Annotated in this window: 55 protein-coding genes and 1 pseudogene; 25 read left to right on the forward strand and 31 right to left on the reverse strand. The window is 68.7% G+C overall.

Going from position 1 to position 52,899, the window contains the following annotated elements; translation table 11 throughout:
* Positions 1–178 precede the first annotated feature (178 nt).
* Together purQ and purS are read right to left on the reverse strand one after the other, a co-directional pair.
* Positions 179–880, reverse strand: a complete 702-nt coding sequence (gene purQ / locus CIK77_RS12220) for a phosphoribosylformylglycinamidine synthase subunit PurQ (protein WP_087054089.1) — start codon at positions 878–880, stop codon at positions 179–181.
* Positions 877–1,125: a phosphoribosylformylglycinamidine synthase subunit PurS gene (gene purS / locus CIK77_RS12225; protein WP_087054090.1), complete on the reverse strand. Its 249-nt coding sequence runs from the start codon at positions 1,123–1,125 to the stop codon at positions 877–879. Before purS ends, purQ begins: the two co-directional genes overlap by 4 nt.
* A gap of 103 nt (positions 1,126–1,228) precedes the next feature.
* On the opposite strand from purS, the gene CIK77_RS12230 reads away from it, so the two are divergent.
* Entirely contained in the window at positions 1,229–1,588 is a 360-nt protein-coding gene (locus CIK77_RS12230; protein ID WP_087054091.1) for a PLD nuclease N-terminal domain-containing protein, read from the forward strand.
* Between the two features lie 171 nt (positions 1,589–1,759).
* On the opposite strand, the gene CIK77_RS12235 is transcribed toward CIK77_RS12230, so the two are convergent.
* Positions 1,760–2,611, reverse strand: a complete 852-nt coding sequence (locus CIK77_RS12235; protein ID WP_087054092.1) for a DUF308 domain-containing protein — start codon at positions 2,609–2,611, stop codon at positions 1,760–1,762.
* 244 nt (positions 2,612–2,855) lie between these two features.
* On the opposite strand from CIK77_RS12235, the gene CIK77_RS12240 reads away from it, so the two are divergent.
* From CIK77_RS12240 to CIK77_RS12270, 7 genes are all read left to right on the forward strand, one after another.
* Positions 2,856–4,094 (forward strand): sensor histidine kinase, encoded by a 1,239-nt coding sequence (locus CIK77_RS12240; protein ID WP_087054093.1) that lies wholly within the window; start codon positions 2,856–2,858, stop codon positions 4,092–4,094.
* Positions 4,095–4,149: 55 nt separating this feature from the next.
* Positions 4,150–4,857, forward strand: a complete 708-nt coding sequence (locus CIK77_RS12245) for a response regulator transcription factor (RefSeq protein ID WP_087054094.1) — start codon at positions 4,150–4,152, stop codon at positions 4,855–4,857.
* Between the two features lie 273 nt (positions 4,858–5,130).
* Positions 5,131–6,399: an ABC transporter substrate-binding protein gene (locus CIK77_RS12250; RefSeq protein ID WP_087054095.1), complete on the forward strand. Its 1,269-nt coding sequence runs from the start codon at positions 5,131–5,133 to the stop codon at positions 6,397–6,399.
* Between the two features lie 11 nt (positions 6,400–6,410).
* Positions 6,411–7,466, forward strand: coding sequence for a carbohydrate ABC transporter permease (locus tag CIK77_RS12255; protein ID WP_087054096.1), 1,056 nt, complete (start codon positions 6,411–6,413; stop codon positions 7,464–7,466).
* Positions 7,463–8,368, forward strand: coding sequence for a carbohydrate ABC transporter permease (locus tag CIK77_RS12260; RefSeq protein ID WP_087054097.1), 906 nt, complete (start codon positions 7,463–7,465; stop codon positions 8,366–8,368). The genes CIK77_RS12255 and CIK77_RS12260 overlap by 4 nt, the downstream gene beginning before the upstream one ends.
* Positions 8,369–8,372: 4 nt before the next feature.
* Positions 8,373–9,863, forward strand: coding sequence for a GH1 family beta-glucosidase (locus CIK77_RS12265; RefSeq protein ID WP_087054098.1), 1,491 nt, complete (start codon positions 8,373–8,375; stop codon positions 9,861–9,863).
* The gene (locus tag CIK77_RS12270) at positions 9,853–10,869 is read left to right on the forward strand and encodes a LacI family DNA-binding transcriptional regulator (protein ID WP_087054260.1); all 1,017 of its coding nucleotides are present in this window, start codon (positions 9,853–9,855) and stop codon (positions 10,867–10,869) included. The genes CIK77_RS12265 and CIK77_RS12270 overlap by 11 nt, the downstream gene beginning before the upstream one ends.
* A gap of 213 nt (positions 10,870–11,082) precedes the next feature.
* Here CIK77_RS12270 and CIK77_RS12275 read toward each other — a convergent pair whose 3' ends face one another.
* Together CIK77_RS12275 and CIK77_RS12280 are read right to left on the reverse strand one after the other, a co-directional pair.
* Positions 11,083–11,409, reverse strand: coding sequence for a type II toxin-antitoxin system PemK/MazF family toxin (locus CIK77_RS12275; RefSeq protein ID WP_087054099.1), 327 nt, complete (start codon positions 11,407–11,409; stop codon positions 11,083–11,085).
* A gap of 1 nt (position 11,410) precedes the next feature.
* Positions 11,411–11,644: a YlcI/YnfO family protein gene (locus tag CIK77_RS12280; protein WP_087054100.1), complete on the reverse strand. Its 234-nt coding sequence runs from the start codon at positions 11,642–11,644 to the stop codon at positions 11,411–11,413.
* Positions 11,645–11,774: 130 nt separating this feature from the next.
* On the opposite strand from CIK77_RS12280, the gene CIK77_RS12285 reads away from it, so the two are divergent.
* A complete protein-coding gene (locus CIK77_RS12285; RefSeq protein WP_087054101.1) occupies positions 11,775–12,455 on the forward strand; it encodes a hypothetical protein in 681 nt (226 codons plus the stop codon).
* Between the two features lie 139 nt (positions 12,456–12,594).
* Here CIK77_RS12285 and CIK77_RS18245 read toward each other — a convergent pair whose 3' ends face one another.
* The 8 genes from CIK77_RS18245 to CIK77_RS12325 all read right to left on the reverse strand — a co-directional run bounded on the left by CIK77_RS18245 (position 12,595) and on the right by CIK77_RS12325 (position 20,392).
* Positions 12,595–13,311, reverse strand: a complete 717-nt coding sequence (locus CIK77_RS18245; protein ID WP_087054102.1) for a GntR family transcriptional regulator — start codon at positions 13,309–13,311, stop codon at positions 12,595–12,597.
* A gap of 18 nt (positions 13,312–13,329) precedes the next feature.
* Positions 13,330–14,241: a PfkB family carbohydrate kinase gene (locus CIK77_RS12295; protein WP_087054103.1), complete on the reverse strand. Its 912-nt coding sequence runs from the start codon at positions 14,239–14,241 to the stop codon at positions 13,330–13,332.
* Positions 14,242–14,254: 13 nt separating this feature from the next.
* Positions 14,255–15,121 (reverse strand): carbohydrate ABC transporter permease, encoded by an 867-nt coding sequence (locus CIK77_RS12300; protein WP_087054104.1) that lies wholly within the window; start codon positions 15,119–15,121, stop codon positions 14,255–14,257.
* Positions 15,122–15,126: 5 nt separating this feature from the next.
* Positions 15,127–16,008, reverse strand: coding sequence for a carbohydrate ABC transporter permease (locus CIK77_RS12305; RefSeq protein ID WP_087054105.1), 882 nt, complete (start codon positions 16,006–16,008; stop codon positions 15,127–15,129).
* Between the two features lie 73 nt (positions 16,009–16,081).
* Positions 16,082–17,365 carry an ABC transporter substrate-binding protein gene (locus CIK77_RS12310; protein ID WP_087054106.1) on the reverse strand — a complete coding sequence of 428 codons (1,284 nt, stop codon included), beginning with the start codon at positions 17,363–17,365 and terminating at the stop codon, positions 16,082–16,084.
* Positions 17,366–17,381: 16 nt separating this feature from the next.
* The gene (locus CIK77_RS12315) at positions 17,382–18,383 is read right to left on the reverse strand and encodes an SIS domain-containing protein (protein WP_087054107.1); all 1,002 of its coding nucleotides are present in this window, start codon (positions 18,381–18,383) and stop codon (positions 17,382–17,384) included.
* Positions 18,384–18,679: 296 nt separating this feature from the next.
* Positions 18,680–19,447, reverse strand: coding sequence for an SDR family oxidoreductase (locus tag CIK77_RS12320; protein ID WP_249268487.1), 768 nt, complete (start codon positions 19,445–19,447; stop codon positions 18,680–18,682).
* Between the two features lie 81 nt (positions 19,448–19,528).
* Positions 19,529–20,392, reverse strand: a complete 864-nt coding sequence (locus tag CIK77_RS12325) for a PPK2 family polyphosphate kinase (RefSeq protein ID WP_087054108.1) — start codon at positions 20,390–20,392, stop codon at positions 19,529–19,531.
* Between the two features lie 243 nt (positions 20,393–20,635).
* Between CIK77_RS12325 and CIK77_RS12330 the strand changes: the two genes are divergently transcribed.
* Positions 20,636–21,397: a LamB/YcsF family protein gene (locus CIK77_RS12330; protein ID WP_087054262.1), complete on the forward strand. Its 762-nt coding sequence runs from the start codon at positions 20,636–20,638 to the stop codon at positions 21,395–21,397.
* Between the two features lie 201 nt (positions 21,398–21,598).
* On the forward strand, positions 21,599–23,209 hold the full coding sequence (locus tag CIK77_RS12335; protein WP_212647444.1) for an urea amidolyase family protein: 1,611 nt from the start codon (positions 21,599–21,601) through the stop codon (positions 23,207–23,209).
* Positions 23,210–23,255: 46 nt separating this feature from the next.
* On the opposite strand, the gene CIK77_RS12340 is transcribed toward CIK77_RS12335, so the two are convergent.
* The 5 genes from CIK77_RS12340 to purD all read right to left on the reverse strand — a co-directional run bounded on the left by CIK77_RS12340 (position 23,256) and on the right by purD (position 27,493).
* On the reverse strand, positions 23,256–24,137 hold the full coding sequence (locus tag CIK77_RS12340) for a phosphoribosylaminoimidazolesuccinocarboxamide synthase (protein ID WP_087054109.1): 882 nt from the start codon (positions 24,135–24,137) through the stop codon (positions 23,256–23,258).
* Positions 24,138–24,332: 195 nt separating this feature from the next.
* Positions 24,333–24,893 carry a hypothetical protein gene (locus CIK77_RS12345; protein WP_087054110.1) on the reverse strand — a complete coding sequence of 187 codons (561 nt, stop codon included), beginning with the start codon at positions 24,891–24,893 and terminating at the stop codon, positions 24,333–24,335.
* Positions 24,894–24,981: 88 nt separating this feature from the next.
* A complete protein-coding gene (locus CIK77_RS12350; protein ID WP_087054111.1) occupies positions 24,982–25,350 on the reverse strand; it encodes a hypothetical protein in 369 nt (122 codons plus the stop codon).
* Positions 25,351–25,491: 141 nt separating this feature from the next.
* A complete protein-coding gene (locus tag CIK77_RS12355) occupies positions 25,492–26,121 on the reverse strand; it encodes a phosphatase PAP2 family protein (RefSeq protein WP_087054112.1) in 630 nt (209 codons plus the stop codon).
* Between the two features lie 106 nt (positions 26,122–26,227).
* The gene (gene purD, locus CIK77_RS12360; protein ID WP_087054113.1) at positions 26,228–27,493 is read right to left on the reverse strand and encodes a phosphoribosylamine--glycine ligase; all 1,266 of its coding nucleotides are present in this window, start codon (positions 27,491–27,493) and stop codon (positions 26,228–26,230) included.
* Between the two features lie 164 nt (positions 27,494–27,657).
* Between purD and CIK77_RS12365 the strand changes: the two genes are divergently transcribed.
* The 3 genes from CIK77_RS12365 to CIK77_RS12375 all read left to right on the forward strand — a co-directional run bounded on the left by CIK77_RS12365 (position 27,658) and on the right by CIK77_RS12375 (position 30,791).
* Positions 27,658–29,925 carry a molybdopterin-dependent oxidoreductase gene (locus CIK77_RS12365; RefSeq protein WP_087054114.1) on the forward strand — a complete coding sequence of 756 codons (2,268 nt, stop codon included), beginning with the start codon at positions 27,658–27,660 and terminating at the stop codon, positions 29,923–29,925.
* A 125-nt stretch (positions 29,926–30,050) separates the two neighbouring features.
* Entirely contained in the window at positions 30,051–30,404 is a 354-nt protein-coding gene (locus CIK77_RS12370) for a sterol carrier family protein (protein WP_114347263.1), read from the forward strand.
* Between the two features lie 54 nt (positions 30,405–30,458).
* Positions 30,459–30,791 carry a hypothetical protein gene (locus CIK77_RS12375; RefSeq protein ID WP_087054115.1) on the forward strand — a complete coding sequence of 111 codons (333 nt, stop codon included), beginning with the start codon at positions 30,459–30,461 and terminating at the stop codon, positions 30,789–30,791.
* 91 nt (positions 30,792–30,882) lie between these two features.
* On the opposite strand, the gene CIK77_RS12380 is transcribed toward CIK77_RS12375, so the two are convergent.
* Complete coding sequence (locus CIK77_RS12380; protein ID WP_087054116.1) at positions 30,883–31,461, reverse strand: hypothetical protein; 579 nt, start codon at positions 31,459–31,461, stop codon at positions 30,883–30,885.
* Positions 31,462–31,568: 107 nt separating this feature from the next.
* Here CIK77_RS12380 and purM point away from each other — a divergent pair, with 107 nt between their 5' ends.
* From purM to CIK77_RS12395, 3 genes are all read left to right on the forward strand, one after another.
* The gene (purM, locus tag CIK77_RS12385) at positions 31,569–32,708 is read left to right on the forward strand and encodes a phosphoribosylformylglycinamidine cyclo-ligase (RefSeq protein WP_087054117.1); all 1,140 of its coding nucleotides are present in this window, start codon (positions 31,569–31,571) and stop codon (positions 32,706–32,708) included.
* A gap of 7 nt (positions 32,709–32,715) precedes the next feature.
* Positions 32,716–34,197, forward strand: coding sequence for an amidophosphoribosyltransferase (gene purF, locus CIK77_RS12390; protein ID WP_087054118.1), 1,482 nt, complete (start codon positions 32,716–32,718; stop codon positions 34,195–34,197).
* Positions 34,198–34,542: 345 nt separating this feature from the next.
* Positions 34,543–34,905 carry a TIGR02611 family protein gene (locus CIK77_RS12395; protein ID WP_170934059.1) on the forward strand — a complete coding sequence of 121 codons (363 nt, stop codon included), beginning with the start codon at positions 34,543–34,545 and terminating at the stop codon, positions 34,903–34,905.
* Here CIK77_RS12395 and CIK77_RS12400 read toward each other — a convergent pair.
* The 5 genes from CIK77_RS12400 to CIK77_RS12420 form a co-directional block, all read right to left on the reverse strand.
* A complete protein-coding gene (locus tag CIK77_RS12400) occupies positions 34,893–35,456 on the reverse strand; it encodes a hypothetical protein (protein ID WP_087054120.1) in 564 nt (187 codons plus the stop codon). The two genes, CIK77_RS12395 and CIK77_RS12400, sit on opposite strands and share 13 nt — an antisense overlap.
* Before the next feature lie 93 nt (positions 35,457–35,549).
* On the reverse strand, positions 35,550–36,284 hold the full coding sequence (locus CIK77_RS12405) for an ABC transporter permease (protein WP_087054121.1): 735 nt from the start codon (positions 36,282–36,284) through the stop codon (positions 35,550–35,552).
* Positions 36,281–37,039: an ABC transporter ATP-binding protein gene (locus CIK77_RS12410; RefSeq protein ID WP_087054122.1), complete on the reverse strand. Its 759-nt coding sequence runs from the start codon at positions 37,037–37,039 to the stop codon at positions 36,281–36,283. Before CIK77_RS12410 ends, CIK77_RS12405 begins: the two co-directional genes overlap by 4 nt.
* 48 nt (positions 37,040–37,087) lie before the next feature.
* On the reverse strand, positions 37,088–37,690 hold the full coding sequence (locus tag CIK77_RS12415) for a TetR/AcrR family transcriptional regulator (protein ID WP_087054123.1): 603 nt from the start codon (positions 37,688–37,690) through the stop codon (positions 37,088–37,090).
* 69 nt (positions 37,691–37,759) lie between these two features.
* Positions 37,760–37,954: a DUF3073 domain-containing protein gene (locus tag CIK77_RS12420; protein ID WP_087054124.1), complete on the reverse strand. Its 195-nt coding sequence runs from the start codon at positions 37,952–37,954 to the stop codon at positions 37,760–37,762.
* 146 nt (positions 37,955–38,100) lie between these two features.
* Between CIK77_RS12420 and CIK77_RS12425 the strand changes: the two genes are divergently transcribed.
* Entirely contained in the window at positions 38,101–38,649 is a 549-nt protein-coding gene (locus CIK77_RS12425; RefSeq protein WP_087054265.1) for a universal stress protein, read from the forward strand.
* 3 nt (positions 38,650–38,652) lie between these two features.
* Here CIK77_RS12425 and CIK77_RS12430 read toward each other — a convergent pair whose 3' ends face one another.
* Positions 38,653–39,270, reverse strand: coding sequence for a PadR family transcriptional regulator (locus CIK77_RS12430; RefSeq protein ID WP_087054125.1), 618 nt, complete (start codon positions 39,268–39,270; stop codon positions 38,653–38,655).
* Complete coding sequence (locus tag CIK77_RS12435) at positions 39,270–40,181, reverse strand: DUF4097 family beta strand repeat-containing protein (RefSeq protein WP_087054266.1); 912 nt, start codon at positions 40,179–40,181, stop codon at positions 39,270–39,272. Before CIK77_RS12435 ends, CIK77_RS12430 begins: the two co-directional genes overlap by 1 nt.
* A gap of 210 nt (positions 40,182–40,391) precedes the next feature.
* On the opposite strand from CIK77_RS12435, the gene CIK77_RS12440 reads away from it, so the two are divergent.
* Positions 40,392–41,147 (forward strand): MerR family transcriptional regulator, encoded by a 756-nt coding sequence (locus CIK77_RS12440; protein ID WP_087054126.1) that lies wholly within the window; start codon positions 40,392–40,394, stop codon positions 41,145–41,147.
* Between the two features lie 118 nt (positions 41,148–41,265).
* Here CIK77_RS12440 and CIK77_RS12445 read toward each other — a convergent pair whose 3' ends face one another.
* Positions 41,266–41,835, reverse strand: a complete 570-nt coding sequence (locus CIK77_RS12445) for a TetR/AcrR family transcriptional regulator (RefSeq protein ID WP_087054127.1) — start codon at positions 41,833–41,835, stop codon at positions 41,266–41,268.
* 80 nt (positions 41,836–41,915) lie between these two features.
* On the opposite strand from CIK77_RS12445, the gene CIK77_RS12450 reads away from it, so the two are divergent.
* From CIK77_RS12450 to CIK77_RS12465, 4 genes are all read left to right on the forward strand, one after another.
* A complete protein-coding gene (locus CIK77_RS12450; RefSeq protein ID WP_087054128.1) occupies positions 41,916–42,299 on the forward strand; it encodes a hypothetical protein in 384 nt (127 codons plus the stop codon).
* An 82-nt stretch (positions 42,300–42,381) separates the two neighbouring features.
* Positions 42,382–42,822, forward strand: a complete 441-nt coding sequence (locus CIK77_RS12455) for a FluC/FEX family fluoride channel (protein WP_249268489.1) — start codon at positions 42,382–42,384, stop codon at positions 42,820–42,822.
* Positions 42,819–43,190: a fluoride efflux transporter FluC gene (locus tag CIK77_RS12460; protein WP_087054129.1), complete on the forward strand. Its 372-nt coding sequence runs from the start codon at positions 42,819–42,821 to the stop codon at positions 43,188–43,190. The genes CIK77_RS12455 and CIK77_RS12460 overlap by 4 nt, the downstream gene beginning before the upstream one ends.
* Before the next feature lie 151 nt (positions 43,191–43,341).
* A complete protein-coding gene (locus tag CIK77_RS12465) occupies positions 43,342–46,848 on the forward strand; it encodes an efflux RND transporter permease subunit (protein WP_087054130.1) in 3,507 nt (1,168 codons plus the stop codon).
* Between the two features lie 146 nt (positions 46,849–46,994).
* Here the strand turns inward: CIK77_RS12465 and CIK77_RS12470 are convergent, their stop codons facing one another.
* Together CIK77_RS12470 and CIK77_RS12475 are read right to left on the reverse strand one after the other, a co-directional pair.
* Positions 46,995–47,486, reverse strand: coding sequence for a hypothetical protein (locus CIK77_RS12470; RefSeq protein WP_087054131.1), 492 nt, complete (start codon positions 47,484–47,486; stop codon positions 46,995–46,997).
* Between the two features lie 55 nt (positions 47,487–47,541).
* Entirely contained in the window at positions 47,542–47,931 is a 390-nt protein-coding gene (locus CIK77_RS12475) for a DUF4870 domain-containing protein (protein WP_087054132.1), read from the reverse strand.
* A gap of 205 nt (positions 47,932–48,136) precedes the next feature.
* Here CIK77_RS12475 and CIK77_RS12480 point away from each other — a divergent pair, with 205 nt between their 5' ends.
* Entirely contained in the window at positions 48,137–50,722 is a 2,586-nt protein-coding gene (locus tag CIK77_RS12480; RefSeq protein WP_170934060.1) for a helix-turn-helix transcriptional regulator, read from the forward strand.
* 129 nt (positions 50,723–50,851) lie between these two features.
* Here CIK77_RS12480 and CIK77_RS12485 read toward each other — a convergent pair whose 3' ends face one another.
* Together CIK77_RS12485 and CIK77_RS12490 are read right to left on the reverse strand one after the other, a co-directional pair.
* Positions 50,852–51,766: an aldose 1-epimerase family protein gene (locus CIK77_RS12485; protein WP_087054268.1), complete on the reverse strand. Its 915-nt coding sequence runs from the start codon at positions 51,764–51,766 to the stop codon at positions 50,852–50,854.
* A 55-nt stretch (positions 51,767–51,821) separates the two neighbouring features.
* A complete protein-coding gene (locus CIK77_RS12490) occupies positions 51,822–52,019 on the reverse strand; it encodes a hypothetical protein (RefSeq protein WP_140403493.1) in 198 nt (65 codons plus the stop codon).
* A gap of 243 nt (positions 52,020–52,262) precedes the next feature.
* On the opposite strand from CIK77_RS12490, the pseudogene CIK77_RS12495 reads away from it, so the two are divergent.
* Positions 52,263–52,899, forward strand: a pseudogene (locus tag CIK77_RS12495) (hypothetical protein); the annotation flags it as partial.

A 52,899-nucleotide genomic window follows, 5' to 3' on the forward strand; every position in this document is an offset into this window, starting at 1 on the left:
CGCGCAGACCGTATGCCGCGGAAGGCGCAATCGAATCCGGATGCGCCGCGTGGGGCGCGCCCTATGCCGCGGCCGCGCGCCGCCGGGGTGATCGTTCGTTTGTGCGTTCGTCGGCGTTGCGCCGGTCGTATGCCGCGGAAGGCGCAAATGAATCCGGATGCGCCGCGTGGCGCGCGCCCTACGCCGCGGCGAGCGTTGCGCGGATGGCGCTGGTGAAGAACGCCAGGCCGTCCACGCCGGAGCGCATCGCGGCGGGGGTGCCTGGCCCGAAGCCGGGCTCGATGGCGTGTTCGGGGTGCGGCATCAGGCCGACGACGTTCCCCGCCTCGTTGGCGACGCCGGCGATGTCGTTCAGTGAGCCGTTCGGGTTGACGCCGAGATAGCGGAACGCCACGCGACCGTCTCCCTCGAGTCGCTTCAGCGTCTCGGTGTCTGCCGTGTAGCCGCCGTCGGCGTTCTTCAGAGGGATGACGATCTCGTCGCCGGCGGAGAACTCGCGCGTCCACGCGGTCGACGCGTTCTCGACGCGCAGCCGCTGGTCGCGCCTGATGAACTGCTGGTGCGCGTTGCGGATCAGGCCGCCTGGCAGCAGGCGCGCCTCGACGAGCATCTGGAAGCCGTTGCAGATGCCGAGCACCGGCACGCCCTTCGCGGCGGCGTCCTTCACCTCGGCCATGATCGGCGCGTGTGCGGCGATCGCGCCGGCGCGCAGATAGTCGCCGTACGAGAATCCGCCCGGCAGGATCACGGCGTCGACGCCGTCGAGGTCGTGCGAGCCGTGCCACAGCGCGACCGGCTCGGCTCCCGCGGCGCGGATGGCGCGGCGCGCGTCGCCGTCGTCGAGCGAACCGGGGAACGTGATGACGCCGATCCGGGTCATTCGACGACCTCGATGCCGACGACGTCCTCGATGACCTGGTTCGAGAGCACGTCCTCTGCGACCTGCTTCGCCTCGGCCAGCACCTCTTCGGTGACCTCGCCTTCGACGGTCAGCTCGATGCGCTTGCCGATGCGGACGTTCTGGAACGACCCGTGCCCGAGGCGGGCGAGGGAACCGGTGACCGCTTTTCCCTGGGGGTCCAGGAGCTCGGCCTTGGGCATGACGTCGACGACGATGATGGGCATTGAGGAGCTCCGGATGTCGCGGGCAGGGTGTGCGGGTTCATTCTATCCGCGCGACGGCGGCCGTTGCGACGCGCTGCGGCGGAACGCCGATACGATATGCGGCATGTACGTCGTCCTGACTGCCGTCACCTTCGTCTTCTTCGTGATCACACTCGTCGACGTCATCCGGCGCCCCGAGCCCCAGGTGAAGTTCCTGCCGAAGATCGCCTGGGTGTTCGTCGTCATCCTGATCCCGCTGCTCGGCAGCGTGCTGTGGTGGGCGGTCGGTCGCGACTATTCGGTGGCGGAGCCGGCATCCAGCGGGTTCCCCGCCCGCGTCGTGGACCGCACCAGGCCCGCCCCGAGCCCCTCGGACCGTCGCTCGACCGAGCAGCAGCTCGCCGACCTCGAACGCGAGGAGAAGGAGGAGCGCCTGCGCGCCGAGATCGACCGCAAGCGCCGCGAGAAGGGGCTGGAGGCGTAGTTCAGCCATCGGTCGTCGTGCCTGGCCGGACGCATGCTTGGAACGAGCACGACCGTCGGGAACGCGTACATTCTCCGCCCGGATGGTCGGAACTCGGCCAGTGGCAGGGGTCTCGGAACGTGACGGCCCGACTCCTGCGAAGGAGCCGGGCCGTCACGCAGAGGTCGGGCGCTACGGCAAACTGACGAACACGTCGTCAGCGAGGATGCCCGGCGTGACCCGGAGCAGGCCGCCGTCGAGATCGTTGGGCACGAGCAGTGCAATCCTGCCGGTTGTCGTTCCGCCGTCGTAGAGCTCCGCGGCGCTGTCGAAGCCGTCATCGAGCATCGCCATCGCATCGAAGGTGTTGATGACCGTGCCATCCGGGGCCGCATAGGCGAAGCTCACCTCGACGGCGAGACCGGAGTCGTCCCCGTGATAGGTGACGGTCGGCGTGAAGGTGATCCACACCTGGTCGTCGCCCGCAGTTTCGGTCGTGTAACCGTCGGATTCCACGTTCGCCGTCGCATCCGGGTTGAAGTCGGCGAGCGTGACGGTCCAGTCGTCGTTCTCAGTCGTGGCGTCGAACGACACTGGGTTCTCACGGGTGCCCTTCTCCGCGGCCTCACCGTCATCCTCGGTCGCGGCAGGCTCTTCGTCGGAGGCGCCTTCGTCCTCGGAGGTGACTTCCTCGGTGATCACGGTGTCGCCGCCGGAGGCGTCGTCGAAGGCGTCATCGAAGGCTGTGGCGACCACGGCGAAGAACACGATGCCGCCGACGATCGAGCCGACGACCGACAGGATGAGCCCGACGAGCCCGGCCCACTTGCTCTTGCCGCGCAGGCAGAGCGCGACGATTCCGAGGATGAGAGCGACGGGCAGCAGCAGCCAGCCGACGATGAGCGCGCCGGGGATGCACGCGAAGACGAAGCCGACGATGCCGACGATGAGGGCGATCAGCCCGACGATGTTCTTCTGCTTGGGAGCCTGAGGGGCGGGAGTCGGCGCCATCGGGGACGGGGGAGGGGTGACGTTCTGAGACATGCTGTGCTTTCTGTGGGGGTGATCGCGCAACGAGTTGCTGCGCGATCGCGGACGTGCTCCGAGCCTCGACCCGGCCGTTGCGAATGCGTCGCCTGATCGGTCGAATATCGGTACTTCGGAAAGTATGCGGAGCCTCCGACATTCTGGACATCCTCGTATTCGCGTGCATGTCTCCTCAGAAGTGACGACCCATTACGACAAAAGAGATGATCCGGATGTCGGAGGCCTCGAATAGCCTCGTGGCGTGCCGTCATCCCGAGCCAGCCCGTCGCGCATCGTCGCGATCGCCGCGTCGATTGTCGGGACGATCGTGCTGTTCGCGTTCGGGTGGTTCGTCGGGCTCCTGGAGATCTACAACGTGCCAGGTGCACTCACGGGCGACCAACAGCTCACGGATCGCGGGATACTCGGAAGCCTCATCATCACGGCGTCGTGGATCACGGTGTTCTGGCGGCACCGTGTGCCGTTCCTCGTGCTCGCGGCGGGAGCAGTTCTTGCCGCTGTCGGCTCGGAATACCTGCTCCTGCTGATCGGCGGCTTCGCCGTGTCCACGCGCCGGCCCGGTCGGTTTGCGCGGTGGGTGCGCTGGGGTGTGCCGGTGGCCGTGGTCGGTTTCGCGCTGCGCGAGGCGTTCGGCCCGTGGGGCGGCGCCGTGGTGTGGGCGCTGGCGGACAACCGTGAGTCGCCGGTGCTCGAGGTCGTCGCGCCGCTCGTGATCGCGACCCTCTCACTCGGTGCGTACTGCGGTGCTCTTGCCCTCTCGCGTGCGTACCGCCGCACCGACTCCGCCACTCATCTGGCCGAGCATGAGCGTGCCAGAGCCGACATGCTCGGCAGTGAACTCGAGCGCAAACAAGTGCGCGAGCAGGTCGCGCGCGAGCTGCATGACTCCCTCGGCCAGAGGCTCACGATGATCTCCTTCCGCAGCGATGAGATCGAGACGGCCGCCGCCGCGGGGGATCCGCGCGTCGTAGACTTCGCCCGCTCGCTGCGGGCAGAAACGGTGCGTGCGGCCGACGATCTCAGCGCTCTCGTCAACGATCTGCGCACCCCGCTGGGACATGCACCTTCCGCTCCTGCGCCCACGATGCGCGGCATCGCCGACATCGTGCGCTCCCACCGCGCGGCCGGCGTGCGGCTCGAGACGATCATCCTGCTCGAGGGGCTCGACGGTGCGAGCGATCTGCTGCATCAGAACGTGTACCGCCTTGTGCAGGAGGGCCTGAGCAATGCGGTCAGGCATGCGCCGGGATGCGTCATCCGGATCTTCCTCGATGGCACGCCGGCCGACGGCGTGCGGCTGCGCATCGAGAACGATCTCACCGCAGCACCCGGCGTGCTGTCCACGCACGGAGCTGGCCTCGGGGCCACGGGAATGCGCGAGCGCGTGGAGCAGATCGGAGGTGAGATCTGGATCGGCGAGCACGAGGGCAGCTTCATCGTCGATGCGACGTTGCCGTGGCTGACGCCGGATGCGAGCTGAACGGCAGGCAGCACCGCGGGTGCTCAACGTCGGAGGCGGTTCGTAGACTGACGGGGTGACCGACGAGACCGTGCGCCCGATACGGGTGGTGATCGCCGACGACGAGGTGATGGTCCGCGGGTTCATCGCAGGCAAGTTGGCGCATGCCGACGGCATCGAGGTCGTCGCAGAGGCGGGCAACGGTCGGGAGGCGGTGGAGGCTGCCCGCGCATATGCGCCCGACGTGCTGCTCATGGACGTGAGGATGCCGGAACTCGACGGCATTCGTGCCACGCGCGAGGTCGCCAGAGTCGCGCCCGACGTGCGAATCGTCGCGATGACGGGTCTCGCCGTCGACGAATACGTCGGCAGCATGGTCGAAGCGGGCGCGCTGGGGTTCCTGCCCAAGGTGAGAGTCGCAGACGAGATCGAGCAGACGATCCGGATCGCCGCGGCAGGGGAGAGCTTCGTCGGCCCGCGCGCCGAGGTCACCCGGATGATCGCGGAAGCCGCCAGCGTCGCGGCTGACGACGAGCAGGCGGAAGCCCGCCGACTGTACGAGCGGCTCAGCCCGCGCGAGAGCGAGGTCGCGCAGCAGATGGCACGCGGACTCAAATTGCCCGAGATCGCCGACCTGCTCGGCATCGGCGTCACGACGGTGCGCAGTCATCAGGGAGAGGTGCTCGCGAAGCTCGGCGCGAACAACCGCACGATCGCTGCGCAGATCATCGCCAAGGCCGGGTTCGGTCCCGACCTGTTCCCCGGCCGGCAGAGCCGGGCGTGACCGCTCGCGGCAAGCGCGGCTCGGTCGCAGACGGCGGTGAGCCGCACAGGCGCACCGGCTCGGGAGTCCGGCGCACAGCGCACGCGGACACCGGCCGGGTGCGGATCCGCCCACTCCCTTGACAACTGTGAGAGCGCTCCCATAACGTAGTGCCTCAGCAGTGGGAGCGCTCCCACATCGCGTCGTGTCTCTCGATGCACCCTCCCAACACCACAGAAGACTCGGCTCCGGACATCCGGGGCCTGCTGAAAACCACCACGAAGGAGTGGAAACGTGATCACACCTGCAACCCGCCGCGCCGCCATCGGCGTGGCCGTTCTCGCGACCGGAGCCCTTGCGCTGAGCGCCTGCGGAAGCGACGGCGGCGGAGCGAACGCCGATCCGGATGGCCCGATCGAACTCAGCGTCGCTACGTTCAACGATTTCGGCTACACCGACGAGCTCCTCGCCGAGTATGAGGCCGAACACGACAACATCACGATCGTGCACAACAAGGCGGCGACCACAGACGACGCCCGCGCGAACTACTTCCAGAAGCTCGGCAGCGGCGGCCTGAGCGACATCGAGGCGGTCGAGATCGACTGGCTGCCCGAACTGATGGAGTACGCCGACCTGCTCGCCCCCGTTCCGGATGACCTGAAGGGTCGTTGGCTCGACTGGAAGGAAGAGGCCGCCACCGACGCGGAGGGGAACCTCGTCGGCTACGGCACCGACATCGGCCCTGAGTCGGTCTGCTACCGCCAGGACCTCTTCGCCGAGGCCGGTCTGCCGACCGATCCGGAGGAGGTCGCCGGCCTGTTCACCACGTGGGACGACCTGTTCTCCGTCGGTCAGGACTACGTCGATTCGACCGGCAAGCCGTTCCTCGACTCGGCCAGCTCAGTGCTCCAGGCACTGATCAACCAGCAGGAGAAGACCTTCGAGGACACCGACAACTCCGTGATCGCCACAGAGAACCCCGCCGTGCGCGAGGTGTTCGACACCACGGTCGAGAAGGCCAACCCGATCTCGGCGTACCCCGATCAGTGGAGTGAGGACTGGTACGCGGCGATGGCGAACGGCGAGTTCGCGGCGATGATGTGCCCGCCGTGGATGTTCGGCATCATTCAGGGCGAGGCCCCGGATGTCGATGACTGGCAGATCGCCAACGTCTTCCCGGGCGGCGGCGGCAACTGGGGCGGGTCGTATCTGACCGTGCCCGCAGACGGCGACAACGTCGAGGCTGCGCAGGAGTTCGCCGATTGGCTGACCTCGCCGGAGACGCAGATCAAGGCGTTCAAGAACGCCGGCACCTTCCCGAGTCAGCCGGACACGTATGAGTCAGAAGAACTCACCGGCTTCACGAACGAGTACTTCGGCGGCGCACCCGCCGGGCAGATCGGCATCGAACGCGCTGAGGCCGTCGAGATCGAGCCGTACAAGGGACCGAAGTACTTCCAGTTCCGCGACGCCCTCACCAGCGCCGTGACGCGGGTGTTCAACGAGACCGAAACCGCCGACGCGTCTTGGGACTCGTGGGTGAACGAGGTCTCGAGCTTCTAGGAACTCTGCGGATGACATTGCAAGCCACACGGCCGGGAGGGCACGCGCCGTCCTCCCGGCCCCCGGCCCCCGAGCGCCGCGTTCGGGTGGTCTCGTTCTCTCATCGGCTCAGCCGGTGGGACGTCAAGTTCTCGCCCTACCTGTACATCTCGCCGTTCTTCCTGGTGTTCGCCCTCGTCGGGCTGTTCCCGATCGCCTACACGGCCGTGATCTCGTTCATGGACTGGGATCAGGTGCGCGGCACGGGCGAGTTCATCGGCTTCGACCAGTACCTGTGGATCCTGGGACAGGAGAAGTTCTGGATCGCCCTGCGGAACACGTTCAGCATCTTCCTGCTGTCGTCGATCCCGCAGATGATCCTCGCGATGTACATCGCGGCGGCACTGGACCGGAACATCAAGGCGAAGACGTTCTGGCGGATGAGCTCGCTGCTGCCGTACGTCGTCGCGCCGGTGGCGGTCGGTTTGATCTTCAACGCACTCTTCGCCGACAAGTCCGGCGTGATCAACCAGCTGATCACGACGCTCGGCATGCCGGAGATCCGGTGGCACGTCGACGCCTTCTGGAGTCACGTCGCCATCGCGACGATGGTGAACTACCGCTGGACGGGCTACAACGCCCTGATCCTGCTCGCCGCGATGCAGGCGATTCCGCGCGACTACTACGAGGCGGCACGCGTCGACGGGGCAGGTGCCTTCCGACAGTTCTGGAGCATCACGCTCCCCTCGCTGAAGCCGACGCTGATCTTCGTCATCATCACCTCCACCATCGGCGGACTTCAGGTCTTCGAAGAGCCCCGGATGTTCGATCAATACGGGCAGGGAGGCCCTGACTCTCAGTGGCTGACGATCACTCTGTACCTGTACGACATCGGATGGGGGCAGTGGGACTTCGGGCGCGCGTCCGCGCTGGCATGGCTGCTCTTCCTGATCATCCTGGCCATCGGCATCATCAATCTGCTCGTCACCCGCTCGCTCGTGCGAGACGAGGGCGCGCGGGGCGCACAGCTCTCGCGCGGTGAGCGGCGGGCGAGAGCCAGGGCGGCACGAAAGGAGGCACGGCGATGACGACGCAACTCGACGAAGTCGACACTCACGCGGTCACGACCGGACCGGATCGCCGCGGCCGCCGCGCAGTGCGCATCAGGGGCACACGTCCCGGCCTCTGGACGTATGCGTCGCTGGGCGTCGTGCTGGCGGCCAGCCTGTTCCCGCTGTACTTCTCGTTCCTGATCGGATCCGGCGATTCGGCGACCCTGCGCGACCCGAACAAGTCATGGATCCCCGGCGTCAACTTCGTGCAGAACGCGATGACTGTCGTCTCCGACCCGTCGGTGAACTTCTGGGCGGCGCTGTGGAACAGCCTGTGGAGCTCATCGCTGATCGCGATCAGTGTCGTGGTGTTCTCCACCCTCGCCGGCTGGGCGTTCGCGAAGCTCCGCTTCCGCGGGGCGGGCGTGCTGCTCGCCTTCGTCGTGGCGACCATGGCCGTGCCCCAGCAGCTCGGCGTCGTACCGCTGTACATCCTGTTCTCCGAGGTGGGCTGGACGGGCCAGGTCGGCGCGGTCATCGTGCCGATGCTCGTGACTGCGTTCGGCGTGTTCTGGATGACGCAGTACCTGCGCCAAGCGGTCCCGGATGAGCTCATCGAGGCCGCGCGCGTGGATGGTGCCAGCATGATCCGCACCTTCTGGACCGTCGGCGTCACGGCGGCGCGCCCCGCCGCGGCGATGCTGTTCCTGTTCACGTTCGTGACGGCGTGGAACAACTTCTTCTGGCCGTTCATCGTGCTCGACAGGCAGAACCCGACGCTGCCCGTCGCGCTGAGCCTGCTCCAGTCCAACCATTTCGTCGACTACTCGATCGTTCTCGCCGGTGTCGTGCTCGCGACCCTGCCCCTGCTGCTGCTGTTCGTGGTGGCGGGCAAGCAGCTGGTCAGCGGCATCATGGCCGGTGCCGTGAAGGGATGACCACATGACCCGTTCGTTTCCGCCCGACTTCCTGTTCGGTGCGGCCACCGCGGCCTACCAGGTCGAGGGCGCCGCGTTCGAGGGCGGGCGCACGGCCTCCATCTGGGACGCCTTCAGCCGACATCCGGGGGCCGTGATCAATGCGGACAACGGCGACATCGCCTGCGACCACTATCACCGCTACCGCGACGACGTCGCGCTGATGCGCGAGCTCGGTATCGGCAGCTACCGGTTCTCGACGGCCTGGTCGCGAGTGCGCCCCGACGGCGCAGCGGTGAACCCCGCCGGCGTCGACTTCTACTCGCGCCTGGTCGACGAGCTGCTGGGTGCCGGCATCACGCCGTGGCTGACTCTCTACCACTGGGACATGCCGCAGGCGCTCGAAGAACGCGGCGGCTGGACGAACCGCGACACCGTCGCGCGCTTCGTGGAGTACGCCGCAACCATGCACGACGCGCTCGGCGACAGGGTGAACATCTGGACGACGCTGAACGAGCCGTGGTGCTCGTCGTTCCTGTCGTACACGGCGGGCGCACACGCGCCGGGCCGGCAGCGCGTGGACGAGGGGATTCTCGCCGCGCACCACCTGCTGCTCGCCCACGGCGAGACGGTGCGCGAGCTGCGAGGGCGCGATGCATCGCTGCAGCTGGGCGTGACGCTCAACCTCACGGTGGCCGACGCCGTCGACCCGGATGACCCGGCCGACATCGACGCCGCGCGCCGCATCGACGGTCAGTTCAACCGCTGGTTCCTCGACCCGATCGCGAAGGGCGCGTACCCCGAGGACGTGGCGGCCGACTTCGCCGCGGTCGATGCCGACGCCGTCGCGTCATGGGAGCGCGCCGTGCGCCCCGGGGATCTGGAGACGATCTCGGAGAGGCTCGACTTCCTCGGCGTGAACTACTACCACGGCGAGTGCGTCTCGGGGCACGCGCCTGCGGTCCCCGTGCCAGGCGGGCACGCACCCACGGACAGGGCGACCTCGTCGCCGTTCCCCTCGCACGAGAACATCCACTGGCACGATCGCGGACTCGAGCGCACCAACATGGGGTGGGAGGTTCAGCCGGACGGGCTGACGCGGCTGCTCGAGCGCGTCGCCGATGACTGCCCCGGTGTGCCGCTCTACGTCACCGAGAACGGCATGGCCTCAGACGACGAGCTCGTCGCGGGCGAGGTCGATGACGTCGATCGTGCGGAGTACCTGCGCGGCCACCTCAGAGCCGTGCTCGACGCGATCGGGAACGGCGTCGACGTGCGCGGGTACTTCTACTGGTCACTGTTCGACAACTTCGAGTGGGCGTGGGGCTACGAGAAGCGGTTCGGCATCGTGCACGTCGACTACGGCACCCAGGAGCGCACGATCAAGGCCAGCGGTCGCGAGTATCAGCGGATCATCCGGGATCGCGCGCTCGATGCCGTGCACCGAGTGCCAGTCGCGGCAGGCGAAGCGGGCATACTGAAGTCGGATGAACGAGAAGGACCGGATGGCCGCTGACGGCACGCGAGCAGCGCAGGCAACGATCGAACAGGTCGCCGCCCGTGCCGGCGTGTCCAGATCGACCGTCTCGCGCGTGCTCGGCGGAGGCTCCAGGGTGAGCCCCGCGGCTCTCGAAGCGGTGCGCGCCGCCATCGAGGAGCTCAACTACGTGCCCAACAGGGCTGCGAGGTCGCTCGCTACGAAGCAGACCCACGCCATCGCGCTGGTCGTTCCCGAAGACACCACGCGGTTCTTCGGTGACCCGTTCTTCGCCGCGATCGTGTCAGGCATCAACGCCAGGCTGTCGACGACGGATCACGTGCTGAACCTGTTCATCGCCAGCGACGACGTCGGTGACAAGACGACGAGGTACCTGCGCGGCGGCAACGTCGATGGCGCGATCGTCGTGTCGCATCACACCAGCGACTCGTACATCGACCGCATCGCGGAGGCCGTGCCGCTGGTGTTCGGCGGCAGGCCCGTGGTCTCGCGCGCTGACGACTACTACATCGACGTCGACAACGTCGCAGGGGGCAGGGACGCGACAGCGCACCTGATCTCGCGCGGCGCGCGCCGCATCGCGATGATCGCCGGTCCCCGTGACATGCCGGCGGGCATCGACCGTCTCGCGGGATTCCGCGATGCCATCGCGGCCGCGGGTCTGGAACCGGGCCCCGTCGTCGAAGGCGACTTCACGCTCCCAGGCGGCGGAGACGCGGCCAGGCGGCTGCTGGCACTCGGCGAGGAGTTCGATGCGCTGTTCGTGGCGAGCGACCTGATGGCCAGGGGGACGATCGGCGCCTTCCGCGAGGCCGGCGTGCGCGTGCCGGACGACCTGAAGCTGATCGGCTTCGACGACTCGCCCATGGCCACGAGCGCGACCCCGCACCTGACCACGGTGCGCCAACCCTCGCACCTTCAGGGCGAGACGATGACCGACGTGCTGCTCGCCCGTCTCGCCGGCGAGGACCCGCCCCGCGTGACCACGCTGCCCACCGAGCTCGTGGTGCGCGAATCGACGTAGCACCCCGGGGCCGCGTCGCCGCTCCATCCCGCCCGTGCCGACCCGCCGGCGCGAGTACATTCGCTCCGGATGAGGACGTGCGGCGCGAATCCGTACTCACGCGGCGCGATCGTACTCGTCTCGGCAGCGCAGCGCTCGTGCGGGCACGTTCGACACAGCGTCGTGCTCGACCCGGTGCGGCGATGACGGTCGCCGCGGGGCCGACCGCTCGGGCTATCGCTGCGACTGGCCGAGCAGCGGAACGTCGAGGTCGAACGCCAGCACGACAGCCGCGGCGAGCTGAGCCTCCTGCGCTTCGCTGAGGAACCCGATGGTGTCGCCGAGCATGCGGGTGGGAATGGTGAGCGTGTTGTCGATCGAGACGACGCAGTCGTGATCGAGTCCGTTCTCGGGGCCGACGGGCACCTCGCTGCTGAGGCCCTTCACAGTGGAGGTGATCGGGGCAACGGTGACCTTCGTCATCGCGTGGCGCGCGGCGCCCCGCGTGAGGACGACGACGGGCCTGGTCTTGTCGAGCCTGGCAAGGCAGATCTCCCGCACGTCAGTCGCCGAGGTCGACGGTCCGCGCCGTCCAGTTCACCAGGTCATCCAGGTCGTCGCCATCGGGCGCCTCCCGCAGCAGGTCGGCGTCGCGCTCCGCCATCCGGCGTCGCATCTCGCGTTCGAGAGCCGACGCGACCAGTGCCGCACGGCTCGGGGCGGAACCGTCCGCAACCGCGCGATCGAGGAACGCGACCGTCTCATCCGGGAGACGCACGGCGATCTGGATGCTCATGGCTCCAGTGTATCAACATGCATCCCGAAATGGGATGCATGTTTGCCGAGGGTCGCGGCCAGCGTCGTGAGGCTCCACATTGGGCAACGTGAGCCCAGTCGTCCTCGTTTCCGTCTGCAAGTATGGCGTCATGCCTCGCGCAGACAAGCTCGCACCGACGCTCGCCGCGCTCGTCTTGGCAGTCACCGGCCTCGCCGGGTGCGCCGCCACGGCGGCGCCTCAGGTGGCTGATCCTTCGCCGGAGCCCGCGAGTCAAACGCCGGAGGAAGAAGCCGCACAGGTCACTGCGGAGCCTGACCCTGATGCGTGCGTCAACCCCGCCTGGATCAACCTCAGTACCGAGGGGGTCAGCATCACCGGCGACATCGAAGATCGAGGCGCGCGGGAATTCGCTCAGGGCGCCGTCGGGCGTGATGATGAGGGCAACATCGTGTCGTACATCGTGGCAACTGGCGATGTCGCTGCCGCGATCGGCGAGCGGCTCTGCATCGAGAACGGCCTGGTGCTGACGACGCTGAACCACACGCGCACTGTCCACCCCGACCAGGTGCTGCGCCTCGACCCTGACCCGGACCTCCGTTTCATCCCGTACTACAACCCCTGGGACGCGCCTGCGGGGTTCGAGCAGATTCCGTATCAGGCGGCCATCGAGGCGATGGGGCACGCAGCTGACGCGGGCGACGTGGACACCATGCGAGGCATCTGGGCCGACACCTTGTCCGGCATGTTCACCGATTCTGCCGACATCTCGGCGATTCAGCAGGCACTCGACGCGGGCGACCTCGCTGTGCTGACCGAGATGTTCTCCTGAGGACGCCCGTGCTGCGCATCCTCATCCGGCCCCAGACGAGGACAAACGCCCCGGATGAGGACGTTCAGCGCGAAATCGTCCTCACGTGGCGCGATCGTACTCATCTCGGAACGGCGGTGCCCGTTTTCGTGGGCCCCGTTCACTCCCGTGCGATCGTCTGCAGTCGGACCCGGCTCGGCACGGTCTCGACGTGCGAAGTGTGGATGACACCGCCGTCGGCATCGAGGGCGACCTTCTCCACGACGACGAGAGGATCGTGTTCCGGCCGATGCAGCCAGGCGGCCGTCTCTGCTGTGGTGTATCCGATGCGCACCTCACGGCGCACCTCGGCGAAGGTCACCCCGTACTCCTCACGCAGAACGCGGTACGTGGAGACCTCGGCGTCGACCTTCGCCTCGAACCCCGGGTAACGGTCGAGCGCGTACACGCTGCGGTCCAGTGACAGCGGCACATCGTTGAGAGAGAACACTCGTTCCAGGCGCAGGATCCGTGCACCGGGCTCGACGCACAGTCCATCGGCGACCGTTGCATCCGCCAATTCGATGTCCGCGCGCTTCACCTCGCGCGACATGTCGCCGGCGGCCGTGAGCTGATCGGTGAAGCCGCCGATCGCCATGGTGGTGAGTACCTTCGGCGGCCCGGTGACGAACGTCCCCGTGCCCTGGCGCCGCTGCACCATCCCTTGAGACTCCAGGTCGGAGACGGCACGCCTGATCGTGATCCGGCTCACGCCGAACCGCTCGCCGAGCTCCGGCTCGGCGGGGATCATCCCGGTGTCGTCGTACCGACCGTCCTGGATCTCCTGCGCGAGAGCCCTGCGCACCTGCTCATGAAGGGGCGAACCCGATCGCACCACGTCGAGGAGTCCCCCTTGTCAGCTCGTGGGGTAGCGCCTGAGAATCTGAGCGCGTGCATCGTCCCCCGCCTGCACAGGATAGCCGAACGCTCCGCGGAACAAGCAGGCGAGGGCTCCCGTCGATGCCGCGACCTCGAGGCATCCGGAGATGTCGCGCGCCGCTGCGCGAGCGGCGAGGAATCCCGTGATGAACGCGTCGCCCGCGCCCAGCGCGTCGACGGCGGCGACCTCGTCCACACCCATCTCCGCGCGTCGCTCGCCCTCGAAGGCGACGGATCCCCGTGAGCCGAGCGTGACGACCGCTGTCGCCATGCCGGCATCGATCGCGCGCCTGCCGAGGGCATCGACATCCAGATCGTCGAGCGAGCCTCCCGAGAAGAAGCCCACGTCCACGTCCCCTGCGGTGCGCCGGACGACGGCCGGGTCGGCATCGTCGGAGTAGTCGTAGGAGATCCGCGTGCCCCGCGCCGCGATCGCGGGCAGCTCCGCTTCGATCGCCGAGTACACCGAGGTGTGCAGCCGGTCGTAGCGCCCGATGTACTCGTGGTCGTGCTCCGTGATGCGCAGCCGAAGCCCGTGCTGCACGCCGCCGTAGTTCGACCCGACGAACCGCCGGTCGCCGTCGTCGTCGAGGGTGACGAACGCCATCCCGTTGGCGCCGTGCGCCCGACGCACCCGCGCGCGGTCCACGCCGACCTTGTCGAGCACATGGCCGAGATGATCGGCGAACCGGTCGTCGCCCATGACCCCGATGAAGCCCGCCTCCCCGCGGAAGAACAACCGCGAATAGGCCGCGACGTTGAGTGCGTTGCCACCGGGGTACGCGAGGTCCTCGTGCAGGTAGCAGTCGAGCACGTTGTCGCCGACGCCGATCAGGCTCGGTGCCGGCACGCCGGCGATCTTCTCGCGGATCTGCTGCTCTGTGTGCATCCGTCTTCCCTTCTCAGCCCTTGACGCTGCCGGCGGTGATGCCGGCGACGAAGTACTTCTGCAGCGCGATGAACACCACCACGATCGGCAGCGCGGCGATCACCAGCCCTGCCAGCAGCACGCCCCAGTCCGTAGAGAGCGCGTCGCGGAACGACATCAGACCCGCGGGTATCGTACGGTTCTCGTCGGAGTTGACGAACACGATCGCGAACAGGAACTCGTTCCACGCGAAGTAGGCGGTGAGCACCCCCGCGGTCATCAGGATCGACCGGCTCAGCGGCAGGTACACGTGCCGGAACACGCCGAGCGATCGGCAGCCGTCGATCGTCGCCGCGTCGACGAGATCGTGCGGGATGCCCAGGAAGACCGACCGGATGAGCAGAATCGCCATCGGCAGCCGGAACGCGACATACGGCAGGATCATGGCCCACAGGCTGTCGAGGAGACCGAGAGCGTCGAGCATCTGGTACAGCGGGATGAGGCTGACCTGCGGCGCGACGACGAGGCCGCCCATGGCCAGAATGAGCACGATGTTCGCAGCTTTGCTCGTGATCCGGACCATGCCGTACGCGCACAGGGCGGCGAGCAGCACCGTGCCGATCGCGGTGACGATCGTGACGATGACCGAATTGAGGAAGTAGCTCGAAATGCCGCGCTCCCACGCGTCGGCGTAGTTCTGCACGAGCCATGTCTCCGGCAGCCCCCATGGGTCGCCGTAGATCTCAGCGGATGTCTTGAACGACGACATCAGCATCCAGATCAGGGGGTAGGCGATCAGGACGGCGTAGATCGCCAGGACGAGGTAGACGGGCGCGTTCCAGGCATGCTCGATGGGGCGCTTGCGCTTGTCGTGAATGGTGGTGATGACCTGTGTCGACATGATCGTCAGTCCTTCCCCGTGCGGAACGACAGCATCTGCACCATCGAGAACACGAGGGTGATGATGAAGATGACGGTCGCGATCGCGGATGCGTAGCCCATCTGGTTCTGGAAGAACCCCTGGTTGTACATATAGGTGGCGAGCACGTGAGTTGCGTTGCCCGGTCCGCCGCCGGTGAGGATGTACGGCTCGTTGAACACCGTGAACGCACCGGAGACGGTGAGGATCATCGCGACGAAGATCATCTCCTTCGCCTGCGGCACCGTGATGCTGATGAACTGCCGGATGCGTCCGGCGCCGTCAAGAGACGCCGCCTCGTAGTACTCGACGGGGATCTGCTGCAGCGTGACGACGTACAGCATGCAGATGTATCCGATGCTCTGCCACTGCGAGACGGCGATCACCGATCCCATCGCCGTGTCGACGTTCGCGAGCCAAGAGGTCTGCAGCTCGCCGAGGCCGATCAACTCGAGGAAGGAGTTGAGCAGACCGCCGCGGGCACTGTAGATGAAGGTGAACATCAGGGCGATGACCGTGATCGAGATCACCGCCGGCATGAAGTAGATGCTGCGCAGGATCGTCGCGATCCGCGGGCGCAGCAGGTGCGTGAGCCACGCTGCGACCACAAGACCGCCGCCGACCTGGCAGACGATCGACACGATCGCGTAGACGACGTTGTTGATCAGCGACGACCAGATGATCGGGTCGGCGAGCAGTCGGGTGAAGTTGTCGAGCCCGACCGGAGTCATCTCGCTCGCGCCAGCGCGGAACGAGAAGAACCCGAAGACGAGGTTCGCGACGAGGGGGTAGTAGACGAACAGCGCGATGAAGGCGAGAGCCGGCAGGATGTAGAGCCAGCTGCTGAGAGCGCGGGTGCGGGTCGGCATTGATGCACCAATCTCGGGGAAGGGGAGGGGACGGATGGGGTGCCGGCGCGTGAGGGCGCCGGCACCCGGGAGGTCAGGACGCGCTGCGCACGCGCTCCGCGGCTTCCTGGACCTTCTGCATGACACCGTCCGGCGTCTGCTCTCCGCTGAGCATCAGCTGCGCCTCGGAGAGATAGGTCGCCACGATCTGAGGATCGTATGCGTTGTCGAGCCAGGACGTCATCTCGGACGCGTCGAGGATCTGCTGTGCCAGCTCCTTCGTCGTGTCGGAGACGTCGGCTTCCTCGACCGCGCCCTGCACGGCGCTGAGCTCACCGGTGTTCTCGGTGTACGTGACGCCGTTGTCCTTGTTCAGCATGAACTCGAGGAACCGCTTCACCTCATCCGGGTGCTCCGTGTTCTTGGAGACCGCGAATCCCTCCGGTGCGCCCGTCAGCTGCATCGGGTCGCCCTTGCCGCCGTCGACTGACGGGAAGTTGAACACGGAATAGTCGAACGCGACGTCCTCGAAGTAGCCGATCTCCGCACTCTGCGCGTAGAACATCGGGCCGCCGTCGCCGGCGATCCAGGAGTTCCTGGCCATCTCGTGGTCGATGGCGAGGAAGTCGTCGTTCGTGTGGGTGACGATCTCCTCCAGACGCTCCAGCGCCGTGACGTAGCCGGGGTCGGTGAACTCGCCTGTCGTCGGGTCCTGATCGGCGGCGAAGACCTCGGGGTCGACGACGCGCTGATTCAGCGTGCCCAGGTAGTGCGCGATCGTCCAGGTGTCGACGGCGCCGAACTCGATGGCGTGTTCTCCCGTCTCGGCCTCGATCGTGTCGACGACGTTCTCGAACTCGTCCCACGTCCCGGGCGCCGCGAGCCCGAGCTCGTCGAACAGCTCGGTGTCGTAGTAGAACACCTTCGAGTGCATGCCGATCGGCAGCCCGTACTGCACTCCGTCGACCTGGAACGGACCGAGCTGGCTCTGGTAGAAGCTCTCGGCGAATTCCGGGTCCTCCTCGAGCCACGGCCCGAGGTCCATCAGGGCGTCGCTCTTAACCAGTTCGGAGACGAACGAGCCGCTCCAGGTGAACATCACGTCCGGTGCGTTCGCCGAACCGGCGACGACCTTGACCTTGTCCTTGTAACTGTCGTTGAGCACGCTCTCGACGTTGACGGTGATGTCGGGGTTCTCCGCCTCGAACTCGGCGACGAGATCGTCGAAGTACGACTTCTTCGGCTCGTTGGGCCACCGGTGGAAGAAGTCGATCTCCACCTGGTCGCCGTCGCCTCCGCCCGAGGAACAGGCCGCGAGAGGAGCGGTGAGTGCGATGGCCGCAAGGCCGACTGCTGCGATCCGGATCGATGTGCGCATGATGCGTGCCTTTCGGTCAGTACTCCATGCGCCACATGTACCGGCGCACGCTGAGCGGGTGGCCCCGGTGGTCAGCGAGCGCGTCGGCGTAGGTGCGCAGGGCGATGTTGAACAGGATGTGGGCGATGTCGCCCCGGATGTCGGCGGACAGCCGCTCGAGCCCGAAGTCGTTGGCGTCGATGACGAGGACGTTGTCGGAGTGCTTCTGTGCGAAGTCCACTGCGCGCTGCTCGATCGGGCGGGTCTCGTCGAGGCCGAGCAGGGCGATGAAGGGCACGTCGACGTCGGTCACTTCGAACGGACCGTGGAAGTACTCGCCCGCGTGGATGCACGCGGAGTGCACCCACTGCATCTCCTGGAGCAGGCAGATGGCGAAGGCGTACGCCGGGCCGTAGTTCGACCCGGATGCCATCGTGTAGATGAGCTCCTCGCGACGGTTGGCGAACGCCCAGGCGTCGGCCTTCTCGCCGTACGCCGCGCGCACGGCGGGCGCGAGCTGCGGCAGCTGCTCGACGGCGCCGTCGATTGCCGCAGCGATGTCGGTGCCGTCGACCGCGTCGACGATGCCGGCGGCGAGGCGGAGAAGGAGGGGAGCTGCCACGTGGGCCTCGCTCTTACCCTCGCCGTGCTGATAGGCGATCACATACTCGGAGGCCTCGGCGAGCGGCGATGACGGATCGAAGGTGAAGGCGATGGTCAGTGCGCCGCGCTCACGGGCGTGCTTCGCAGCGGCCACCGTCTCCGGGGTGGTGCCGGAATGGGAGCAGAGGACGACGACGGCACGCTCATCGATGAGCGACGAATTGCGGGAGGTGAACTCTGCGGCGTTGATCGCACGGGCGTCGAGCGTGGTCGCCCTGGTATCGAGGAAGTACTCGACGGGCGTCATGTTCGCGTACGAGCCGCCGCATGCGGTGAGCACGACGCGCACAACCGTGCTTCGGGCGGCGATTGCCGCGCGAGCGGTGCGGAGCTGGCTCTCGATCGTCGCAGAGTCGACAAATGCGGTGTCAGACAAGGTGTCCCTTTCGTTCAGACGTCATGGGACGTGTTAGTACGTCTCATGACGTCTGAACTTAGCGTGAACGTGTCGGGAACGGAAGACCTGCGGCGAAATTTTTCGCGGACGAGACATCTCGCGTGCGAAGGAGACGGGGCTGGGTTCGCTGTGTGGGCCAGAGCACGGGCTCTCCGTCGACAGGCGGCCGAGCGCCACACGGCGCTCTTCTTGCGCGGTTGCGCTCATCTCGTCAGCACATCGGGAACGACGAACGGCCCGACCCTCTGCGGGGTCGGGCCGTTCGGGGGCGCCGATCAGATCGCGGTGTAGCCGCCGTCGATGATGATGCTCTGCGCTGTGAGGTAGCTCGACGCGTCGCTGGCGAGGTACAGCGCGAGGCCGTGCAGGTCTTCGGGCGTGGCCATCCGGCCCATCGGGATGCGGCTGATCCACTCGTTCGCCAGCACGGGGTCGGCTTCGATGACCTCTTTGGTGAGGTCGGTGGCGACGTATCCGGGGGCGATCGTGTTCACGCGCACACCGTCTGTGGCCCACTCGACGCCGAGTGAGGCGGCCAGCTGGTGCACGGCTGCCTTCGACGCGTTGTAGGCAGCCTGGCGCTGCGGAACGTTCACGGCGAAGCCGGACATCGACGAGATCAGGATGGCGGATGCCGGGCGGTCGGCCTTCAGCGCACGCTTGGCGAACGACTGGGTCGTGTAGAAGACGCCGTCGACGTTCACACCCATCACGGTGCGCCACTTCGACTGCGGGTAGTCGACGCTGTCGCCGATGATCGTCAGCCCCGCAGCGGCAAGTAGCACGGTCGGCGTGCCGAGCTCGGCATCGACGGCGACGAAGGCGGCCTCGACGTTGTCAGGGTCAGTGACATCCACGACCTGTCCCGTGGTTCTCACTCCGTAGTCCGCTGCGAGCTTCGCTGCGGATTCGGCGACGCTCGGCGACAGATCGAGCAGTGCGACGTCCATGCCCTGATCGGCATATGCGGTCGCGATCGAGTAGCCGATTCCTCCGGCGCCTCCCGTGACGACGGCCACACGGCCCTTGAGATCTTCGAACACGTCGCTCCTCCATTGGTTCGTAGTCCGGCGCATCGCCGGTGGCATCCGGATCGATCGTATCTCCCGCGCGAGAGACAGCGGTCACATCGTGGCGCGAAGGCGCGCGATCTGTTCTGCGACGTCGAACTCCGCGCTCGGCCACTGCGGGTCGATGTCTTCGAACGTCTCGAGCAGGAGCGCCTGAACCGCGAGCCGCGCGTACCACTTGCGATCGGCTGGAACGACGAACCAGGGCGCATCGTCGGTCGAGGTGCGCTGGATCGCCTCCTGATACGCGTACTGGTAGGCGGGCCAGAGCGCACGTTCGTCCACGTCGCCCGAGTTGAACTTCCAGTGCTTGTCCGGCCGCTCGAGGCGCTCCATGAGACGTTCGCCCTGCTCCTGGTACGACATGTGCAGCATCACCTTCACCACGCGGGTGCCCTGCGCGACCAGCCGTCGCTCGAAGTCGACGATCGCCCCATAGCGGCGCTCGATCTCATCCGGTTCTGCGAGTTCGCGCACGCGCCCGATCAGCACATCCTCGTAGTGCGACCGATCGAACACACCGATGAAGCCGGGCTTCGGCACGCGCTTCTCCACGCGCCAGAGGAAATCGTGCGCGAGCTCATCCTCGGTCGGCGACTTGAACGCCGCGAGCTCAACGCCCTGCGGGTCGACGCCGCCCATGACGTGGCGCACGACGCCGCCCTTTCCCGCCGAGTCCATCGCCTGCAGCACGAGCAGAACCGAGTCATGCGCGCCCTTCTGCCCCGCAGCGAACAGCCGCTCCTGGAAGTCGGCGAGCTCAGCGAGGCCTTCGATGAGGTCGGCCGCGCCGGACTCCTTGTCACCGTCGTAGCCAGGCGTCGACCGAGGGTCGACGCTCGGCAGCACCAGATCGCTGTGGGCGCGCAGGTGGGCGCGCGCGTCGGTGATTCCGTGTTTGTGGTGTGTGCCGGCCATCCGATCATTCAATCGGGAGCGTCCGCCTCGCACAAGCCTGACGCAGCGCCGTCGCCGCGCTGTGCGCCGGCGATGCGGAAGGAGCGCGATGCACAACGCAGTCGATCCGCGTTCCGCGTCGCGCATGCCGCCCGTGCGTCCGCAGCAGAGCCGCCCCGGCCCATCCGGATCGGCTGTGCTGCGTCGCAGCTGCACGTCCAGTCCATCGGCGCACGGGCAAGACCGCTCCGGTACCGTGTGCTCATGGCGACGATCGATCTGAACTCTGACATGGGCGAGAGCTTCGGTCGCTGGCAGCTCGGCGACGACGAGGCGATGCTCGACATCGTCACGAGCGCGAACGTCGCGTGCGGATTCCACGCAGGAGACCCGGTCACCCTGCTCGACACGGCGCGCGCCGCGGCCGAGCGCGGCGTCGTGGTGGGTGCGCAGCCCGGCTACCGCGACCTGGCGGGATTCGGCAGGCGCCCGCTCGGGGCATCCGGTCGCGAGATCTACGGCGACGTGCTCTACCAACTGGGAGCGCTCGACGCGATCGCGCGCTCGACCGGCACGCGCATCCGATTCGTGAAGCCGCACGGCGCCCTCTACAACACGGTCGCCAGTGACGACGAGCACGCCCCGGCCGTGATCGACGCGGTCGGCGACTTCGACCCGACCCTCGCCGTCGTGGGGCTGGCCCGGTCGCGGTTCGTGCAGCGGGCAGAGGACGCGGGCCTGCGCGCCATCGGTGAGGCGTTCGCCGACCGCGCCTACACTCCATCGGGAACGCTGGTCGATCGGCGTGAACCCGGCGCTGTGCTGACCGACCCGCAGGAGATCGCCGACCGGATGCTTCGCCTGGTCACGGACCGCGAGATCGTCGCGGTCGACGGGCGCATCGTGATGTGCGAGGCCGATTCCATCTGCGTGCACAGCGACACCCCCGGCGCCGTCGAGATGGCCCGCACCGTGCGCGCCACCGTCGAGAGCGCCGGCATCGAGGTGCGGGCGTTCGCTCAGTAGGCACCGGATGACCGACACGGGCGCGGGGCACGGGGCACGATCGGCTCCGAGACGCGGCGGAATCGCTGAGATGAGGCAGAAGCGGTCGGATTCTGCAGTGTCTCGGGGAAAGTGCCGTGTGTCGGGGCGCCGGGTGCCGGTGCCGACCCGCCGGCCCGCGGGGGAGCGGGGCGGTTCACCTGCAGGGGGAGATGCGGCGTCATGATGCGATTCCTTCCCTGCGGCGACGCGGTACTGGTCGAGCTGTCCGACCTCGAGGCGGCAGTTGCGCTCGCGCGGTCCCTTGCGGCGCGGCCTGTGCCCGGCATGGTCGACGCCGTGCCAGGCGCGCGCACCGTGCTCGTGCAGCTCGCACCGCACGCCGACCGTGACGCGGTGCGCGGTGACCTGCTCACCCGCACCGGATCGACCCACGCCCCGGATGATGCGGAGACCGTCGAGGTCGGGGTCGTCTACGACGGGGAGGACCTCGACGAGGTCGCCGAGCTGACCGGCCTCACGCCCGCGGAGGTCGTCGAGCGCCACTCCGCGGCCGTCTACGAGGTGGCGTTCACCGGGTTCGCGCCGGGGTTCGCGTACCTGTCTGGTCTCGACCCGGCCCTGCACGTACCTCGCCTGGAGACGCCTCGCCGGCGCATTCCGGCCGGGGCGGTCGCGATCGCCGGCGAGTTCTCCGGCGTCTATCCGCGCTCGAGCCCCGGAGGGTGGCGGCTGCTCGGTCGCACGCCCGACGCGATGTGGGATCTCGACCGCGCGCAGCCTGCTCTGCTCCGCCCCGGCATGCGCGTGCGCTTCGTGCCGCTGGCGCCGGATGACGGAGGTGAGCTCCCTGTGCGCGGTGACCGTGTCGCCGCGGGCGACGTGCACCACAACGGTGACGAAGCTGCCGCGCCGACGGGCGCACCCGGGGCAGAAGCTCCAGAGCCGCCCCGCGCCCCTGTCGTCGAGATCGTTTCCGTCGGGCCGCACGCGCTGCTCGAGGATCTCGGCCGGCCTGGACGCGCCGATCTCGGCGTCGCGCCGTCCGGAGCGATGGACCGCGGTGCGCTGCGCCGGGCGAACGGGTTCGTCGGCAACCCAGCCGGTGCCGCCGCGATCGAGACGGCACTCGGCGGCCTGCGTCTTCGTGCCCGCGGGCATCTCACGCTCGCTGTCGCCGGGGCGCCCGTGTCGCTGACGATCATCCGGAGCGACGAGGAACGCGAAGCACCGTTCGACGTGCCGTTCGCGCTGTCGGACGGGGAGGAACTCGTCGTCGGTGCGGCTGTGCGCGGCGTCTACTCGTATCTCGCCGTCCGCGGCGGCCTCGAAGCGGCGGCGGTGCTCGGCAGCGCCTCCCGCGACGTGCTCGCCGGCCTCGGCCCCGAACCGCTCACCGCAGGCGCCGTCCTGCCGATCGGGTCTCGCATCGCCGGCGCCGTCGACCCGTGGGCCGCACCGGGCGATCCGCTCGCGGCATCCGATGACGAGGTCTGGCTCGACGTCGTGCCCGGCCCGCGCGACGACTGGTTCGCGCCGGCCGCGCTCGCCGCGTTCTGCGATCAGGACTGGGTCGTCACCGCCCGATCGAACAGAGTCGGCCTGCGCCTGGATGGCGCGCAGCTGCTCGAGCGGTTGCGCGACGGAGAGCTGCCCAGCGAGGGCACCGTCGGCGGCGCGCTCCAGGTGCCGCCCGACGGCCGGCCGATCCTGTTCACCGCCGACCGACCGCTCACGGGCGGCTACCCGGTCGTCGGCGTCGTCACTCGCGCGCACCTCGGCCGGGCGGCGCAGGCACCGCCTGGCGCCCGCATCCGGTTCCGGTTCGTCTGAACCGGCGCGATGTCGTTGTGGGGCGGAGAGCGACCTGCGGCGCCGCCTATGCGGTCAGCGTCTCCAGCAGCTCGCGGTAGCGGGCAACGGTGCGGTCGACGATTTCGGCGGGAAGCTGCGGGGGAGTGCCCTGCTTGTTCCAGTTGTCGGCGAGCCAGTTGCGCACGATCTGTTTGTCGAAGCTCGCCATGCGCTCGGCCGGTGTCGTGCCGGTCTCCCACGCGGTGCGATCCCAATAGCGTGAGGAGTCGCTGGTGAGCACTTCGTCCGCCAGGCGCATCACGCCGTCCTCGTCGAGGCCGAACTCGAACTTCGTGTCGGCGAGGATCAGGCCCTTGGCCTCAGCTGTCGCCGCGGCGCGGGAGTAGATCGCCAGCGACTGGTCGCGCAGCTGGGCCGCGCGCTCGGCGCCGATGAGCTCGACCGTGCGCTCGTACGAGATGTTCTCGTCGTGCTCGCCGAGCGGTGCCTTGTACGCGGGCGTGTAGATCGGCTCGGGCAGGCGGTCGCCGTCGTTCAGTCCCGCGGGCAGCGGGATGCCGCACACCGTGCCGTGCTCGGAGTACTCCAGCCATCCGGATCCGGTCAGATAGCCGCGCACGACCGCTTCGATCGGCAGCATGTCGAGACTGCGCACCACCATTGCGCGGCCGGCGACCTCGACAGGCGATTCCTCACCCGTGAGGTGATTCGGCACACCGGGCCCGCCGTCTGCGCCCGCGAGCTGGTCGAACCACCACATGCTCAGTTCGGTCAGCAGCGCTCCCTTGCCGGTGATCGCCGGCTCCAGCACGAAGTCGAACGCACTGACCCGATCCGAGGCGACGACGAGCATCTTCTCGTTGGTGCCGTCTGCCGGGCGGTACAGGTTGCGCACCTTGCCCGAGTAGAAATGCGTCCAGCCGGGAATCTGTGGGGCGTCGCTCATGTCCCCATTATCGCGGCCAGCCCCCGGTGCGCCGAACGCGCCTTCCGGACAGTGGTGGTCGGGTTCCGGCAGGGACGGACGGTTCGGGTGGGCGGGCTGCTTCGGGTGTGGCACATTGCGGTTCCCGGCGGGAGGTGGTGCAGTTCTGCACACGGGAATGGCCCGGGGGGGGGCGGGCGGACCGCATCACCGGTGTCAGTGCACGGTTGCGCTGCCGGTGTAGCCGTTGCCTGGCCCCGAGCCGAAGCCGAACGATTCGGCCAAGCGGGAGCGGCCGCCATCGCGATCCAGCTTCCGCTCGACGCGGCGCACGCTGGCGCGAGTCGGGAAGGCATACGCCGCGTGCAGCACGAGCGAGAACACGGCGCCGATGAGGAACGGAATCGCGCTGGGGTGCGCCGAGATCAGCACCGCGGCGAGGCCGACGAAGGCGGGCAGCTCGGCGAATGCCAGGCGAACGAACATGCTGGTTTGGAACCGGTTCACCGCAGTCGCGGTGGCACGGTCGGCCGGATCCGTCGGCGCGATCGCGACGACGCTGTTCCCCACCGTGACGATGCCGCCGGCCGCGGCGACGCCGGCAACGGCCGGCAGCGCCAGCCCGAGGATGTCAGGCATCTCGAACCAGTACTCGCTCGGAACGATGAGCGAGACCACCAGAGCGAACATCACGACGGCGGCGAAGAAGGCGCCGGCGATCATACGCATTGCGGTCAGACGCGCCGTGGGCGACGCTGTCGGCATGTTCCCGGTCATGCTCCGATTGTGTCGGCTGCAGTGAAGCGCGGCAACCGGCAGAACTCCCCATTCGCGAGTCGCCGCGGCGGGCCGGAAGCCGCAGGCCTCACGCGTGCACGAACCGGATCATCGCGAACCGGTCGGCCTTGACCGTCGCGAACCGGAACGCGTGCGCGAACTGCACCTGCCCATCCGGTCGCCGCCACATGCCCCATGTCGCGCCCACTCTGCCGTGCGTCAGCGCCGCCTCGACGGCCCCGCCGGAGAGATCGCGTCGGATGCCGCGGAGTCGGTCGATGACGTCGGCGCCGACCGCGGCATCGAGCGTGCCGCGCGAGGCGATCTCGAGTCGCGTCTCGTCTGTGAGCATCGAGGCGACCTCGTCCCATTCCCCGAGCGCGAGCGAGCGCTCCCACTGCGCGAGCCGCAGGTTCTTGGGCGAGTTGCCGCAGTCTTCGACGCCGGTGAACTCCATGCGGGTCAGCGTACTCGGGATCGGCCTCACGATGCCGATATGCGCTGAGCGGCACCGCGGCCGTTCCGGCGCTCGCTGCTGGCGGCGCGGGCCGAATGGGCCGGATCGTCTGAGCGCGCTGATTCCCGACCGTCGCGCGGCTCAGCCCTCTGTGCGCGGGGCTCGTCGTCGCGCGAGCGGAGCCCAGCGGGCGAACAGTGCGCCGATCAGCAGAGCAGCGCCTGCGCCGACGAGGGCTCCGCCGATCGTGTCCGTCAGCCAGTGCACGCTCAGCACTGTGCGCGACAGAGCCATCGAGATCGTCCACGCGCCGCCGATCACGATCATCCAGATCCGGGGGAAGACGAGGCACAGCACGATGGCCAGTGTGGCCGCGTGCGCCGTATGCCCGGATGGGAATGAACCGAAATCGGACCCTACGAGCATGTCCTCTGGTCGTGCCCGAGCCACGAGGGTCTTGATGAGCTGCACCGCGCCCGTGCTCGCGATCATCGCGATCACAGCGAACGGCACGGCGCGCCAGCGGCGCATCACCAGGAGCAGCAGGATGAGTCCGAGCGGCACCGCCCACGTTGCGATCCAACCGCCTCCCGCATGATTGAGCACACGCGCGATGCCGACCACAGGAACGGCCGACCGCACGTCGGCCATCGCGCCGTTCCACCAGCCGTCGACCGCAGAGACGGCGGGGACGAGCACGACGGCTGCGCCGACGGCAGCGCCGGCGGCGAGAAGGGCGATCCCCGTGATCGCCAGTGTGCGCGGAGACATCGCACCATTGTGCCTGTCGCGGATGGGCACAGACCCGAGGGCGCCGTCGCCGACGCGACGCGGGAGTGCGACTCCGCGATCCTGCGAGCGCTCGCCGGCCGCGGAGCTACGCGACCTTCGCCGCGATGTCGGTGCGGAACTGACCGCCCTCCAGCGTGATCCGGCTGATCGCCTCGTATGCGCGGGCGCGCGCCTGCGCGATGTCGGCACCGCGGGCGACCACGTTCAGCACTCGGCCGCCGGTGGCGACGAGCCCCCCGTCGCGTTCGGCTGTCGCCGCGTGCGCGACGTGCACTCCCTCGATCGCTTCGGCCTCGGCGAGACCGGTGATCGCGCGCCCCTTCACGGGTGACTCAGGGTAGCCCTCACTGGCGAGCACGACGGTGACGGCGACCTCGTCGGAGAAGGTGGGCTCGGGCTGGTCCTCGAGCGTGCCGTTCGCGGCGTCGAGCAGCAGCTGCGACAGCGGCGTCTCGAGGCGGGGCAGCACGATCTGGGTCTCTGGGTCGCCGAAGCGCGCGTTGAACTCGATCACCTTCACGCCGTCGTCGGTGATGATCAGTCCCGCGTACAGCAGGCCGATGAACGGAGTGCCCTCCGCGTCGAGCTGCCGGATGACGGGAAGCGCGATCGTGTTCGTCACCTCGTCGACGAACGCGGCCTCGTCGCCGAAGCGGTCGGCGAGCCATGGCAGGGGGGAGTAGGCACCCATGCCGCCGGTGTTGGGGCCTTCGTCGCCGTCGAGCGCACGCTTGAAGTCCTGCGCCGGACTGAGTGCGCGCACCGTGTCGCCGTCGCTGAGGAAGAACAGCGACACCTCAGGGCCGGAGAGGAACTCTTCGATCAGCACCGGACCGCCTGGCAGGTACTCCTCGGCGTGCGCGATGGCAGCCGCCCGATCCTCGGTGACGATGACGCCCTTGCCAGCGGCGAGCCCGTCGGCCTTGACCACGTAGGGCGCGCCGAACTCGTCGAGCGCCGCGGCGGCCTCGTCGACGCTGGCGGCACGGGCGGCACGGCCGGTCGGCACATCCGCCTCGTCCATGATGCGCTTGGCGAAGCCCTTGGAGCCCTCGAGCTGCGCCGCAGCCTTCCCAGGGCCGAACACGGGGATGCCGCGTTCGCGCAGCTCGTCGGCGACGCCGGCGACCAGTGGCGCCTCCGGGCCGACGACGACGAGGCCGATGCCGTTCTCATTCGCGAACGAGGACACCGCCGCACCGTCGAGCATGTCGACGTCGACGATCGTCGCGTCACGGGCGATGCCGGCATTGCCGGGAGCGGCGAACACCTCGTGGCCCGCGCCTTCGTCGGTGAGGGCAAGGACGATGGCGTGCTCGCGTGCACCGGAGCCGAGAACCAGGATCTTCACGCCTCCCAGGGTACTTCCCGCGGCGGGCGCCCATCACTCCGGAACGCAGCGCACGAGATCCGGAGGCGGCGATCTCGTGCACCGGCGGGATTCCGCGGGGCGGTCCTCATCTCGACGGCGTCGTGTCAGGGACGGCCGGATGTCGACCGTGCGAAAATCGAGCCATGGCAGACATCGGCGTGATCCACAGCTCGCACTGGGGCGCGTTCCGTGCGCGCGTGGACGACGGCAGGTTCGTCGAGGCCGTGCCCTTCGAAGCGGACGGGCGCCCGGCCGACCTGCTGGAGAACATGCCGGGCGCCGTGCACGCGGACAACCGTGTGCTGCGGCCGGCGGTTCGGCGCGGCTGGCTCGAGGGTCGTTCCCGCGACGAGGCCCCGCGCGGCGACGACGAGTTCGTCGAAGTCGACTGGGACACCGCGATCGACCTCGTCGCCCGCGAGATCACCCGCGTGCACGACGAGCACGGCCCGGCGTCGGTGTACGGCGGCAGCTACGGCTGGTCGAGCGCCGGGCGCTTCCACCACGCGCAGAGCCAGCTGAAGCGACTGCTCGCCGCCAGCGGCGGGTACACGGGATCGACTGGCACCTACAGCCACGGCGCCTCGAGCGTCATCCTGCCGCGAGTGATCGGCTACGACGCCAACGTCGCCGATTCGCACACCTGGGACGAGATCGCCGAGAACACCGAGACCTGGCTGATGCTCGGCGGCGTGCCGGCACGCAGCATGAAGGTCGAGTCGGGCGGCATGGGCGCCCACCGCGGCGTTCCCGGCTTCGAGAAGGTGCTCCGCTCCGGCGTGCGCGCGATCAGCGTCAACCCGATCAGGGGCGAGTCCCCCGGCGGCGACGCGGTCGAATGGCTGCCGATCCGGCCGGGAACCGATACCGCTCTCCTCATCGGCCTCGCGCACACACTGCTCGAGGAGGGGCGCACCGACCTCGCCTTCCTCGACGCGCACACCGTCGGCTTCGACCGGTTCGCCGCCTATCTGCGCGGCGAGACCGACGGGACAGAGAAGACCGCCGACTGGGCGAGCGCGATCACGGGCGTGCCGGCCGACGACATCCGGACCCTTGCACGCGACCTCGCCGGAACGCGCACGCTCATCACGGCGACATGGTCGCTGCAGCGCGCTGAGCACGGCGAGCAGCCGCACTGGCTGACGGTCGTACTGGCCGCGATGCTCGGAGGCATCGGGCGCCCAGGCGAGGGCTTCGGCATCGGATTCGGATCCGAGGACGGTGTCGGCTCGACGCGCCAGCCCTTCGCTGTGCCGCAGGCTCCGAAGCTGCGCAACCCGCTTGCCGGGACGGAGATCCCGGTCGCCCGCATCGTCGACGCGCTGGAGAGCCCCGGCGCCGAGTACGACTTCAACGGCGAGCGCCGCACGTATCCGGACATCCGGCTCATCTACTGGGCGGGAGGCAACCCCTTCCACCACCACCAGGATCTGATGCGCATGCAGGCCGCATGGCAGCGGCCCGACACCGTGATCGTGCAGGAGCCGTGGTGGACATCGACGGCGAAGCGCGCGGACATCGTGCTTCCCGCGACGACCTCGCTCGAGCGCGACGACATCGGCGCGAAGTCGAACGACACCTGGATCCTCGCGATGAAGCGCGCCATCGACCCGGTCGGCGAGGCGCTCGACGACCGCGAGATCCTGCACCGGATCGCCACGAGGCTCGGGTGCGCTGACGCGTTCGACGAGGGGGCGACGCTGCGCAGCGTGTACGAGAAGTCGCGCGCGGACGCCGCCGGCCACGGCATCGAACTGCCCGACTTCGACGCGTTCTGGGAACAGGGGTACGCCCGGGTTCCCGCCCGCGCGCCGCACAGCCGCATGCGCGAACTCATCGACGGGGTGCCGGTGCCCACGCCGAGCGGGAAGATCGAGATCTTCTCCGAGACCATCGACTCGTTCGGCTACGACGACTGCCTCGGGCATCCGGCCTGGTTCGACAAGCACGAAGATGTCGCCGGTGCCGCCTATCCGCTGCGCCTGATCTCACACCAGCCCACCACGCGGCTGCACTCCCAGATGGACGTCGGTGCCCTCAGTCGTGCCGCAAAGGTCGCGGGGCGCGAGGCGTGCCGCATGAATCCGGATGACGCTGCCGCGCGCGGCATCGCTGACGGCGAGGTCATCCGGCTGTTCAACGACCGCGGCGCCTGCCTGGCGGGCGTCGTGATCACCGCCGACGTGATGCCAGGCGTCGTCGCGCTGCCGACCGGCGCGTGGCTCGATCTCGACGGAGAGTCCGGGCTCGAGCGGCACGGCAACCCGAACGTGCTCACCGCCGATCGCGGCACATCGAAGCTCGCGCAGGGCCCCACAGCGCAGACCGCGCGCGTCGAGGTCGAGCGCTACGCCGCCGAGCCCCCGCGCGTCGAGGCATTCGACCTGCCGCGGCTGTCCCCGCGCTGACGCAGGCCCCGCACGTCGGCTGCCCGGCTCGCGAGATGCGCACGTTTTCGACATTCGGGCGTCAGAAGCGGCGCATCTCGGCGAGAAGGACGCATCTCGGCAGCGGGGCGCGGAGAATGAGGAGCATGGTGCGGAAGATCCAGATGGGGGAGGGGCGCGCGGGTGTTGATGCCGTGCGCAGCGGCAGCGCCGGCAGAGCGGAGACTGCGACGGCGGTGCGCTATCTGCTGCAGCTGCTCGAGGAGCGCGCGCCGGGAAAGAGCGTCGAGGTGAGGGTGCCGCCGTTCGGCGCCGTGCAGGTGGTGCAGGGCCCGCAGCACACCAGGGGCACCCCGCCCAACGTCATCGAGACCGATGCAGAGACCTGGGTCGCCCTCGCCACGGGTGCACTCGGCTGGGACGAGGCCGTCGCATCCGGCGCCGTCAGCGTCTCGGGCACCAGGGCGGACATATCCCCCCTCATCCCCCTTCGCCCGTAACGGACGCAGCCTCCGGTCGTCGATCTCACAGCTGCACGGTGTTTCAATGGAGATATGGATTCCCCCACGCCCGAATCGCGTTCTGACGAGTCCGTCGTCCGCACGCGGCGGGCGCCCAAGTACGGCGTCTTCGCCGTGCTCGGGGCGATGGTGGGCATCGTCGCAGCGCTCGTCCTCACGACGGTCTTCAACGGTACGGATGATCCCAGTCGCTACACCGAGGTGGAGTACTCGACCGGTCAGGTGTTCGGATTCGTGCTGCTCTGGTGCGTGCCGGCCGGCATCGCCATCGGCATGCTCGTCGCGCTCATCCTCGACCGTACGGTCGGCCGCAGAACTCAGCAGGTCCGCGCCGTGCACGAGCTGACGGAGGACCCGGAGGACTGAACTCCGGATGACAGGCCCGTCCCGCGAGCGACGCCGGCCTGTCCCGTCATGGCTGCCTCCTCGCGCCGCCGACCGGAGCGCGACCGCGCCCTCAGAACACGTCGGCGACGATGGGCCGGATGGTGCTGCCGAATGCGACGACGTCTCCTCGCAGCCCGTCAGAGACGGCGATGGTGAGCTGGCCGATCCACCACGCGCCCCGCTGGGCGAACGGGAGGATCTGCACCCGCAGCCGGAACGGGCTCGCCGCACGGCCCCTGCGCTGCTCCTCGGCCTGCACCGCATTGGTCCAGGTGAGGTCGGTCGTCTGATCCGCCGCTTCCAGCCGCTGCTGCGTGCGCTCGACGAACGCGAGCACGTCCGCGGCCAGCGGTGCCGCAGCGCGGCGCAGCACCTCCGCCGTGCGGGGCAGTGCGATCAGCGTGCCGAAACCGTCGACGAGGTCGAGCGGCACGTCGGCGGGATGAGCCTCCGGCTCCACCGTCATCTGCCAGAACTGGTGCCACTGCGCTTCGAGCTCCTCGCCGGCGGGTTCCATCGACGTCGGCGTCTCACGCAGCGGCGGCAGCTCGGCCGGAATCCGGATGCCCAGAGCAGAACGCAGATAGAGGGCGGCGAGCACGGCGGAGTCCGTCCCCTCGTTGACCCGCCAGGAGCCTGCCGTGTGCATGCCTCCACTCTATGCGTGCGTCGGGGCGCGGCATCCGGTGTGAGCACTTCGTGCGGACGGCTTTCCTGTGGTGCGGCGCTGCGGTGGTGGTGACGTAAGCTGTTCAGGTGGAACCCGAGCCCACCAGCCAGCGCACCAGCGCCAATAATTCGACGTACTCGGCGGCCGGTGTCGACACCGCGGCGGGGGACCTCGCGGTCGAGCTGATGAAGTCGTCGGTGAAGGCGACCCACGGACCAGAGGTCATGGGCGGAGTCGGCGGTTTCGCCGGCCTGTTCGACGCGAGCTTCCTGCTGAGCTACCGGCGTCCGCTGCTGGCGACCAGCACGGACGGCGTCGGCACCAAGGTCGCCATCGCGCAGGCGATCGACAAGCACGACACGATCGGCCAGGATCTGGTCGGCATGGTCGTCGACGACATCGCCGTGGTGGGCGCGAAGCCGCTCTTCATGACCGACTACATCGCCTGCGGCAAGGTCGTCCCGAACCGCATCGCCGACATCGTGCGCGGCGTCGCCGACGCATGCTCGGCGACGGGCACCGCGCTCGTCGGCGGTGAGACCGCAGAGCACCCCGGCCTGCTGGGCGTCGACGACTACGACGTCGCAGGGGCCGCAACCGGAGTCGTCGAGGCCGACGGCGTCCTCGGCGCCGAACTGGTGCGCGACGGCGACGTCGTGCTGGCGCTGGGCTCATCCGGACTGCACTCCAACGGCTACTCGCTCGTGCGGCACATCCTCTCCGTGGCCGGCCTCGGCTACGGCGATCGCTCCGAGGATCTCGGCGCCACCTGGGGTGAGGCCCTGCTCGAGCCCACTCGTCTGTACACCTCGCCGCTGCTGCGTCTGATCGAGAAGCTCCCCGGCGGCGTGCACTCGCTCAGCCACGTCACCGGCGGCGGCATCGCGGCGAACCTCGCCCGAGTGCTCCCCGTCGGCAGCTGGAGCGAGATCGACCGCTCGACGTGGAGCCCTTCCCCGGTGTTCCGCGTGCTGAACGACATCGCAGGAACGTCGCTGGAGTCGAGCGAGGGCACCTGGAATCTCGGCATCGGATTCCTCGCGGTCGTGTCGCCGGATGTTGCGAGCGAGGCGATCTCCACGCTCGCGGAAGACGGCATCCCGGCCTGGCAGGTCGGAACGGTCGGCACGGGCTCGCGCCCGTCCGGAGACTTCGAATCCGGCGCCAAGGGCGTCGACGGCGGCGCAGTCCGCCTCATCGGCACGTATCGAGACGGAGCGAAATAACCACCCCATGTGCGGCATTGTCGGAATGGTCGGAAACGGTCCGGTCAACCAGGGAATCTACGACTCCCTCCTTCTTCTGCAGCATCGCGGTCAGGACGCGACGGGCATCGCCACGGTGGAGCCGAGCGGCGTCATGCACATGCACAAAGCGGGCGGCATGGTGCGCGAGGCGTTCCGCACCCGCGATATGCGCTCGCTGCTCGGAAACGTCGGGCTCGGCCATGTGCGCTACGCGACCAAGGGCACCGCGTCGAGCGAGGAAGAGGCCCAGCCCTTCTACGTGAACGCCCCGTACGGGATCACGCTGATCCACAACGGCAACCTCACCAACACGCGCGAGCTCACCGGCGACATGGCCAAGCGCGACAGGCGCCACCTGAACTCGTCGTCCGACACCGAGCTGCTCGTGAACGTGCTCGCCAACGAGCTGCAGTCGACCCGTTCGAGTGTCGACCTCGAGCCGGACCGTGTCTTCGACGCCGTCGCACGCGTGCACGAGCGCGTCGAGGGCGCGTACGCCGCGATCGCTCTGATCGCCGGCTACGGCCTGCTCGCCTTCCGCGATCCGTTCGGCGTCCGCCCTCTGATCCTCGGCCACCGGACCAGCAGAGACGGTACAGACGAGTGGGTGGTCGCAAGCGAATCGCTCGTGCTCGAGAACGCCGACTACGACGTCGTGCGCGACGTCGAACCGGGTGAGGCCGTGTTCATCGCGGGCGACGGCACCCTGCACGCGCGGCAGTGCGCCGCAGACCCACGGCTGCGCCCGTGCTCGTTCGAGTACGTCTACCTCGCGCGCCCCGACTCGGTGATGAACGGCATCTCCGTCTACGAGTCGCGGCTCCGGATGGGCGAGAAGCTCGCCAAGACGATCGCCAAGCACACGCGCGAGGGGTCGATCGATGTGGTCATGCCGATCCCTGATTCGGCGCGGCCCTCGGCGATGGAGGTCGCGCGGGTGCTCGGCATCGAGTATCGCGAGGGCTTCTACAAGAACCGCTACATCGGCCGCACGTTCATCATGCCGGGCCAGGCCGTGCGCAAGAAGAGCGTGCGCCAGAAGCTCAACGCGATGTCGAGCGAGTTCCAGGGCAAGAACGTGCTGCTGATCGACGACTCGATCGTGCGCGGCACGACGAGCCGTCAGATCATCGAGATGGCACGCGCGGCCGGCGCCAAGAGCGTGACGTTCGCCTCCGCGGCGCCTCCGGTGCGCTACCCGCACGTGTACGGGATCAACATGCCCTCCCGCCACGAGCTCATCGCGCACGACCGCACGATCCCCGAGATCGCCGAGGAGCTCGGCTGCGACCGTCTGGTCTACCAGGAGGTCGAGGACCTCCGCGACGCCATCCTCGAGGGGTGCAAGTCCGACGAGGAGCGCGCCCGCTTCGACGACATGGATCTGAGCTGCTTCAACGGCGAGTACGTCACCGAGACGGTGACGCAGGAGTACCTCGACTGGGTCGAATCCTCCCAGGAGTCGTAACCCGCGGGCGCCGAGCCCGCACCTGGCGGCGTTGTCGTCAGTCGGGGCACATTCGGTGCCCCTCCCTCCTCCGCCTTGCCATGCACGTGCTCGTAACCCGCGGGCGCCGAGCCCGCGATTGAGCGAGGAACGAGAATGCTCGCATTCTCGTGACGAGCGATTGAGCGTCGGAGGTGCGAAGCGCCGAGCGCGCACCTGGCGGCGTTGTCGTCAGTCGGGGCACATTCGGTGCCCCTCGCGCGGGAAGTCAGCCTCCCCGGCATCGCGGCACCCGCGGACCCGCGTTCATCGAATTCGCGGGGTATCCCCAGCGCGCGGATCGCCTCGGCGTGCTGTCATGGGAGTGTGACCACCACCGCGGACGGCGTATCCGACGCCGAGATCGACGAGCTGGAGCGCGCGGCCCATCACCGCACGCATCGGTTCCGGTCGTGGCTGGCCAGGCGGCACCCGGCGATCCGGATCGCCTATCGCGTGCTGATCGCGCTGCTCGGCACCGTCGTCATCGTGATCGGACTGATCATCGTGCCGCTTCCCGGGCCGGGGTGGCTGATCGTGTTCGGCGGGCTCGCCATTCTCGCCACGGAGTTCGCGTGGGCGAAGCGGCTCGCGCGCTGGTTGAAGCGTCAGCTCGCCACAGCGTGGGCGTGGTGGAAGAGGGTCCGCGCGCGCAGGCGCGACGCGAAGGCCGCCCGTCAGCGGTCGTAGCGCCAGCAGCCAGGCGCGCGCATCGACGGGGGAGTCTCGGCGAAGCCCGTGTCGCGGATCAGCGTGCGCAGCTCGTCGGGAACCGACTGAAGCACTGGCCGATCGCCCGCCGCGCTGAGCGACATGGTGTGCACAGCGGCCATCAGCGTCAGCGGACCGCGCGCCGACCGGATGGCGATGCGGGCGTAGTCGCTGTCGGTTCGGATGATCAGGCGCGACACCTCGTGCCACGGGAGCTCGCGCCGATCGGTGTCGTCGTCGATCGCGATGCCCGACTGCGAGAAGCTGACGCGGCGCACGCGCCCGCTGCGGCGGAACAGCAGGATGAACACGAACGCCGCGACGACGCCGCAGCCGTACAGCACGAGCACCAGCAGACGACGATGCGCCGTGAGCACGTCGACCAGATCGAGCAGGATCAGCAGCACCGTCGGCACGGCCGCGGCGATCAGGATGACCCCGATGATTCCCAGCGTCAGCCGTGCCATCGACATCCGGATGCTCGTGAATGAGATGCAGAAACCGGTGCTGGTCGGAATCCACTCGCTCACGCCACCATCCTGGCACGCGGGCGGGTGTCGTCTGCGGTGATTCCTGCTGGTATCCGCCCCGCATTCCGACGGATGTCACCCGCGAACGGCCGGCTACGGCGTGCGGCGACGGAGGGTGAGGGCGGCGAGCAGGATGAACGCGGTGGCGAAGGCGAGGATGATCAGCAGCGGTCCGTAGACGTCCCAGGCGTCGGCGCCTGTCGTCACGGCCTGCACAGCGTCGATCGCGTAGCTCAGCGGCAGCCAGTCCGAGATCGCCTCCAGCACGTCTGGCATGTTCTCGCGCGGCATGATCACACCTCCCAGCAGGATCTGCGGGAACACCAGCAGCGGCATGAACTGCACCGCCTGGAACTCGGTGCGCGCGAAGGCGCTGGCGAGCAGACCGAGCGTGGTGCCGAGCAGCGCATCGACGACGGCGACGAGGCCGAGCTCCCACAGCGGGCCGTCGACCTCGAGATCGCACACCCACACGGCGAAGGCGACCGTGACGATCGCCTGCACGATCGCGGCCGCACCGAAGGCGATCGCATAGCCGACCACGAAATCGGCCTTGCCCAGCGGCGTCGTCATCAGCCGTTCGAGGGTTCCGGATCGGCGCTCTCGCAGGGTCGTGATCGACGTGATCAGGAACATCACGATGAACGGGAACAGCGCTAGGATCGCCGGGCCGACCTGCTGGAACACGCCCTCCGCGTCGACGAAGATCCACGCGAACAGGCCGACGAGCAGACTCGGCGCGACCAGCATCAGCACAATCGAGCGCGGGTCGGAGCGCAGCTGCCGCAGCACGCGTGCCGCGGAGGCGAGGGTGCGCGCGGCGGTCATGGAGCCTGCCTCCGCTCGCGGCGGGTATGCGGCTGCTCGCCCCTGCGCACGAGCGTGAGAAATGCCTCATCCGGATCATCTGCACCGGTCTCATCGAGCAGCTCGGCCGGCGTCGTGTCGGCGATCAGGTTGCCTTCCCTCAGCAACAGAAGCCGGTCGCAGCGGGAGGCCTCGTCCATGACGTGGCTCGAGATGATGAGCGTGGCACCCGCGTCGGCGATGCTCCGGAAGGTGGCCCACAGTTCGTCGCGGAGCAGCGGGTCGAGGCCGACGGTCGGCTCGTCGAGCACGATGAGCTCGGGGTCGCCGAGCAATGCGACGCCGAGCGATACCCGACTGCGCTGGCCACCGGAGAGATCAGCCGCCAACTGCCGCTGGTGGGCCGAGAGTCCGACGACGTCGAGCACCCGATCGATCTCGCCTCGCGGGACGCCGGCGATGCGGGCGAAGTAGCGCACGTTGTCGCGCACGGAGAGATCGTCGTACACCGCCGCCGACTGTGTCGCGTACGAGACCCTTTGGCACAGCGAGCGAGAGCCGGCGGCCTCGCCCAGCACCGTGACGCTCCCGCCGCGCGTCCTCTGCACGCCGACGATGGCGCGCATCAGTGTCGACTTGCCGCAACCGGATGGCCCGAGCAGACCGGTGATCCGGCCGAGCGGCACGTCGACGTCGAGCCCGTCGAACACCGCGCGGCGGCCGCGCACCACGCGCAGGTCCCGCACCTCGACGGCCCCGAATGATTTATTCATCATATGATGAATATTGCGCCTCGGAGGGCGTTTCGTCAAGGGGGTGCGTGATCAGCCGACGAGGTAGGTCTGGATGGCGGCGCCGACGCGGCGGGCGACGTCGTCGATCGGGGCGTCCGCCAGGGCTTTCACGCGCAGGACGTAGCGGACCATCAGCATTCCGCCCACCTGGCTCCCGACAAGTGTGGCGCGCAACTCGACGTCGTCTCCGCTGAGGCGAGCCGCGACCTTGCTGATCACCTCCCGCTCGAAGAACTTCGCCATCAGCGGTGTCATCGTCCGGTTGCCCAAACCTGTGCGCATCATCGTGATCGCCCTGCGTCGGGCTCCGGGGCTCTCGAGGCTTGTCAGCACGTAGCGCACGATTCGCTCGCCGATCTCCTCGAGCGGGCCGTCCAGGATGTCCGGCAGCGCACGATCCGGACGAAGCGGGATGTCGATGACCGCCGAGAACAGGTCGGACTTCGTGCCGAAGTGGTGATGGATCGCCGCGGCGTCGACACCTGCTCGTGCGGCGATCGCGCGGGTGGTCGCGCCGTCGTAGCCCTGCTCGGCGAACTCTTCTGAGGCCGCGGCCAGGATGCGTTCGCGACCGGAAGGCTCACCGGCACGCGGCCGACCGCGTCCGCGGCGAGCCGCAGCTCCCGTACTCATGTCGCCACCCTACGCCGCAGGGCACGCGAAACGGCCGCGGGGCGAACCCCGCGGCCACGAGGAGGAGCCTCAGGCGTAGTTGGCCTTGGAGTCCTCGTCTTCGTCTTCGTCCGCGTACTCATCTGCCCAGCGGTCGACGTACAGATCATCGTCGTTTTTGCTGGCGAGCTCACGCTCGAGCGCGTCGTAGTCCACGGAAGGGCTGTACGACTTGAGTTCGCGGGCGATCTTTGTGTGCTTCGCCTTCTGACGGCCACGCCCCATGCGCGAGACCCCCTCTATCAAGCTGACGGGTTACTGTCCCGATGCGTTCACGTTACCCAGCGGATACCGCCGGAAAGAGTAGGCTCAAGGATACCACGATGGCGGGAAGCACCGGCCTGACGGGCGGCCTGAAGGAGGCGATTCAGATGTCGGAGAACTTCGCAGATGGAGGCGAACAGCCCCGGGACTCCGCGGAAGACGCGGCACTTGCCGGAGCAGTTGTCGTCGGCGCGACACCCGGGCAGAACCCGCGTGTGGTGAAGGAAGCGGCGCACTATGCGAGCCTTCTCGGGGCCGCGCTCGTCGTCGTGCACGTCGATGTGACGCGTTTCGTGACGTACGAGGACCCGGATGGATACGTGCATTCCGCGCCGATCGACATCAACGTCGACGCGGGCGCCGAGGAGTTCGACGTCGTCAAGCGCGAGGCGGCGGAGCTGCTCGTCGGCTCCGGCGTCGTGTGGGATGCCAGGCAGCTCGTCGGCGATCCGGCGCTCGCGCTCAAGCACTTCACGGAGAAGGTCGGCGCGAAGCTGATCGTCGTCGGTACGCGCAATCGCGGCTTCGGCGAGTCGATCCGCGAGTTCTTCACCGGCTCGGTGGCGGCGCGCCTCTCGCATCGACAGAATCTGCCTCTGCTGGTCGTGCCGCAGGGCGAGCCGCTCGACGACTCCGACGAGTTCCCAGGCGACTGAGCCTCAGCTCCTCTCCGCCGGGCCGAGTGCCCCGGTCGCCGAGGTCGCTGCGGCGTCGAGCGTCGCGGCGAGCTCGTCGACCACCGCGGGCGGCAGTTCGCCTCCGCGTGCGACATGAGTGCGCAGCTCCGCGCGCATCCGGCCGCGGAACTCCGTGATCGCGGCCTCGGCGCGCTGCAGTTGAGCGCGCGCCGCCACGCGCGGATCCTCGCCCCGGGGCGTTCGCGGCACCTTCCGCTCCTCGGCGGAAGCGGCGGCGAGGTCGGCGCGCAGACTCTTCATCGCGGCCTGCACGTTGGAGCGCACCTCGTCGGCGATCAGTCGGACGGAATCGGACAGGCCCCGTTCGATGGCTGCGACGTCGTCGGCCCGGCCGTGCACCTCGGCGCGCCCGGCATCCGTGATCGCGTAGACGCTCTTGCGGCCGTCGGCCGTCTTCGTCACGAGGCCCTCATCGGCGAGCTTCGCCAGACGGGGGTAGATCGTTCCGGCGCTGGGCGTGTACGTGCCGCCCGTGCGCTCGGACAGAGCCTGCATGATGTCGTAGCCGTGGCGCGGCGACTCGTCCAGCAGATGGAGCAGGTACAGCCGCAGGTCGCCGTGGGAGAAGACGGGGGGCATCAGCGCGCACCCTTCTCGTCTGAGGTGCCGGACGCCGCATCTGCGTCCGTCGCGGCACCGTCCGATGCGCCCGCATCGGCACTCCTGGTCGGCTCGGGCGCGATACCGCTGCGCCGCAGCACGGTGATGTCGCCGGCCACCGTGCGCACCTTCACGTCGACGAACGATCCGGAGAGTGCTCCGGCCGACCCGGCGTAGCTCGACGGCCCGTGGCCGCCGCGCGAGACTCCGTCGACGGTCATGTTCCCGCTCACCGAACGCAGCGCGTAGTTCGCCGGGTACCCGTCGTCGAGCCGGAACGTCGCAGCACCGGAGACGCCGTTGTGCGAGATGGATTCGACGGGGCCCGAGGCGTCGATGAACGTCGTGCTCGACACCGTGTCGACGTCGGCGCGCACCAGATCGCCCGCCACCGTCAGGTCGCCGGAGACGGTGTTGGCGGAGAGGCTGCCCGCGAGGCCGCGCACCTGCACGTCGCCAGAGACGGCGTTCGCCTTCAGATCTCCGACGTGACCGTCGACGAGCAGGTCGCCGGATACCGTGTTCACGGTCGCATCGCGGTGGAAACCGGCGACCAGTGCGCCCGCACTGACCACCCCGAGCGTGACGAGGACATCACGGGGAGCGGCGATGCTGACCTCGGCCCGCGGTCCGCCGGAGCCGAAGTTGCGGAACACCTCGAGGAAGTTGTCCCAGCCGAGCTGAGCGTGGTCGATCTCGAGCGTGCCGCCTGCTATCTCGATCCGGAGGTCCTTCACGGTCACACCGCGCACCTCGACTCTGGTCTCCGGATCGTCGTGCGCGATCAGATCGACCTGCCCGCCCACGAGCCCGACCTTGAGGGAGAGCACGCCCTCGACGTCGATCACCCTCGTGTCACCGGGGTGGATGAGCCACTTCTCGACTGCCATGTTCTCTCCCATCGTCTTCGCGATCCGGTTCGACCGGATGACGTGCAAATCGAGATGTATCTCGATATGAATGAGTGAAACACGATATAGCTCGAGACGCAACAGTGCTCAGACGGCTCGCAGGAAGGAATCCCGGCTGCGGGGTTGACCTTGACGCAACGTCAACATTTAGCGTTGTCTTCACCTGAGGGGAAGAGGAGAGGAGCAGTCATGGAGTGGTCGATCCAGCAGATCGCGAGAGCGGCGGGCACGACGAGCCGCGCGCTTCGCCACTACGGCAACGAGGGACTGCTTCCCGCCACCCGCATCGGAAGCAACGGCTATCGGTACTACGACGAGTCGGCGCTCGTGACCCTGCAGCGCATTCTGCTGCTGCGCGAGCTCGGGCTGTCGCTTCCGCGCATCCGCGACGTTCTCGAGAACGAGGCGGACGAGAAGCGGGCGCTGAAGGCGCACCTCGGGTGGCTGGAACAGGAGCGCGACCGGATCGGGCGGCAGATCGCCGCCGTGGAGACGACCATCCGAGCGCGCGAGAAAGGAGAGGAACTGATGGCAGACGACATGTTCGACGGCTTCGACCACACGCAGTATCGCGACGAGGTCGAGTCGCGCTGGGGGGCCGACGCGTACGCCGCCGGTGACCGCTGGTGGTGCGGGATGTCGGCCGACGACAAAGCGGCATGGCAGGAGCGCACCGCGCGGCTCGGCCGCGACTGGACGTCCGCCGCGGAGGCGGGCATCGACCCGAGTGCTGCGGAGGCGCAGGCGCTCGCAAGGCGCCACGTCGAGTGGCTGACCGGGATTCCCGGAACGCCCGCCGTGCACGGCGGAGACGTGAAGGGCTACGTGATCGGCCTCGGCGACATGTACGTCGCCGACGATCGCTTCGCCGCGAACTACGGCGGCACGGCCGGCGCGACGTTCGTGCGCGACGCCCTGCGCATCTACGCGGAGGCGAACCTGTGAGGCGCAGCGGGGCGGGGCCGGATGTGTCGGTCCCGCCCCGCACTTCGCTGCTCGTGCGGGGCACCGGCGGTGAAGCGGGAACGCTGCCCACCCACGAGGCGGCGAAGGTCCGAACCGGCTACTGCAGTCCGCGGAATGCGGCGGTGACGATCGAGCGCGCGAGGTCGTGCGGATCGTCGAGCGGGTCATCGCCGTAGGCGGCCTGCAGCGCTTCGAACAGCGCCGCGCCCGTGAGCAGGCGAGCGGTGGTGACGGAGTCCACGTCCTCCCGGATGCGACCGGCTGCGAGCTCTCCGTCGATGTACCGCTGCACGATCTGAGCCGGCACATCCGGACCGCTGCCGAGTCGCCCGACGCTCTCCCGGTGCGCCGCGCGCAGGGAGGCGCTGCCGAGCATCGATGCGGCGATCGGGAAGCTCTCCCGGTAGAACGCGACGAGCTCGGCGACCATCGACGTGAGGTTCGCGGCGACCGTCGCCTCGCCGATGAGGGCATCCGGTGTGCTCAGGCGCGGCATCCGCTCCTTCAGCACAGCGGTGAAGATGTGCTGTTTGTCGCTGAAGTTCTTATAGAGCAGCGCCTCGGAGCAGCCGGCCTCCCGAGCGATCGCGCGCGTCGTCGTCTCGGCCAGGCCGCTCGTGCGCATCAGCACGGCAGCCGCATCCAGGATCCGTTCCCTCGCACTCACGCGCACCTCCTGTTGACACCACAACCCTCAGGCCCCAGTCTAGGGGTAAGTAAACGCTCACTCACCCCGAAAGGTCGACCGTGTCACCCATCGAGTTCCTGCGCTACTCCCTGATCTTCGTCCACATCATCGGCCTGGCGGCGATCATCGGCTCCTACATCCTGCAGATGCCGTGGCGGCGCGGGTTCGACTTCCGCCCGCTTCTGATCGGCTCGATCGTCTCGCTCGTGAGCGGGTGCGCGCTCGTCGCCGTGCACGAGGTCGGCGACCTCCATGTCGACCGGTGGAAGATCACCGTCAAGCTCTCGATAGCGGTCATCGTGCTCGCGCTCGCCGCCGTGGGCTGGGGCCGCTCACGCTCGTTCAGGCGGAAGAGCCGCGACGACGCGTCGCTCAGGCCGATTCTGCTCATCACCGGCATCGTGGCCATGGCCAACGTCGCCGTCGCCCTGTTCTGGCGCTGATGGGTGCAGGATCCGATGCTGTGCCGCGGGCGGCCGGAGAGCAGCGGCGGCGACGTCTGCGCTGCGCGGTAGCGTTGCCGTCGTGACCGTGCGATTCGAGCGAGCCCCGATCCGGTGGGGGCTGCTGCCGCTCGTCGTGTTCGGCGGCGCGATCGGGGCTCTCGTGCGCGGACTGCTGACGCTGCCGTTCGACCCGCCCGACGCCTCCGTGTCAGGGCTGGTCATGCTGCTGTCGGTCAACACGCTCGGCAGTGCGCTGCTCGGCGTCGTCAACGGCGCCATCGGCGACCGCGCGCGTCTTCGTGCGTTCCTCGGCACGGGCATGCTCGGCGGCTTCACCTCGTACAGCGCGCTGACGCCGCTGCTCGGCGCCTGGCCGCTGGGTGCTGCCAGTGATCCGTCCGGGGCGGCATTCGCCGGACTGATCGGGTTGATCGTGCTGATCGCACTGCCGGTCGCCGCAGCGCTCGCCGGTCTGCTGCTCGGCCGCCGGATCTCCCGCGAACGGGGAGGCCAGGCATGACCGTATGGGCGATCGTCGCCGTCGCCGTCGGCGGAGGAATCGGCGCCGGCGTGCGCTGGAGCATCGATCAGTCGCTGTGGACCCCGCGGGGGTTCCCGTGGGCGATCATGCTCGTCAACGTCACCGGATGCTTCGCGATGGCGCTGGTGCACGCGCTGGTCGAACCCGTCGCTCCGTTCGCGGCTGTCGCTGCCGCCGGATTCCTCGGCGGGTATACGACGTTCAGCACGGTGAACGCCGACACGGTGCGGCTGTGGTCGGCCGGCCGACGCGGCAGCGCCATCGGGAACACCGTCGGCACGCTTGCGGCGTGCATCGCCGCTGCAACGCTCGGGTACCTCGTGGCGGGAGGGCCGCCCGCGCCGTGACGCGACCATCGTGCGTGCGAACCGCGGCGGCCGCGATCCGGGGGAAAGCCACAGGGTGGCATGTGTCCCGGTATGCCAGACTGAAGGCGCTGGATACACGACTGTATTGGTTCGTGCCGGCGTCTTCGCACCCCGACCGAGAGCTCTTTCTGTGTCGAATCTTGCCGTACTCAGCCTGAAGAACCGCGCCCTGATTGCGCTGATCACCATCTGTGCCGCGATCTTCGGCGGCTTGAGCCTCACCAACCTCAAGCAGGAACTGATCCCGTCGATCGAGCTGCCCGCTCTGATGGTCACCACGACCTACCCCGGGGCCTCGCCCGACGTGGTCGAGGAGGACATCTCGACGCCGATCGAGGAGGCGCTCCAGGCCGTCGACGGGATCGACTCGAGCAGCGCCACCAGTTCGACGAACGCGTCGATGGTGCAGGCGATGTTCGACTACGGCACCAACATGGCCACAGCCGAGCAGGACGTGCAGCGGGCGATCAACGGCATCGCAGACACACTGCCGGAAGACGTCGACCCACGCGTGCTGGCGATCTCGATCGACGACCTGCCCGTCGTGCAGGTCGCCATCAGCGGCTACGACGACGGCGGCACGATCCAGGACCGCCTCGACACCATCGTGATCCCCGAGATCGAGGACGTCGACGGCGTCGCATCGGCCTCGCTCGTCGGTGCGACGGGTGAGCGGATCACGATCACACCGGATGCCGACGAACTCGCGTCCAGCGGATACAGCCAGCAGGCCATCACCGACGCACTGCAGCAGAACGGATCGCTGTTCCCCGGTGGGGAGATCACGCAGGACGGCGAGACGCTGACAGTGCAGACCGGCGACCGGCTCACGTCGGTCGACGCGATCAGGGCGCTGCCGCTGGTCGGCCAGCCGCAGACCGATCCGCTCACCGGTGAGCAGACGGCTCCGGATGCCAGGACGATCGGCGAGGTCGCCGACGTGGCGCTCGAGAACGATCCCGTCTCATCGATCTCGCGCGTCAACGGCGAAGACGCGATCTCGATCTCGATCACGAAGCTCCCCGACGGCAACACCGTCGACGTGTCCGACGGCGTGACAGCGGCTCTCGACGACGTGATCAGTCAGATTCCCGGAGCGGAATATACCGTCGTCTTCGACCAGGCCCCGTTCATCACCGACTCGATCGACACCCTCGCCGTGGAGGGCCTGCTCGGCCTCGTATTCGCCGTGCTGGTCATCCTGGTGTTCCTGCTCTCGATCCGATCGACCCTCGTCACGGCGATCTCGATCCCGACGAGTGTTCTGATCTCGTTCGCGAGCATGCAGGCCTTCGGGTACTCGCTGAACATGCTGACGCTCGGCGCGCTCACCATCTCGATCGGCCGCGTCGTCGACGACTCGATCGTGGTGATCGAGAACATCAAGCGCCACTACGTCCAGGGTGCGGACAAGGGGGCGGCGATCCGCCTCGCGGTCAAGGAGGTGGCCGGCGCGATCACGGCATCGACGATCACCACCGTGGCCGTCTTCCTGCCGATCGCCTTCGTCGGCGACATGGTGGGCGAGCTGTTCCGGCCGTTCGCGATGACGGTGACGATCGCGATGCTCGCCTCGCTGCTGGTCGCGCTCACGATCGTGCCGGTGCTCGCGTACTGGTTCATGAAGCCGGGCAAGCCGCTTCTCGACGAGTACGGCCGCGCGATCGATCCGGAGCATCCGAACGCGCCGCTGTCACGGCTGCAGAAGGCGTACGCGCCGATCCTGCGGTGGACGCTGCGGCACTCGTGGTCGACGCTCGGGCTCGCCGCTCTCGTGATGATCGGCACAGTGGCGCTCGCTCCGATGATGAAGATCTCCTTCCTCGGCGACTCCGGCCAGAACACGCTGACGGTGTCGCAGGAGGTCGGCGATGCCGCCAGCCTCGACGAACAGGACGCCGCGGCGCAGCAGGTCGAGGAGAAGCTGCAGACGGTCGACGGCGTCGACGACGTGCAGGTGTCGATCGGTTCTGGCGGCTCGCCCCTGATGGGAGGCGGCGGCATCACGTTCTCGGTGATGACCGATCCGGATGCCGACCAGGAGCAGCTGCGCGACGACGTGCAGACCGCGCTAGACGAGCTCGGAGACGACGCGGGAGAGCTCACCGTGGCGGCCTCAGCAGGCATGGGATCGTCCGACATCACCGTCGAGGTCTCCGCCGGCACCTCGGACGAGGTGCGCCAGGCGACCGAGACCCTCGTCGCAGAGATCGACGGGAAGGACGGCATCGGCGAGGTCACGCACAACCTTCAGGCGGCGCTGCCCTTCATCCAGGTGCAGGTCGACCGCGAAGCGGCAGCCGAGCGCGGGCTGAGCGAGGCGGGCGTCGGCAACCTGGTCGACCAGGCGATGCAGCCCCAGCAGGCAGGCACGATCGAGCTCGACGACCGGTCAGTGACGATCTACCTCGCCAGCGACGAACCGCCCATGACGATCTCCGAACTGCAGGATCTCGATGTGCCGACGGCGTCGGGCGTCATCGCGCTGGACGAGATCGCTGAGGTGACCGAGAGCTCCTCGCCTGCGTCGATCACGACCGTCGAGGGCAGGCTGACCGCGACGATCACGGTGCCGCCGTCCAGTGACGACCTCACCGTTGCGACGGCGTCGGTGCAGCAGGCGATCGACGCAGCTGAGCTGCCGGAGGGCGCCAGCGCCGACATCGGCGGTGTCGCCACCGAGCAGCAGGACTCGTTCACGCAGCTCGGCATCGCCATGCTCGCGGCGATTCTGATCATCTACGTCGTGATGGTGGCGACCTTCAAGTCGCTGCGCCAGCCGCTGCTGCTGCTGGTTTCCGTGCCGTTCGCGGCGACGGGCGCCATCATCCTGCAGGTGGTGACGGGTGTGCCGCTCGGTGTCGCCTCGCTCATCGGCGTGCTGATGCTGATCGGCATCGTGGTCACGAATGCGATCGTGCTCGTCGACCTCGTCAACCAGTACCGCGACAGGCACGGGCTGAGCGCTCATGACGCCACGCTCGCCGGGTCCTCGATGCGTCTGCGCCCCATCCTGATGACGGCGCTGGCGACGATCTTCGCCCTCACGCCGATGGCGCTGGGCATCACGGGCCACGGCGGGTTCATCTCGCAGCCCCTCGCGATCGTGGTGATCGGCGGGCTCGTCTCGTCGACGTTCCTGACGCTGATCGTGCTGCCCACGCTGTACAACCTCGTCGAGGGCGCGCGCGAGCGCCGCCGTGCCCGTCGCGGCGACGGACCGGACGGCGGAGCGGGCCAGGATCCGGATGCCCCGAGCGGCGGCCCCGGCGGGCACGGCATCGCCCAGGCCGACGGTCGCGCGGAGCCAGCAGAGCCCGCGGACGCCCAGATCCCGGTGCTCGCCGGCAGCGATTCGGCGGCGGAGAGCGATGCCGCAGGGGGAGAGGCGCATGCGAGCCGTCCTGGCACGGATATCGAACGCACGGTGACCGGCACGGTCGTGACCCCGACGGAGCCGATGACCCGTGCGCAGCAGCACGGTCAGACGGTCGTCGACGTGCACCGCCCCGGCGCCGTGCCTGGCGAGACCCCGATCGTCACCGTCACCGTGCAGCATCCGGATGATCAGGAGTCGGCGCACGCCCTTCCCGCCGCCTCACCCGTCCAGACCCGCAGATCCCGCAACCAGCACTGACGCAGGGTGCGGGGCGCCGCCCCGCGCCCGCTCGCGAGATGCGCACTTTTCGCCGAGATGCGCCGGTTCTGTCGCCCTTTCGGGCGAAAAGTGCGCATCTCGGCAGCCCCTGACGGTGCTCTCCGTGCGGGCGGGCTTCCGGATGGTCAGGGCGCGGTGGTGATGGCGGTGTAGGAGACCATCGTGTCTTCGTCGCCGGAGCCTTCGATGACGCCGACCGTGACTGACAGCGTCTCATCGAGCGTGTAGATCCCCGTCACCATCTCGCCCATGTCACTCCACACCGTCTCCTCCCAGCCCGAGAAGTCGGCCTTGACCTGCTGCGCGAGCTCGTCGACGCTGCGGGGGTCGGACACCGTCACCATGGTGCCCTTGCCATCGTCTGAATTGATCGACATACCCTGCACGACGTTGTCCGAGACGAGCGTGATCTCATCGGGGAAGTCGTCGGGGATGTCGCCGAACTCGATGTCGGTCTCTCCGCCCGTGGCCTCTTCGATGATCTTCTCCGCGCCGCCCTGGGCGAGGTCCTCCGACATGTCCTCGAGCGGGTTGCTGAAGCACGCGGTGAGCGCGCAGACGGCTGCGGCTCCGAGTGCGATTCCTGTGATTCGTGCGAACACGGGTGTGCGGCGCATGTCCTACTCCTTCTTCACGTGCGGAACGTCGTCGGCAGAGGGAGACGCCGACGTCTCACGAGGCAGCCCACTTCTCGGCGATCTTGCCGATCACCGGCAGCCGGTAGTGGAGGAGCTTGTAGCCCTTGATGGCCAGCACGATCCAGAGCACCAGACCGCCGACGGCGGCAAGCGCATAGAGGACTCCGACGGCCAGGCCCAGTGCCCAGAAGATCAGTCCGGCGATGAACTGAAGGATTCCGATCACCAGGTAGATCGCGAACAGGGCGATGTTGAACAGAATCGACTGCGCCCCGTGGAACCGGACCTCTGAGTGCTTCTGGGTGAGCAGCATGATGAGCCCACCGATCCAGGTGAAGTACGCGAGCAGGCCGCCGATCTTGGGATCGATGCCCGCCGATTGCGGGACGGACCCTTCCTGCTGTGGTGACGCGTAGTCGGTCATTGTTCTCTCCTTCGTACACTGTGCGATGCTGTCCACCGCGTTCGGTGAGGCGGCGGCGGCAGAGCGCCGAACGCTGACGAACCCGAGGGCGGAAGCCCGGTATCACGCTAGGCTGAGCCGATCACTCGGCTCCATAGTGAGAAATGCACTACGTGGCCCTCGCCGGGCGCGGCCGATCGTTGCGAGGGCGCAGGGAGGAACGGTCATGGGTCGCACTGTCGGACCGATGGGGAGTGAGCAGCTGCTCGACCTGTTGGAGGAGCAGCACACTGCGGCCGGACGCGGGCTTCTGGTCACGGGCGCGCACGGTGCGGGGAAGACTCGGATGCTGCGCGCCGCCAGCGCAACGCTGCAGCAGCGCGGCTCGACGGCCCCGGTGCTCGCAGCTCACAGCGTCGGCGGCGACGTGCCGCTGGGGCTGTTCCTCGGCGTCGCCGACCTCGCCGTCACCATGCCGAGCAGTCCAGCCGGGATCATCGATGCGTTCGCCCGTCGGCGCTCCACCAGTGCGCTGCTGGTCGACGGCGTCGAACACGTTGATCCTGCCTCCCTGTTCGTGATCCTCAAGCTCCTGCAGACCACTCGGCTCCCGGCGATCCTGACCGCGACGGACATCGCGGCTGTGCCAGACGGCGTGCGCGCGCTCTGCGACAGCGGCGACCTGGCCCCGGTCAGCGTGCTTCCGCTGACGAGGGCAGAGGCCGCCGAGATCATCGAACGCGAACTCGGCGGCCAGGCGACGCCCGCGGCGGTATCGAAGCTCGCGCTCGCCAGCGGGGGCAGCCCGCTGCAGCTGGTCGAGCTCATCGCCGGATCGCGCGACTCCGACCGACTCGTCGAATCCGAGCACGGATGGGAGCTGCGCGACGCCCCGATGCCGACACCGCGCCTGGCCGAGCGGGCGGAGGCGAAGCTCGCCGCTCTGGACCCGTCGGCCGTCGACGCCGTCACGTGCGCGGCGCTCGCAGGCGAGTATCCATCGGCTGCCATCGCCCCCGCCGACCGTCGCGCGCTCGCGCATGCCGGCCTCATCGAAACGACGGCATCCGGATGGATTCGGCTGATCCACCCGCTCGACGCCGAGCACCTCCGAACTCGCGGGTCGTCGGCACTGCGGCGGGAACTGGTCGGAGAGTCGATCAGGGCGCTTCGCGAGGCGTCCGCGAGCGGCGACCCCGGCGCTGCGCGCCGTGCCGACGCGCTCGCCGTCCGGCACGGATACGACATCGACCCTGATGCGGCGGTCGGGCTCGCCGAGCACGCGTTGGGAGCGTTCGACGAGCCGCTGGCGCTTCTGGCCGCGAAGGCGGCGCTCGCCGGTGATCCGTCGAATCCGGCGGCCCACCGTGTGGTGGGGTCGGCGGCCTCTGCTCTCGGCGAGACGACCGAAGCGGATGCGTCGTTCCGCGCCGCGCAGCTGCACGTTCGCACCGATGTCGAGCGGGTGTCGGTCGCGCTCGCCATGGCGCAGCATCTCGGGGTCCGACGGCACGACGCAGCTGCGGCGCTCGCGGTGCTCGCCGACGCGGCGGCCGTCGTCGATGACGACATCGCGGCCGCGCACCTGGTACGTGCCAGGATGCGATGGGCTTCCGTGGCAGGGCGGCAGAGCGAGCGCGTCGAATCGAGACCTGTGGCAGAAGTCGGTGCCGTGGGTGCAGATGCCGCGCTGGGCCTGATCACGACGGCGATGGGCGGTCTCATCTCCGGGCCGCTCGACGACGCGGAGCGGCTGCTGCCCGACCTGCGGCGCATCCCGGATGAGGTGCTCGCCCTGGTTCCGGGTGGCGCCTCGCTGATCGACCTCGCTGAGGTCATGGCGCTGTCGTACAGCGGCGACGTGCTCGCGACGCGCCGCAGCATCCAGGAGGCGATCGCCTCGGCCGGCTCGCAGAAACCGGAGAGTCTCGGCGCCTGGGAGTATGCCCTCGGCGTGCTCGAGTTGTTCTCCGCCGATGCGGACGTCGCGCATCAGGCGGCGCAGTCCGCGACCGTTCATCTCGATTGGCGCGATACGGCAGGGCTCCTCCCCGCCGCATACGCGCTCACCGGGGCTGCTGCCCTGGCCGCCGGCCGCACCGCACAGTCGACGCAGGCGTTCGAACAGATTCCGGATGCCGCAGCCGACGATCCGAAGGTGGTGATGCTGAGCGGCTGGGTCCGTGCGCGCGGTTCGTACCTCGACGGCCGCCGTGGTGCGGCGGGAGAGACGCTGCTGGCGACCGCCGAAGGGCTGCTCGCCGCGCAGCACACGTACTTCGGCGGCATGCTGGCGCACTGCGCCGTGAGGCTCGGACACGACGTGCCCGCTGCCGCGGCCGTGCTGCGGCGTGCCGCCTCGCTCGCCGGGGGCGGCATGCTCGAGCTGTTCGTCCAGCATGCGGAGGCAGCGATAGCAGGGGATGCGGACGCGCTCGATGCGCTCGCCGAGCAGGCCGCCGAGCTCGGGCTCGTCTCAACGGCCGTCGATATCTGGACGGGTCTGTCCATCCGACCGGCGCTGGACGCGACGGCGGAGCTGCGGGCGAGGAGGTGCTCGGTGCGCGCGGCGGAGCTGCTGACCGACGCACCAGGGGTGCCGCTGTGGGCGGGGCGGCCCGACCGGTCGGCGCAGCTGACCGAGCGGGAGCACAAGGTCGCGCGACTGGCCGCGGAGCGTCTCACGACGAAGGAGATCGCCGAGCGGCACGGCGTATCGCCCCACACCGTGAACAATCAGCTGGCCGCCATCTACCGCAAGCTCGGCGTCACACGCCGCGCCGAGCTGCGCGAAGTCCTGCGCCCCGACTGACCCGCCCGCACCCCGCTGCCGAGATGCGCACTTCCCGTCGAAATGCGCCGGTTCTGACGCCCTTCTGGACAAAAGGTGCGCATCTCGGCAGCGAGCCGAGCGAGCCGAGCGGGCCTCGACGGCCGGGTGTCAGGCGGCGCGCACCACGCCCCACTCGAACGTCAGCTCATCGCCCGCGGCGATGGTGCGCAGGCCGCGGCCCGAGTTGAACGCATCGGCAGGGGCGCTCATCGGCTCGATGGCGATCGCATGGCTGCGGCCGGGGTAGCCGTCCGTGATGAAGATGTGGGTGTAGTCGAGCCCCTCGCCCTGCCAGAGTGTGGTGGCCCGACCATCCGGAGCCGTCAGCGTCGTGCGCGCGAGCCCGTCGGCATCGCGGGTCAGGTTCGCGTAGCAGCGGTCCATGAACCCCGCACCGAGCGCACGCCCCGCGCGGAGGTCGGTCGCCTCGCCCACGGGGTGCTCGGCGATCGGAAGCATGCGCTCGTCGGTCTCGATCCACGTCGTTCCGGTGCCGGCCACGGTGATCTCCGCCGGATCGGCGTCGCCGACTGCGAGGTACGGGTGCGTGCCTACGGCGACCGGGGCCGGATCGGCGCCGACGTTCCGGATGGAATGGGTCACCCTGATGCCGTCATCCGTCAGCGCGTAGGTGACGGCTGTGTCGAGGGCGAACGGGTATCCGTTCTGCGGGAAGATCTTGGCGCGCAGGGTCGCCGCGGCGTCGGTCTGCTCGATGTCGTAGGGCGTGAAGCGCAGCAGCCCGTGGCTGGCGTTGCGGAACTTCGGCTCGCTGATCGGCAGCTGCTGCTCCCCGCCGTTGTGGCTCCATCGTCCGTCGCGCACGCGATTCGGCCACGGCACGAGCACGATCCCGGATGCCCCTGGCGCCTTGACGCCGTCGGGGTAGCCGGCGACGAGATCGGTTCCGTCGACGGCGAGCCCGCGCAGCGCCGCGCCGACCTGCGCGATCCTGGCCGTGACGGCGCCCGAAGAGAGCATGACCTGCTGACCGGTGGGATCGACTGGGGAATGCGACGACATGACGTCCTCCTTCGACAGCGGTGGTGCCTCCATCTTGGCGCATCAGAGTCGCCGCTCAGACTTCGATCGTGACAGCTCCGTCGGCGAAGTCGATCACGCCGTTGCCACCGTCCGGCGTCGGGGCGGGCACGATTGTGAGCTTCTCAGCGTCGCGGGCCTGATCGGCCAGATGTGCGGACGGTGCCCACACGGCATCGAAGGCTCCGCCGACACCCGACAGTGGATACTTCCTGGAGAGCCGATCCCGTCGCATGCCCACAGGTTACGACCTGAACCGTCGGGCGCGAAGGGGCATCACGCGAGCTCGGGGTCGCGCAGCGTCTCGATAACCTCATCGTCCGGCACTGCCCCTGAAGCGCAGGCCCGGATGGGGCAGAGACGTTTCTCAGGGCGGGGCGGTAGCCTGAAGGGTCGGCTTTGGGATGCCGTGCACGGTGCACGGGTGTGGTTGTGGTCCTCATGAGGCCGCAGAACACCTGGAAGGTGCTGATTCAGCATGCCTAAGAACAAGAAGCCCGCAGGCGGACGCCCCGCGAAGAACTTCGATCCGCGCTACGCGAAGAAGTCCTCGCATCGCGGTCAGTCGGCCGATCGCCCCGGCGCGCGCAAGCAGCGCTGGACGGACGAGGACCGCGCAGGTCGCGACAACGCCCGCGCATTCTCCCGCGACAACGGCGGCTCCGGCCGCCCCGTGCGCGGCCGCGACGATTCCGGCAGGCCGTCGCGCGACGACCGTTCGTTCGGCGGCGACCGCGGTCGCGGCGGGTACTCCGGCGGCCGCGGCAACGACCGCTTCGGCGATGATCGTCGCGGCGGACGCGGTACCGAGCGCGATGACCGCGGATTCCGCGGGGGCGAGCGCGGCGGCGACAGGTTCGAGCGCGGCGGGCGTTCCTTCGACGGAGATCGTCGCGGCGGTGACGCGCGCCGTGGCAGCCGTTTCGGCGCAGACAGCCGTGACCGCCGTCAGGGCGATGACCGTCGCGGCGGACGCGGCTTCGGCGACGAGCGTCGGGGGGAGGGCGCCGACCGCGGTGGGCGCTCCTTCGATCGCGACCGCCGGGGTGGGAACGGCCGCTTCGACTCCGATCGCCGCGGCGCGGACCGCGATGCGCGTCGTCGTGACGCGGATC

Source organism: Microbacterium sp. JB110, from assembly GCF_003335195.1.
Lineage (GTDB): Bacteria > Actinomycetota > Actinomycetes > Actinomycetales > Microbacteriaceae > Microbacterium.

Coding starts and splice junctions, on each gene's coding strand:
- CIK77_RS12230 (WP_087054091.1), top strand. CDS start 1,229: ATGTACGTCGTCCTGACTGCCGTCACCTTCGTCTTCTTCGTGATCACA.
- CIK77_RS12460 (WP_087054129.1), top strand. CDS start 42,819: ATGACCGTATGGGCGATCGTCGCCGTCGCCGTCGGCGGAGGAATCGGC.
- CIK77_RS12310 (WP_087054106.1), bottom strand. CDS start 17,365: ATGCGCACATCGATCCGGATCGCAGCAGTCGGCCTTGCGGCCATCGCA.
- CIK77_RS12260 (WP_087054097.1), top strand. CDS start 7,463: ATGACGACGCAACTCGACGAAGTCGACACTCACGCGGTCACGACCGGA.
- CIK77_RS12470 (WP_087054131.1), bottom strand. CDS start 47,486: ATGCGCCGCACACCCGTGTTCGCACGAATCACAGGAATCGCACTCGGA.
- CIK77_RS12335 (WP_212647444.1), top strand. CDS start 21,599: ATGATGCGATTCCTTCCCTGCGGCGACGCGGTACTGGTCGAGCTGTCC.
- purS (WP_087054090.1), bottom strand. CDS start 1,125: ATGCCCATCATCGTCGTCGACGTCATGCCCAAGGCCGAGCTCCTGGAC.
- CIK77_RS12375 (WP_087054115.1), top strand. CDS start 30,459: ATGGATTCCCCCACGCCCGAATCGCGTTCTGACGAGTCCGTCGTCCGC.
- CIK77_RS12270 (WP_087054260.1), top strand. CDS start 9,853: ATGGCCGCTGACGGCACGCGAGCAGCGCAGGCAACGATCGAACAGGTC.
- CIK77_RS12280 (WP_087054100.1), bottom strand. CDS start 11,644: ATGAGCATCCAGATCGCCGTGCGTCTCCCGGATGAGACGGTCGCGTTC.
- CIK77_RS12345 (WP_087054110.1), bottom strand. CDS start 24,893: ATGACCGGGAACATGCCGACAGCGTCGCCCACGGCGCGTCTGACCGCA.
- CIK77_RS12255 (WP_087054096.1), top strand. CDS start 6,411: ATGACATTGCAAGCCACACGGCCGGGAGGGCACGCGCCGTCCTCCCGG.
- CIK77_RS12365 (WP_087054114.1), top strand. CDS start 27,658: ATGGCAGACATCGGCGTGATCCACAGCTCGCACTGGGGCGCGTTCCGT.
- CIK77_RS12305 (WP_087054105.1), bottom strand. CDS start 16,008: ATGCCGACCCGCACCCGCGCTCTCAGCAGCTGGCTCTACATCCTGCCG.
- CIK77_RS12420 (WP_087054124.1), bottom strand. CDS start 37,954: ATGGGGCGTGGCCGTCAGAAGGCGAAGCACACAAAGATCGCCCGCGAA.
- CIK77_RS12475 (WP_087054132.1), bottom strand. CDS start 47,931: ATGACCGACTACGCGTCACCACAGCAGGAAGGGTCCGTCCCGCAATCG.
- CIK77_RS12430 (WP_087054125.1), bottom strand. CDS start 39,270: ATGCCCCCCGTCTTCTCCCACGGCGACCTGCGGCTGTACCTGCTCCAT.
- CIK77_RS12330 (WP_087054262.1), top strand. CDS start 20,636: ATGGCGACGATCGATCTGAACTCTGACATGGGCGAGAGCTTCGGTCGC.
- CIK77_RS12285 (WP_087054101.1), top strand. CDS start 11,775: ATGCCTCGCGCAGACAAGCTCGCACCGACGCTCGCCGCGCTCGTCTTG.
- CIK77_RS12295 (WP_087054103.1), bottom strand. CDS start 14,241: ATGCACACAGAGCAGCAGATCCGCGAGAAGATCGCCGGCGTGCCGGCA.
- CIK77_RS12410 (WP_087054122.1), bottom strand. CDS start 37,039: ATGATGAATAAATCATTCGGGGCCGTCGAGGTGCGGGACCTGCGCGTG.
- CIK77_RS12340 (WP_087054109.1), bottom strand. CDS start 24,137: ATGAGCGACGCCCCACAGATTCCCGGCTGGACGCATTTCTACTCGGGC.
- CIK77_RS12355 (WP_087054112.1), bottom strand. CDS start 26,121: ATGTCTCCGCGCACACTGGCGATCACGGGGATCGCCCTTCTCGCCGCC.
- CIK77_RS12425 (WP_087054265.1), top strand. CDS start 38,101: ATGTCGGAGAACTTCGCAGATGGAGGCGAACAGCCCCGGGACTCCGCG.
- CIK77_RS12415 (WP_087054123.1), bottom strand. CDS start 37,690: ATGAGTACGGGAGCTGCGGCTCGCCGCGGACGCGGTCGGCCGCGTGCC.
- CIK77_RS12235 (WP_087054092.1), bottom strand. CDS start 2,611: ATGTCTCAGAACGTCACCCCTCCCCCGTCCCCGATGGCGCCGACTCCC.
- CIK77_RS12440 (WP_087054126.1), top strand. CDS start 40,392: ATGGAGTGGTCGATCCAGCAGATCGCGAGAGCGGCGGGCACGACGAGC.
- CIK77_RS12300 (WP_087054104.1), bottom strand. CDS start 15,121: ATGTCGACACAGGTCATCACCACCATTCACGACAAGCGCAAGCGCCCC.
- CIK77_RS12325 (WP_087054108.1), bottom strand. CDS start 20,392: ATGGCCGGCACACACCACAAACACGGAATCACCGACGCGCGCGCCCAC.
- CIK77_RS12490 (WP_140403493.1), bottom strand. CDS start 52,019: ATGCGACGGGATCGGCTCTCCAGGAAGTATCCACTGTCGGGTGTCGGC.
- CIK77_RS12405 (WP_087054121.1), bottom strand. CDS start 36,284: ATGACCGCCGCGCGCACCCTCGCCTCCGCGGCACGCGTGCTGCGGCAG.
- CIK77_RS12380 (WP_087054116.1), bottom strand. CDS start 31,461: ATGCACACGGCAGGCTCCTGGCGGGTCAACGAGGGGACGGACTCCGCC.
- CIK77_RS12370 (WP_114347263.1), top strand. CDS start 30,051: ATGGTGCGGAAGATCCAGATGGGGGAGGGGCGCGCGGGTGTTGATGCC.
- CIK77_RS12485 (WP_087054268.1), bottom strand. CDS start 51,766: ATGTCGTCGCATTCCCCAGTCGATCCCACCGGTCAGCAGGTCATGCTC.
- CIK77_RS12350 (WP_087054111.1), bottom strand. CDS start 25,350: ATGGAGTTCACCGGCGTCGAAGACTGCGGCAACTCGCCCAAGAACCTG.
- CIK77_RS12435 (WP_087054266.1), bottom strand. CDS start 40,181: ATGGCAGTCGAGAAGTGGCTCATCCACCCCGGTGACACGAGGGTGATC.
- purF (WP_087054118.1), top strand. CDS start 32,716: ATGTGCGGCATTGTCGGAATGGTCGGAAACGGTCCGGTCAACCAGGGA.
- CIK77_RS12480 (WP_170934060.1), top strand. CDS start 48,137: ATGGGTCGCACTGTCGGACCGATGGGGAGTGAGCAGCTGCTCGACCTG.
- CIK77_RS12265 (WP_087054098.1), top strand. CDS start 8,373: ATGACCCGTTCGTTTCCGCCCGACTTCCTGTTCGGTGCGGCCACCGCG.
- purQ (WP_087054089.1), bottom strand. CDS start 880: ATGACCCGGATCGGCGTCATCACGTTCCCCGGTTCGCTCGACGACGGC.